Source organism: Pseudomonas sp. MWU12-3088, from assembly GCF_023242405.1.
Taxonomy (GTDB): Bacteria; Pseudomonadota; Gammaproteobacteria; order Pseudomonadales; family Pseudomonadaceae; genus Aquipseudomonas; species Aquipseudomonas kribbensis.
This window is the reverse complement of sequence record NZ_JALJEA010000004.1, coordinates 224,254-281,924: the sequence shown is the minus strand read 5'-3', so window position 1 is coordinate 281,924 and position 57,671 is coordinate 224,254. Positions and strand designations below refer to the sequence as shown.

Here is a 57,671-nt window from a genome sequence, read left to right as displayed (position 1 = left end):
AAGCCCAGGCCAGCCCGCTGCCGCGCCTGCTGACCGAACAGCAGCAATGGTTCGTCACCGGTGCCGGGGTAGCGCTATTGGCCCTGCTCTGCGGTATCTTTGCCAGTGGTGCAAGTCGAAAACGTCGACAATGGCTAAATTGAGTGAGTCATGAGCGAGCTGTTACTGATTGATGATGACCAGGAGCTGTGTGAGCTTCTGAGCAGTTGGCTGAGCCAGGAAGGCTTTCAGGTCCGTGCGTGCCACGACGGCCAGAGCGCCCGCAAGGCTTTGGCCGAATCCGCCCCCGCCGCCGTGGTGCTGGACGTGATGTTGCCCGATGGCAGCGGTCTGGAACTGCTCAAGCAATTGCGCAGTGAACACGCCGATCTGCCGGTGGTGATGCTTTCGGCCCGTGGCGAACCGCTGGACCGCATCCTCGGCCTGGAACTGGGTGCCGACGATTACCTGGCCAAACCCTGCGATCCGCGAGAGCTCACCGCCCGCCTGCGTGCCGTGCTGCGCCGCAGTCATCCGGCCGCCGTGTCGACCCAGCTCGAACTGGGCGATCTGAGCTTCAGCCCGGTACGTGGCGTGGTCAGCATCGACGAAAAGGAATTCACCCTCACCGTTTCCGAGAGCCGTCTGCTCGAGGCGCTGCTCAAGCAGCCGGGCGAGCCGCTGGACAAACAGGAACTGGCGCAGATCGCCCTCGGCCGCAAGCTGACCCTGTACGACCGCAGCCTGGACATGCACGTCAGCAACCTGCGCAAGAAGATCGGCCCCCACGCCGACGGCCGCCCGCGCATCGTGGCCCTGCGCAGCCGCGGCTACTATTACAGCCTCTGAAGCCCCGCACGCGGACGCTTTGTCAGTTCGATGACAAAGCGTCTTTACCCAAGCTTTACCCAGCGCTGACCGCCGCTGACCTTGATCTCCGTAATCTGTACTCATCCGGAACGTACCGGGAACGAGACAAGGAGATACACCATGCGCAAGACTCTTATCGCTCTGATGTTCGCTGCCGCTCTGCCAACCGTCGCCATGGCCGTGCCGCAGGATGGTGGCCCGATGGGTGGGCCGGACGGTGGCTGGCGCCACGGCGGTCAGATGCACGGCATGCACGGCAAAGGCCCGTACAGCCAGCTGGACCTCTCCCGTGAACAGCGCGAGCAGATCCGCAAGATCATGGGCGAGCAGATGCACGAACGTAAGCAGACGGTCGAGAAATACCTGGAGAAACTCTCGCCAGCCGACCAGAAAGCCATGAAGGACGAGATGGCGGCCAACCACAAGAAAGCCGAATCCGATGTCCGCGCCGTGCTGAAACCGGATCAACAGAAGAAATTCGACGAGATCCAGAAGAAACAGGCCGAGCGTCGTGCTGAATGGGCCGAGTTCAAGGCCTGGAAAGCGCAACAGCCGCAAAAGGCGCAATAATGTTCTAGCGTCACGCCCCGACCCAACGGCTAACTGCCGTTGGGTTTTCTTTGTTTGAGGACTTTCTGTGCGTTCATTGTTCTGGCGTATTCTCGCAAGCTTCTGGCTGGCCATCGCTCTGGTTGCGGGGCTTTCCATTCTGCTGGGGCACATGCTCAATCAGGACGCATGGATCCTCAGCCGCCATCCGGGCCTCAATACGTTGGCCGCCGACTGGACGCAGACCTACGAATCCCAGGGCGAAGACGCCGCTCAGGACATCCTCCAGCAACGCAAACGCCAATATCACATCGACGTCCAGGTGCTGAACGAGAGCGGCGACCCGGTAGTGCGCGGCACCTTCCCTCGCCGCGCCGCGGCGTTCGAGGCACGGCAGAACAACGATGACCGACGCCTGCCGTGGCGGCGCCTGACCGATGAGTTCACCAGCGAAAAGACCGGTGACACCTACCTGTTCATCTATCGCATCCCGCACCCGGAACTCGACGCCTGGCATCGCGAAAGTCTGCTCTGGCCATTGAGTGCGCTGGGGATCGCGCTGGTGGTGCTGACCCTGTTCAGCCTGCTGGTGACACTCTCCATCACTCGCCCGCTCAACCGCTTGCGCGGCGCGGTGCACGATCTGGGGCAGACCACCTATCAGCAGAACAGCCTGGCGAAACTGGCCAACCGCCGCGATGAGTTCGGTGTGCTGGCCAACGACTTCAACCGCATGGGCGCACGTCTGCAAAGCCTGATCGGCAGTCAGCGCCAGTTGCTGCGCGACGTGTCCCACGAATTGCGCTCCCCGCTGGCACGGCTGCGCATCGCGCTGGCATTGGCCGAACGGGCGAGCCCGGAAGAACGGGAAAAACTCTGGCCACGCCTGACCCGCGAGTGCGATCGGCTGGAAGCGTTGATCAGTGAAATCCTGGTGCTGGCGCGGGTCGATGCCGACAACGCCAGCGCCGAAGCTGTGGATCTGAATGCGCTGCTGGGTACCCTGCAAAAGGACGCGCAACTCGGCTCGCCGGAGCAGACGGTACACCTGGAAGCCGAACCGCAGCTCAATCTGACCGGCTGGCCGACCATGATCGAACGCGCCGTGGACAACCTGCTGCGCAACGCCCAGCGCTTCAACCCGGTGGGGCAGTCGATCGAAATGCAGGCTTCACGCCAGGGCGAGCGAATCGTGGTCAGCGTGCGCGACCACGGGCCGGGGGTGCAGGCCGAGCATTTGAGCCAGTTGGGCGAACCGTTTTATCGGGCACCGGGTCAGACCGCTGCCGGGCATGGCCTGGGCCTGGCGATTGCCCGGCGGGCGGCGGAGCGCCATGGCGGGACGCTGGTACTGGCCAATCACCCGCAGGGCGGGTTTGTGGCCAGTCTTGAGTTGCCGTTGGAGCCGGGTGCGATTGTCCAGCCCTGACGGGGTTTTCAGTGTCAGGCTTTACCCGGCCAGGCACTGACAAACTCGGCCAGATCAACCTTCTCCGCCACGCGCGGTTCTTTCTGCGGCGTGCCGAGGTAAAGGAACGCAATCACCTCTTCGTCATCCGTCAGGCCCAGGCCCTTGGCGACGTGTTTCGAATAAGCCAGATCACCGGTGCGCCACACCGCGCCAATCCCCTGCGCGTAGGCCGCCAGCAGAATTCCGTGGGCGGCACAGCCTGCGGCCAGCAACTGCTCGGCCTTCGGGTATTTGACGTGATCCTGCAACTTGGCGATGACCACGACCACCAGCGGCGCCCGCAGCGGGCCGTTGCGCGCCTTGTCGATCATCGCTTCGGTGACTTCGCCTTCCTGCATCTGCGCCGCTTCGGCCAGCAACTCGCCCATCTGCTCACGCGCCGCGCCTTCGACGGTCAGGAAACGATACGGCTGCAAATGGCCGTGATCCGGTGCACGGGTCGCGGCGGCAAACAGCACTTCGCGCTGTTCGGCGGTGGGGGCCGGGTCGATCAGTCGTGGAACGGAAACACGGTTGAGCAAAGCGTCGAGAGCCTGCATCGGCCACCTCCTGAAAAAAATGTCCGGCTATTCTAGCTGCAAGTGATCCGGCCGCGTCGGTTTACATGCCTTGCCCCGCAGGTAGAATGGCGCCTTTCCCACATCAGCCCGAGCGGACTTCATGGCGTTGCCGACCTTACGGATCATTGGTTTCATCATCGGCATCTTCCTGATCACCCTGGCCATCGCCATGGTCGTGCCCATGGCCACCCTGGTGATTTTCGACCGCACCGGCGACCTGCCGTCGTTCCTCTGGGCGAGCATGATCACCTTCGTCGCCGGCCTGGCGCTGGTGATTCCGGGACGCCCGGAACACATTCACCTGCGCCCCCGCGACATGTACCTGCTGACCGTCACCAGCTGGTTGGTGGTGTGCATTTTCGCCGCGCTGCCGTTTCTGCTGACTCAGCACATCAGCTACACCGACTCGTTCTTCGAAAGCATGTCCGGCATCACCGCTACCGGCTCGACCGTACTCAGCGGCCTGGACACCATGTCTCCCGGGATCCTGATGTGGCGCTCGCTGCTGCACTGGCTCGGCGGCATCGGCTTCATCGGCATGGCGGTGGCGATTCTGCCGCTGCTGCGCATCGGCGGCATGCGTCTGTTCCAGACCGAATCCTCGGACCGCTCGGAAAAGGTCATGCCCCGTTCGCACATGGTGGCGCGGCTGATCGTGGTGACCTACATCGGCATCACCATTCTCGGCAGCCTGGCGTTCTGGTGGGCCGGGATGAGCCCGTTCGATGCGATCAACCACGCGATGTCGGCGATTTCCACCGGCGGGTTCTCGACCTCCGACCAGTCCCTGGCCAAGTGGACGCAACCGGCGGTGCACTGGGTGGCGGTGGTGGTGATGATCCTCGGCAGCCTGCCGTTCACCCTGTACGTGGCAACGTTGCGCGGCAATCGCCGGGCACTGATCAAGGACCAACAGGTGCAGGGTTTGCTCGGCATGCTGCTGGTGACCTGGCTGGTGCTCGGCACCTGGTACTGGTGGACCACCGACCTGCACTGGCTGGACGCACTGCGCCACGTGGCGCTGAACGTGACGTCGGTGGTCACCACCACCGGTTTTGCCCTGGGTGACTACAGCATGTGGGGTAACTTCTCGCTGATGCTGTTCTTCTATCTGGGCTTTGTCGGCGGCTGCTCCGGTTCGACGGCGGGCGGGATCAAGATTTTCCGCTTCCAGGTCGCCTACATCCTGCTCAAGGCCAACCTCAATCAGCTGATTCACCCGCGCGCAGTGATCAAGCAGAAGTACAACGGCCATCGCCTCGACGAAGAAATCGTCCGGTCGATCCTGACCTTTTCGTTCTTCTTCGCCATCACCATCTGCGTGATCGCCCTGCTGCTGTCACTGATCGGTGTGGACTGGATGACGGCGCTGACCGGCGCCGCCAGCACCGTGTCCGGCGTCGGCCCGGGGCTGGGTGAAACCATCGGGCCGGCGGGCAACTTCTCGACCTTGCCGGATGCGGCCAAGTGGATCCTGTCGTTCGGCATGCTGCTCGGCCGACTGGAGATCATTACGGTGTTTGTGCTGTGTATTCCGGCGTTCTGGCGTCACTGATCGCGTTCGGTGCCTCCAGCAAGCGCGCCCGGTAATCGCCGGGCGTGGTGTCGAACCAGCGGCGGAAGGCGCGGAAGAAATTGCTCGGATCGGCAAACCCCAGCAGATAGGCGATTTCCAGCAGGGTCATGCTCGGCTGCGCCAGGTATTGCTCGGCGAGTTCTCGGCGGGTGTCATCGAGCAACTGCTGAAAACTGGTGCCCTCCTCCTGCAACCGACGTTGCAAGGTACGTTGCGACAGGTGCAGGGTCTGCGCCACCGTATCGCGCTTGGGCTCGCCCTGGGGCAACAGACGACACAACACCTGCCGTGCCTTGTGGGTCACGCGGCTTTCGGAAAACCTTGCCAGATATTCCCCGGCAAACCGGTCATGCAGCAGCGCCATCGCCTCGTTGGCGGTGGGCAGCGGCGCTTCCATGTCGGCGCGTTCGAAGATCAGCGCGTCATACGGCGCGTTGAATACCAGCGGTGCATGAAAGGCTTGTTTATAGGGTTCAAGATCATCGGGCTCGTCGCCCTGCACCAGCACTTTGCGCGGGTGCAACGTGCGCCCGGTCAGCCAGCCACACAACGCCAGCGCGCAGGCCAGCGAGGCTTCGGCACTTTGCCGGGTCGGCGGCAGATGATCGCCGTGCACCGTCAGAATCAGCGCATAACCTTCGTCGAGCAGGCGAAAACTCAAGTCGGCACTTTCGGCGATGATCCGCTGATACCGCACCAGACGCTGAAAGCCTTCGGCCAGGGTATTGCTGGACATCAGCGCGTAGCCCGCGACATGGAACGAGGCCGGTCGCACCACCTTGCCCATGTTCAGGCCGATGGCGGGATTACCGGACAGCTCGACCGCCCGTTGCCAGAGTCGGGTCATGGAGTCCTGCGGGAAGCGTGCGTCCGGATCCTCCAGCGCCGCGTAATCAAGCCCCAGTTGCTTGAACAGAACCCGACAATCCAGGCCGTCCATTTCCAGTGCCTTGACAATCCCCATTGCCCAGCTTGCAGATGTCGTTCGTTCGCTCATGGCGTTTATTCTTGGATGACATGGTGAGCCGCATACTACGGCCAATTTCCCAAGGATAGTAAAGTGGCGCCGATTGTCACTGGCCGACGCCACTGTTCACTCTAGACTCAAATAAGCTACCCGCCGAACAACTTGCAATCAGAACAATAACCACAGAGATCGCAGTCGTGGAAACCATCAGACATTTCAACAGTTTCGCCGAGTTCTACCCGTATTACCTCAGCGAACACAGCAACAGCACCTGCCGTCGCCTGCATTTCATCGGCACGACACTGGTGATCTTCATTCTCGCGATGACCATCGCCAAGGGCGCCTGGCTGCTGTTGCTGGCCCTGCCGCTGGCCGGTTACAGCTTCGCCTGGGTCGGCCATTTTTTCTTCGAGAAAAACCGTCCGGCGACTTTCCAGCATCCGTTCTACAGCCTGCTGGGCGACTTCGTCATGTACCGCGACATGATCCTGGGCCGCGTGGCGTTCTAGAAACCCTGACCAAGAGAATTGCCGATGAATGTCACTGCCCGTTTCACCCACATGAAGGACGGCACGCAGGAAGACTGGGCGATCATCGCGGCGGATTTCAGCGCCTACGCCCGTCAGTTACCGGGCCGGATCATGGCGCACCTGAAACTGCTCGAAGGTGATTTCGGCGGGTTCCCGGTGGATCGCCTGACCCACTCGCTGCAGACCGCGACCCGTGCCCATCGCGACGGGCGCGACGAGGAATACGTGGTCTGCGCCCTGCTCCACGACATCGGCGACACCCTCGGCTCCTACAATCACCCGGACATTGCCGCCGCCATTCTCAAGCCGTTCGTCAGCGCCGAGAACCTGTGGATGGTGGAAAAACACGGGATCTTCCAGGGCTATTACTTCTTCCATCACCTGGGCATGGATCGGCACCTGCGCGATCAGTTCAGCGGTCATCCGCAGTATCAGGCGACCGCGGAGTTCTGCGCGAAATATGACGCAGCGGCATTCGACCCCGACTACGACACCCTGCCGCTGAGCTTCTTCGAACCGATGATGGAACGGCTTTTCGCCCAGCCGAGGAACTCCATCTACAAAGCCGCGATGGAGGAACACTCCCCGGCTTGAGTTGATTTGAAAAACTCAGGCCAGCTCGGCAACCTTGGCCGCTTTCAGTTCGGCCTCCCGCGCCTGCGCATCCGCCAGGCGATACAGCTCGATCGTGCCGTCCCAGTGTTCGATCAGCGCCGTGCACGACTCCACCCAATCGCCACAATTGAGGTAATCCACTTCGCCGACCTTGCGGATCTCGGCGTGGTGAATGTGCCCGCAGACCACCCCGTGCAACTCGCGCTTCACGCACTCGTGGGCGATGGCTTCTTCGAAATCGCTGATGAAGCTCACTGCGGTCTTCACCTTGTGCTTGAGATAGGCCGACAGCGACCAGTAGCCATAACCGTATTTCGCCCGCCAGTGATTGAGCCAGCGGTTGAGGGTCAGGGTGAATTCGTAGGCCGAATCGCCGAGGAACGCGAGCCAACGGTGATAACGGGTGATCACGTCGAACTGGTCACCGTGGATCACCAGCAGATGCCGGCCATCGGCGGTGACGTGCACGGCTTCGTCGACCAGCTGGATGTTGCCCAGGATAAGCTTCGAATAGCGCCGCAGGAATTCATCATGGTTGCCGGTGACGTAGATCACCTCGGTGCCGCGCTTGCTCATGGTCAGCAAGCGGCGGATCACGTTGGTATGCGCCTGGGGCCAGTACATGCCGCCGCGCAGTTTCCAGCCGTCGATGATGTCGCCGACCAGGTAGATCTTGTCGGCGTGATAGCCCTTGAGAAATTGCGACAGATGCTCGGCCTGGCAATCCCGCGTGCCCAGGTGCACGTCGGAGATCCACAAGGTGCGAACCCTTTGTTTACGGCTGGGTCTGGCGAGCTCGGCGCTGGTCATGGGCAACCCTCTGCGATGTTTTCGCCACTGTGCGCGAGCCCGGTTAATCGACCATGACAGGTGTGCGTCAGTCTTGTGACAAACGCGGCGCTCTCGCGCCGGTGTAGACTGGCGGCTCGCCCGGAGACCGCCATGCAACCGATCCTGACCCTGCGCCATTACACCCACGACCTGATCGTTCACAGTCACGACCACGCGCAACTGGTGTTCGGCCTGTCCGGCGCGCTGGATTTCGAGGTCGAAGGACATGGCAGTCAGGTCTTGCAGCAGAGTTTCGTGGTGATTCCTTCCGGTGCGCATCACGCCTGCGGCAGCCCCAAGGGCAGCCGTTGTCTGGTGCTGGATGTGCCGGACGATCAATGGTTGTCACGCTCACTGGGCGATCACGCCGACGCCAGCCGCCGTCTGCTGGACAACACCGCACGCCTGTCGCTGGATGCCGGGCAAGGTCAACTGGTCAATTGGCTGGCGAACAGCCCGGTGGACGATCCGCTGATTGCGCAGCAAGGCGCGGTTTTGTTACTGGCGAGTCTGAACCACGCCCGGCCTGCCGAAGTCTGCGCCCGTCGCCTGCCCTACGCGGCACTCGATGCGCACATCGAGCAGTACGCGGCCTATCCGCTGCAAGTCGGGGACCTGGCGCGTGTCGCCGGATTGTCCAGCGCCCGCCTGCATGCGCGATTCGTCGCCGAATGCGGGCAAACGCCCATGGACTACATCCGCAGTCGACGACTGCACAAGGCCGTCGCGCTGTTGCGGGAAACCACGCTGCCCATCGGTGAAGTGGCCAGCCGTGTCGGTTATGGATCGCAAAGTGCGTTTTCGGCTGCTGTATTGCGTGAATTCGGCACCTCTCCTACACAATTGCGACGCAAGGCTGACGACAAAAGTCGATAGTCTGCCGACAGACTTATGGGCCGTATCCGGCTTCAATGAGCCCATGAAATTGTGTTTGGAAAAAGGATCGACATGACTCCCCGTACTGCCCTCGGCGCCCTGCATATCGGCGCACTGATGTTCGGCCTGACCGGCGTCTTCGGCAAACTCGCCGCCGCAACGCCGGCGGTCATCGTCTTTGGACGGGCCGCTTTTGCCGTTCTCGCGCTGGCGTTCTTTGCCCGCTTCGCCAGCCAGCACGGCTGGCAAAAGCTGCAAGCCGTGGACTGGCGACGCCTGGCCCTGAGCGGTGTGTTGCTGGCCGGCCACTGGGTGAGTTTCTTCATTGCGGTGAAAGTGGCCGGTGTCGCGGTGGCCACGCTGGGTTTCGCCAGTTTCCCGGCCTTCACGGTGATTCTCGAAGGACTGATTTTCCGCGAACGTATCCGCGCCAACGAAATCATTCTGGTGGCACTGGTCAGTGTCGGTCTGGTGCTGGTGACCCCGGCGTTCGACCTGGCCAGTGGCGCCACCACCGGCCTGCTCTGGGCGATCCTGTCCGGTCTGCTGTTTTCCCTGCTGTCGCTGACCAACCGTGCCAGTTCCGGACGCATCCCGGCGGTGCAGGCAGCGCTGTGTCAGAACGTGGTGGTGGCGTTGTGTCTGCTGCCGGTGGCGGCGCCACAGTTGAGCGACGTGCGCGCCATCGACTGGCTGTGGATCGGTTTGCTCGGGGTGTTCTGCACCGGTGTCGCCCACAGCCTGTTCGTTGCCAGTCTCGCCGTGATCAAGGCGCGCACCGCAGCGGTGGTGTTCGCCATGGAGCCGGTGTACGGCATCACCGTCGCGTGGCTGCTGTTCGATGAAAACCCGACCTTGCGCATGCTGGTCGGTGGCGCGCTGATCATCGTCGCCATCGTGGTGTCGAGCCAGATGTCAGGCAGCGCCAGCAAAAAAACGGTGGAGGCCGAGGCGGCGTCTCACTGAGTGCGGTCGTTGTGGCCGAGGTCGCGGTCAGGGTCGATCTGATCGCGGACTCTCTGCTTGAGCACCTTGGCTTCGGGGAAACCACCGTCGGCCTTGCGCTCCCAGATCTGCACACCGTCGCAACTGATGTGAAAGATCCCGCCGGTGCCCGGCACCAGTGACACCTTGCCAAGGTCATCGCCAAAGGTGCTGAGCAGCTCCTGCGCCAGCCACGCGGCGCGCAGCAGCCACTGGCATTGCGTGCAATAGGTGATGACGATTTCCGGTTTTGTCGCGGTCATGATCGCTGAAACTCCTGAGCCAGAGGGCGCCGCTATAATAGCCGGCTTTAACGCTCGCCCCGAGACTCACAATGCGTCGTCTGCTGATCTGCCTTTTGCTTGGTTTCCTCCCGCTGTTCGTCCATGCCAGTGAAGCGCCGCGGCCGAAAGTCGGCCTCGTGCTGTCCGGTGGCGCGGCCCGTGGGCTGGCGCACATCGGCGTGCTCAAGGCGCTGGAAGAGCAAGGCATCAAGATCGATGCGATTGCCGGCACCAGCATGGGCGCGGTGGTCGGTGGGCTGTATGCCTCGGGTTACAAGATCGACGAACTGGAAAAACTCGCTCTCAACATCGACTGGCAGCAAGCCCTGTCCGATGCGCCGCCCCGGGAAGACGTGCCGTTTCGGCGCAAACAGGATGACCGCGACTTTCTGGTGAAGCAGAAACTGAGCTTTCGCGACGACGGCAGTCTCGGTTTGCCACTGGGCGTGATTCAGGGCCAGAACCTCGCGCTGCTGCTGGAAAGCCTGCTGGCCCACACCAGCGACACCCGTGATTTCGACAAGCTGCCGATCCCGTTCCGCGCCGTGGCCACCGACATCGCCAACGGCGAAAAAGTGGTGTTTCGCAAAGGCCACCTGCCCCAGGTGATCCGCGCCAGCATGTCGATCCCGGCGGTGTTCGCCCCGGTCGAACTGGATGGCCGGCTGCTGGTGGACGGCGGCATGACCGACAACATTCCCCTCGATGTGGCCCGGGAAATGGGTGTCGATGTGGCCATCGTGGTCGACATCGGCACCCCGCTGCGCAACCGCAAGCAACTGACCACCGTGGTCGATGTGCTGAACCAGTCGATCACCCTGATGACCCGGCGCAACTCCGAAGAGCAACTGGCGGCGCTGCACCCGGATGACGTGCTGATCCAGCCGCCGCTGGCCAGTTTCGGCGCCACCGATTTCGGTCGCGCCGAGGAAATGATCGATGCCGGCTACCGCGCCGCCAAGGCCCTCGACGCCCGCCTTGCCCGATTGAAGCCCGCAGAATCTCAGGACGCCGAGCTCAACGCTGCCCGCGCACCGGGCCAGCGCACGCCGATCATCACCGCGATCAAGGTCGAGAACGACTCGAAAGTCGGCGACGACGTGATCCGTTACTACATCCGCCAGCCCATCGGTGAGCCGCTGGACCTTGGGCGCCTGCACTCGGACATGGGCACCCTGTACGGCCTGGATTACTTCGAACAGGTGCAGTACCGCGTCGTGCACAAGGGCCAGGAACACACGCTGGTGATCAGCGCCCGAGGCAAGCGCAGCGGCACCGACTACTTGCGGGTCGGCTTGAACCTGTCGGACGACATGCGCGGCGACAGCGCTTTCAACCTCGGCGCCAGCTACCGCATGAACGGCATCAACCGCCTCGGCGCCGAATGGCTGACCCGGGCGCAGATCGGCGACAAGCAGGAGCTCTATACCGAGTTCTACCAGCCGCTGGACGTTGGCTCGCGTTACTTCGTCGCGCCTTATGCGGCGTTCGAAGCGCAGAACGTCGACTCGGTGCTCGACAACGATCCGATCGCCCAATATCGAGTGGAACGCTACGGCTTCGGCCTCAATGTCGGCCGTCAGATCGGCAACAACGGCGAAATCCGCTTTGGCGTTGGTGAGGCCTGGGGCAAGGCTGACGTACGGATCGGCGATCAGAACCTGCCGAGCGAACACTTCAACGAAGGTTTCTATGCGCTGAAATATTCGTTCGACTCACTGGATAACGTGTACTTCCCCCACGACGGCAAGGACGTCAGCCTGACCCTGATGCAATTCGAACCGGGCCTGGGCTCCGACACGCGCTACCGGCAGTGGGAATTCAAACTGGACAAGGCCATGAGCAGCGGCCCGAACACACTGATTCTGGGCGGGCGTTACGGCCGCACGCTGGACGATGCGAATGTGGTGACATCGAGCTTCCTGCTCGGTGGCGCCCGGCAGTTGTCCGGTTTCCGCGAAGATGCCATATCCGGGCAGAACGTCAGCCTGATGCGGGCCGTGTACTACCGCCGCCTGACGCCACGCGCCTACCTGCCGCTGGACTTCCCGTTGTATGCCGGCGGCTCGCTGGAACGCGGCCGGGCCTGGAACAACGACAACGAGTTCGACAGCGGCTACATCAACGCGGCCAGCGTGTTCATCGGTTTCGACACACCGCTGGGGCCGCTGAATTTCAGCTATGGCCTGAACGATGCCAATGAACAGGCGGTTTATCTGAATCTGGGGCAGACCTTCTGACCCGGATCAGCGAATCCCGGCCAACAGGGTGCGGGCGGTCTGCCTGAGCGGCTCATCGCCCTCTTTCAGCAACTCATTGAGCAAGGCGATCGCGCTGTCGAGGTCGCCGTCATCGATGCAGGTCTGGGCCTGTTCGAGCTTGCCGGCGTTGGCGGCGTCTGTCGGATCCGGCTCGGGCTCCGGCGCCTGCAGGTCCAGCGGTTCCAGGGCCAGTGACTGACCGGGATCGCCGAACTCGTTGAGAAAGTCTTCGTCGATAGCCTGAACTTCCGGCTCGGCGATCCACTCCAGCTCTGTCGTTTCAACGTCATCGCCGGTGGTTTGCGGCAACTCGAAATCCTGCGGCAAGACTTGCAGGCTCGAGCCAAGTGCCGATGGTGCCGAGGACAGAGGGTCGGTTGCCGGGCGACTGTCTTCCAGATCCCAGCTGGAATCCATCGACAGTTGCTCCAGATTCAGTTCGAAATCATCTTCGGCCAGTGGTGTTGTGGGTGCGGCCTGCTCAACGGGTAACGCGGCAATGAGCGGAGCCGCCGCAACCAAAGGTTCAGTCCTGGCCAGTTTCGGATATCGAGCGCGGATCTCGTGCAACCGCTGCTCCTCGACACCGAGCTGGCGCAAGTGGTTTTCCTGATCGTCATAGGCCACCTGATCGCCCTGGCGCCCCAGCACCTCGAGCAACTGCACGCCGAGATCGATGCGCTCCGGTTCTTTTTGCAAGGCGTCGCGCAGCAACCCGAGCGCCTCGCCCAGTCGTCCGTAGGCCAGATAAATGCCCACGGCTTCCAGCACATCGCCGTTTGCCTGTTCGTCTCGATGCTCGACGGCGCCATGGGCAGCATTCGGACGAACATGTTGGCTGTCATTGAGCTCTGGTTCGCTTCGCTGCGGCAGCACGCGTGCCGGCACGTCCGGGATCACTGCCTGCTGACGTCGACGGCGCACGATCAGCCCGGCCACCAGCCCTCCCAGTAACACCAGCAAGCCTCCGAGCAATGGCCAACTGACGGAGTCGTCTTGATTCTCCGTCGGCGCAATGACCGGCGCCGGGACCGAGGCAGGCGCCGCCGGGGCTGCGGGTGCCGGAGGTGCCTGCTGAGCCTGCGCGAGATGCGCCTGCAGATCGGCCAGCTGTTTTTTGCCGTCGGCGATTTGCACGTCCTGCGCCTGAAGCTTCAGGTTCAGCTCATCGACGGTTTTCTGCAGTTGCTGGTTCAGCAGCACACTGGCCGCCAGCTGTTCCGCTTGCGCGTCGTTGGTCGCGGCCGTTTGAGGCGTCGGCGCGGCCGGTGCTGCAGCAGGTTTGTTCTGAGTGGCCGCAGCGGGTGCTTCCGGTGTTGGAAACTCCGAAGACTGCGCATGCACATCAGGTTCGTCGGTGGCCGGCACGATGCCCGGCGAACCCGGCGGATCGATCAGCACCGTGTATTCGCGCAACACGTGGCCGTTGGGTTGATTGAGCTGCACCAGGAAATTCAGGAAAGGTTCGTTGACCGGTTTGGTCGAGGTCACCCGGATCAGGTTGCGATTGCCATGCAGGATCGGGGTGAACTTGAGGTCGTTGAGGAAGAACACCCGCTCGACCCCGGCACGGCCGAATTCGTCCGCCGAGGCCAGGCTGGCCGAAAGCTCGCCGGCGCTGAGCCCTGCGGCGTCCACCAGGGCGATGTCGGCCTTGAGCGGCTGATTGAGCGCTGAATGCACGGTGATGTCACCGAGACCCAGCGCCAGTGATGCCGTGGACCAGGTGAGTACACCGGCCACCAGCAGCGAATTGGCGCAACGCAGTACTACGTGCCGACTGTCGAGCATGAGCATCCCTTAAATAAGCAAAACCGACTTCTATGGGTTCGCACATCCGGTACGAACACGATATTGCCCAGTAGTTCTTATAGTCTGCCCAGCGCGATCCCTCAAAAAAACGGCACGTCGTTGTGCCTCAAGATTTTTCCAGGTTGGCCAGAATGTGCCCGTGAACCCGCATGCACACCTTCATGTCAGCCTCATCGATGCCCTCAAACAACTCCGTGCGCAGTTGCGTGGCGATGGTTTCGATCTGTTCGATCAGCGGGCGGGCCGGGGCACACAGCACGATCTTTTTCGCCCGGCGGTCTTCCATCACGGACTGGCGCTGCACCAGGCCCTGGCTTTCCAGGCTGTCGAGCAAACGTGCGAGGGTCGGCCCTTCGACGCCGACGCTTTGCGCCAGCTCCCGTTGGGTCGGCGCCTCTTCGAAGCGAGCCAGATGCAGCAGCACCAGCCAGCGCGCCTGGGACAAACCCAGACCGGCCAGCCGGCGATCCAGTTCGGCACGCCAGCCACGGGACATCTGGGCCAGTTGCATGCCAAAGCGGTGTTGATCGGTTAACGGCATAAAACACTCATGGTTAGACTGAAGAAATAGAGAAAAACTAATTATTAGTCAGCTAAGCATGACATTTGGCTATAGGCAAGGGGGGACTTGTACTGAATCGTTACATCTGAAAAGCCCCTCACCCCAGCCCTCTCCCGGAGGGAGAGGGAGCCGATACGGGAATATTCAAGGAATATGCCGACCTGAAAGCTCTGAGCTGAATCCACAATCGACCCGGTATTTCAGGTCGATGTATAGCGCAAGACAACTCGGTCGGCTCCCTCTCCTGGGGGAGAGGGCTGGGGTGAGGGGAATGGGCCGAATTACATCTCGAATTCAGATTGCAGCGCGGCCCTTACGCAATACAGCACACCCTCCGGTACGCGACCGGCAAACAGCTCTGCCACTTCGGCGACCGACGGCAACTCGCCCTCGCCGTCGAGGAACGCATCCTGGACTTCGCCCATCAGGTCTTCCGGCAGGTCCAGCGCCTGCTCCAGCGACAATTGCTGCTTGCCGATGGCTTCGGCGAGCATGGTGTAGACGTTCTTTTCCGAGCACTGCAACTGACCGGCAATCTGCAGCGGCGTCATGCCGGCGCGGGCCAAGGTGATCAGTTCGTGGCGCACGTCGGCCACCACTTTCGGCGCCTCGGCCTCGCCGCCCAGCACTTCGAGGAAGGCCTCGCCGTAGCGTTCCAGCTTGCGTGCGCCGACGCCGCTGACCCGGGCCATGTCCGCCAGCGAAGTCGGCTGGCTGCGGAGCATTTCCAGCAGGGTCGAGTCGGGGAAGATGACGTACGGCGGCACACCATGTTCTTCCGCCAGTTTGCGCCGCAGGGCGCGCAAGGCTTCCCACTGTTCGCGTTCTTCGCCACGCACCAGTTGACTGGCCTGGCTCTTGCTGCCGCTCTTGGCGGTGATTTGCGGCTTGAGGTCGCGGCGCAGCTCCAGGCTCACTTCGCCCTTGAGCAGCGGTCGGCAGGTGTCGCTCAGGCGCAGCCCGCCGTAGCCTTCATGGTCGACATCAGCCAAGCCTCGCGCAACCAACTGGCGAAACAGCGAACGCCATTCGCTCTCCCCCAGCGCCTTGCCCACGCCGAACACCGACAGGTGCTGATGGCCGAAGCTGCGAACCTTTTCGTTGTCCTTGCCCAGCAGCACGTCCACCAGATGACCAACACCGTAACGCTGGCCAGTGCGATAGATCGCCGAGAGCGCCTGACGCGCAGGCTCGGTGGCGTCCCAGGTCTGCACGCCGTCGATGCAGTTGTCGCAGTGGCCGCACGGCTCCGGCATGTCTTCATCGAAGTACGCCAGCAGTGCCTGACGGCGGCAGCGGGTTTCTTCGCAAAGCGAGAGCATGGCATCGAGCTTGTGCTGCTCCAGACGCTTGTGGCGCTCGTCGCCCTCGGAGTTCTGCAGCATCTGCTTGAGCATCACCACGTCTTGCAGGCCGTAGGCCATCCACGCGTCCGCCGGCAGGCCGTCACGACCGCCGCGTCCGGTTTCCTGGTAATAGGCCTCAAGGGATTTCGGCAGGTCGAGGTGAGCAACAAAGCGCACGTTGGGTTTGTCGATGCCCATGCCGAACGCCACGGTGGCGACCATGATCAGGCCTTCCTCGTTGAGGAAGCGCTTCTGGTGGTAGGCGCGCAGATCGTTGGGCAGACCGGCGTGGTACGGCAGCGCCGGGAAGCCCTGTTCGGTGAGAAACGCGGCCACCTCCTCCACCTTCTTGCGCGACAGGCAGTAGACGATGCCGGCATCGCTGCGTCGCTCGGCAAGGAACGCCAGCAACTGCTTGCGCGGCTGCTCCTTGGGCACGATGCGGTAGAAGATGTTCGGCCGGTCGAAGCTCGACAGGAAACGCTCGGCGTTCTGCAGGTGCAGACGGGTGACGATTTCTTCCCGGGTACGCTTGTCGGCGGTGGCGGTCAGGGCGATGCGCGGCACGTCGGGGAACATTTCCGCCAACTGCCCCAGTTGCAGGTATTCCGGGCGGAAATCGTGGCCCCATTGCGATACGCAGTGCGCTTCATCGATGGCGAACAGGGCGATGTTCAAGCCTTGCAGGAACGACAGCATGCGCGGCTGCACCAGACGCTCCGGCGCCAGATACAGCATCTTCACTTCGCCGCGCTTGATCCGGTTGGCGAGGTCGCGCTGTTGCTCGGCACTCAGCGTGGAGTTCAACGCAGCCGCTGCCACGCCCAGCTCTTCGAGGGTGGCGACCTGATCGTCCATCAGCGCGATCAGCGGCGACACCACCACCGCCAGGCCATCGCGCAGCAGCGCCGGCACCTGGAAGCACAGGGACTTGCCGCCGCCGGTCGGCATCAGGACAAGGGCATCACCACCACTGGCCACGCGCTCAATGATTGCACCCTGGCGGCCACGGAAACTGTCGTAGCCGAAGATGTCCTTGAGGACGCGTTGAGCCTGTTCGAGCATAAAAACTCCAAAAATCCACCGAAACATCCCTGCACAGGCTGGTTCAAGACAGCCGAGGCTGCTTTAAACAAAACGTAAGGGCGCGTTGCATCGCGCCATACAGATTCAGCCGCGACACCGGCAGGGATCGCAAAGCGCGGCAGTATACCCGAGCCCTCCCCGGCAAAGGGCACCGCCGATAAGAAGCTTGTGCGGGCAAATCTGCCGTGCGGCTGGCTTGAGGGCTCAAGAAGGCCTAGAATTCCCGCATTGTTTATTCCCCCAAGGTAGCCCTTTAATGTCCTTCGCCGAGCAACTAACCCGCCTGCAAGTCTTCCTCGACGCCGACGAGCTGCATGAAGAGGCGCTGGACTACGTGGCCGCTCACGGTTACCTGACCGCGCTGTCGATCTGCGCCGACGTGGTGCCGGATCGTGAGTGGATCGACGCCCTGTTCGCCGAAGAACCGCACTACAGCAGTGAAGCCCAGCGCGAAGAGATCGAAGCCACGCTGATCGGCCTCAAGGCCCACATCGCTCGTCAACTGGCCTCCGACGAAGAATTCGAGCTGCCATGCGAACTGGACCTGGGCGACGAGCCGGACGATTCCGAACTGCGCGGCTGGTGCATCGGCTTCATGGAAGGCGTGTTCCTGCGCGAAGCGGCCTGGTTCGAAACCGCCGAGGAAGAAGTCAGCGAAATGCTCCTGCCGATCATGGTCGGTTCGGGTCTGTTCGACGAACAGCCTGAGTTCGAAGACATTGCCAAGGACGCCAACCTGATGGACGACATGATCGTGCAGATCCCGGAAGCCCTGACCGCGCTGTACCTGCTGTGCCAGGCGCCTGACGAAAAACCGGCGATCCTCAAGCCACGTCACCACTAAGATCCGGCCTATGGACAACCCCATAGGCAACCGCCCCCTGATGTTGCGCTACATCCTGCTGGCAATCGGCTGGCTCAGTGTGGCATTGGGGGTGATCGGGATTTTCCTGCCTGTTCTCCCCACCACCCCCTTCCTGTTGCTGGCCGCCGCCTGCTTCGCCCGCAGCTCTCCACGTTTCTACCAATGGCTGGTCGAGCACCCACGGCTCGGGCCATGGATCCGCGATTATCTCGACGGCAATGGCATACCGCTCAAGGGCAAGGTCTACGCGATCGGGCTGATGTGGGCGAGTATTCTGTTCTCGTGCTACCTGGTGCCGCTGCCGTGGGCCCGGGGGTTCATGCTGACCAGTGCGGTGCTGGTGACGGCTTATATCTTGCGGCAGAAGACGCTGCGCAAGTTCTGATCTCATCCTGTTTTCAAGCTCTTCAAAGCAACGAACCGCTCATCGGAAACTCCCCTACACCTGTTATTTCTGACAGTAGCCAATCCCCTCGCTTCAAGCCTTAAATCACTCCAGCCCTGGCCTGAGGCTCGAACGTCCCAGTGCTCGTTCCTGCCCTGAAATCCCCTGTTCGCCGGCCTTCGCGTCCAAGGCCACAACCCCTTGACGCCACTGGCGTATCCCCTTCGGATGGAGTTGATCATGTTCACTTTCCGCCGGTCCTTGTTCCCCAGTCGTAATGAACTGCTCGCACCGTTGTCGGGATTGTTCCCCCCCTACTTCGCCGACATGGTCATCCCTGTGCCGGGTGCTGACGGAGGGATCAACAGAAAGGCGTTTGAAGCGTTCGATGCAGGGCTGTTTGCCCTTATCGACCCTTACCCGAACATGGCAATCGACGACCTGCTGGAAGTCTTCCTGAATGACAAAAAGGTCGGCGAACTCAAGGTCAAGGATGAGCACCTCAACCAGCGATGGTTCTTCTTCGTACCCAAGGACGGGCTTCTACCGGGTCTTTTCACCTGCCACTACGTGTTGACCCGGGCAGGCGAAACCGTACCCGACGATCCATCGGCCACATTGACGCTGTTGCTGGAAGTCGACGATCCGGCCGGCCCCGACAAGCGTCCTTTCGAGCCTTGGCACTCAGAGCTGAAAAAGGTCGGGCTACCGCAGGATGTCATCGATAACGGCGTGACCAAAGAGTGGACCGACAAGGGCGTGCCGATGACCATTACGCCTTATCCGAAAATGGCTGTAGGCGACATCATTCTCGTAATGTGGGGTAGTGTGTTTCTTCTGCCCCATGTGCTGACGCAGGCAGAAGTGGATGGCACCGCCGAAATCATCGTCATGGCCCGGCCTGAAGATATCCTCACAGCCGGCGACAGCGCCGCAATGAAGATCCACTACGACGTTTGTGATCTCGTTTACAACTGGAGCGAGAAATGGTCGGAGGCCACTTCCGTGTCAGTTGATGCCGGGGTATCACGTCTCGATGCACTCATCATCAAGGAAGCGGATGACGGGAAAATCATTCTTGCAGACCTGGATGCCAATCCTGTCACCCTGCAGATCCTGATCAAGGCCAACGACGTCTTCGCTGCCGGTGACACCCTTCTGATCACCGTGGTCGGCACGCCGATTCCCGGCAGGCCACCTCAAACGTTTACCGTTGAAGTCATTGTCCGAAACCCGCCTTATATTCATGAAATCCCGGTTGCCTACGAGTTCGTGAAGCTCTTTGCCCAGGGCACCCTCGACGCCTCCTATGCATTGCGCAAGCAGGACGGTAGCCCGACGCTTTATTCAAAACGCACCTTTGCCACCGTAATCGGCAACCCCTCATTACTGCCGGCACCTACCATCAGCGAAGTGGTCGGGAATATTTTGCCCGCACTGATACAAGCAGCATCGGTAGTCATCAGATACCCAGCCATCAAAAATGGCGATTTCCTGACACTGATCTGGCTAGGTAAAAAATCCAACGGTGATGATTACCTGCATGAAGAAGAACACACCGTATCGGGCGAAGAGCAGAAGGCCGGCGAGGTGACGATTTACGTCATGGGCGAGCACGTCAAAGCGTTGGAAAACGGCAGTCTCAAACTTCAGTACCGAGTATTCAACGACGCTACCGGCCAGTACGGAACCAGCGAGTCCGAGTTTCTGCGGGTCGACGTGGGATCATGGCAGGCAACGCATCCGGCCCCCAAGGTTGAAGAAGCACCGGATGACATTCTCGATCCCTCGCAAACTGACAAGCTGGTTCACGTGCGGGTCTTGCCAGTGAACTGGGTCAAGGGCGATACGCTCACTTACCACTGGATCGGGATCAACCTTTACGGCAGTACATCCGGAAGCGTACCGATCACGTTGGCGACAATTGGCCAACCGGTACGATTCCGGGTGGACAAACAATATGTCTCGGCCAATATCGGCTACTACGTGACCGTCATCTACACACTGCTGCATGCGGCCACCGGGAAATACAGCTATTCAGCGCCTCTTGAGGTGCTGGTCGGTATTCCACTAGGCAGATTACTGCCGCCTACGGTCGTCCAGGCCCTCGGTGGCACTCTGAACCCGATGCACGCCATCAATGGCGTGGACATCGATTGCAGCTACGCGTCCATGGACGCCCTGCTCGACAAACTCGGATTGAAATGGCGGGGCACGCCAGGCGCCGGGACTTCGGAAGACCTTGAGAAACCCGCCGAGACCACCGGCACCGTGAGGTTTCATCTGCCGCGCTCCTTTGTCGGGGCCAACATCGACCGCGAGGTAGCGGTCAATTACGACGTCCAGCGCTATGGCTTGTGGACCCCCTCGGAAATCCTCCCGCTGAAGGTTCTCAACTTCCAGAATCCAGAAACGGAACTGCCGCGACCCGAAGTTCCAGAGGCGAAGGCAGGTGAGCTGCTGGTAATGGAGCTCGCCGGAAATGCGAACGCTCAGGTCAAGACATGGCCTTTCATTGCCCTCAAGCAGCTGGTCTGGCTGTACATCGAGGGTGAGGCCAGCACCGGCGCCTATCGAATCGATCTGCTCACTGCGCATGAAGTGAACTCAACACAGCTCACGCAAGGGCTGAACGAAACCCTGCTCAAAACGGAATTGCTAAAGCTGCTGCACGGCTCCAACGCCACCGTGGTTTGCAAGGTCATTTTCGATAACAGCACGGATGAAGATGCCGCCATCGTTTTCCCGAAACTGCCGCTGGTCATCCGACAGCATTACGAGTACGTCACGCCCGTCATCACCACTGTGAAAACGGCTCTGGGTACGGTCATTCCTGAGGCGGGTCAGACCTACGACAAGCGTTTGACAGTCGAAGGGACAGCCACTCGGGCCGAGAAAGTCGATGTTCAAATCGATGGGGTCTCAGAGGGGATGCCAACCGTCGATGCCAACAGCGAGTGGACAATCACCGTGGACTTGATCGAGGGCCTGCACCGCGTCGTCGCCATCGCTCAATATGAGGCCGACGATAGAATCAGCAACCCGAGATCCTTCACCATTAAAGAGGCCAAGTTACCCAGTATCACAGACGTCAGGGACAGCAAGGGAACCGTGGGCAACAACGGCACAACCTACGACAACCAGGTGACGGTGAGTGTCAACGCCGATCCAGGTCAAAAAGTTCAGCTCTACGACGGTGCATCGCCAATCGGACAGCCGATTGATCTGGACGGCAACGGCAATGGCAGCACCACGTTATCGAGTCTTGGCCAGAGGATTTACTCACTCAAGGCCAGAGCGCTTTACGGCAGCCAGCTTGAATCACCCGTCCACTCATTTACCGTCAGGGCCCACCTCACTACTACCCTCACCTCGGTCCGGCATTCAGGCGGGGAACTAATTAATGGCGGCAAAACCACAGACACTTCGGTAACCGTGACCGGGGCGGCAACGCCGTTGTACAGCGTGCAGATCTTTCTAAACAACGTGGGGGGACAAACCGTGCCTGTCAACGGGAGCGGTGTCTGGTCGCTCAGCCTCGGCATTCATCTGGGCTCGAACACGGTTTACGCGAGGTCGGTTGCCAACAATCAACAGACCGTGTCACGCAGCTTTACCCGGGAGAATCCGTTAGCGCCGTTGAACTTCAATACCAACCCGGTCACGTTGGGTGGCAAGACCTACATCATTCCGGGCTCTGTAATTTTGCCTGCTTTCAACTCTGGAAATTCTGTAAGGCACCAGGCAAGTGGTGGCAGACCGGGGTATTCCTACCGATCCAGCAATGCCGGTGTTGCCGGTGTTGACGGAGCCGGTCTGGTCACAGCCCGCGGCCGGGGAACAGCGACAATTACCGCCTCTGATGCGGCCGGCCAATCCAAGAGTTACAACGTGACAGTGACTGGGGTCATCCACTGCATCGGACTGGGTTCCGGAGTGTGGTCCACAGCCAACTCACATGCCGCCGCCAACGGTGCGCGGCTTCCCAGCCTCGCTGAGCTTCATGAAATACAGGCAGCCTATGGAGGACGATGGCCCATGGGCAATCACCACTACTGGTCAACTGACCCCAGCAACTTCTGGTGGCCATGGGCACAGGCCAGAACCTGCAAGAATCTGGTCAACGGAGAGCAATGGGCGATAAGAATTCCATTTGATCACTCACTCATTGTGGCGCTTCGATAAAACTGGCCCTGTTCCGTGGTCCTCTGATAGCACACGAAACATTTCTCGTCACATTGCACCCTCCGGTTTCATACCGGAGGGGGTTCGGTATGCATACTTGTCCATGATCAACCTTTCATCAGAAACAACGACTCACCTGTCAGATCTGACAGTAGCCAAATTACCCGTTTGATCGCTCAATAACTCCACCGCCCACACCCTTCGGCAGGAGTTCCCGTCATGCTCGTGCAGCCCAAAAAAGCCATTGGCACACTCGCCTTGCTCGACCCAGACATCCCCGGCGCCAAACTTCTGCCGACCGGAGAATGGGCCATCAACCGTGCCGCCGCACTACTCAACTTCCCCACTCGGGGTCTCAAGGTGCAGATCCCGGTCTGGTCAAACAAGAGCCTGGGCGACAAAGTCGAGCTTCTGCTCAATAACCAGGTGGTCGATCAGCAAACCGTCACCCAGGATGCCGAAAAGACCCAGCGCGCTACCTTGTTCGTTGCACCGGGCCGTTTTCAGAGCGGCACGTGGGATCTGGCCTATCGGGTGACGCGCTTCAACCAGGCGCCAGAGCCTTTTACTCCACCGTTCAAACTCTTGGTCAAACTGGAAATCCCCGCCGGCCAGGACACCGATCCCGGACAGGGACACTCCAACCTGCACATGGAGTTCAGGCCGCCGGAAATTGTCCAGGACGGTGTCGACAAGGACACTGCCGCAAATGGCGTGGACATTTGGATAACTGCCAAACCCGGCAGCGGCTCCAACCTTCCGTACCCCGACATCGCCGTCGGCGACGTGATCTGGGTGAGCTGGGGCGGCAACATGGTGCCGTCGGATCCGGTTACTCAGGCGCAGATCAACGACCCGCTGAAGAACCCTATCGTCATCCACATCAGCAAGGACGTCATCCTTGCAGTCGGCGATTCCGGGAGCGAAGGGCTGGCGGTGTCGTTCTTCGTCAGAGACTTTGCCGACAACGACTCCGAGGACTGGTGCAAGGAAACGCGCATCGTTGTCGACACCGGCAACTCGCGGCTGGAAGCGCCGATTCTTGAGCAGGCTGACGGGAACGAACTCGACGTCGATCAGTTGGATAAAGAGCAATTGAAGCTCCAGGTCTTTGCTGCCTCACCCGTCGATTTCAACCAGGGCGACACCATCATCATGTACTTGCAGGGCACCACCCTCGACGGCGAAAGCATCCAGGTCGATGCCCGCCAGACCATCAACAAAAAACCACCGCTGGTGGTCGAGGTGCTGATGGACAACGACGGTGCCCGGGCACTGGCAAAAACACAGGGGGTGTTTTTCTTCGACCTGGAACGTGGCGGCAGCATCATTCAGCGCTCAAGAGGCCGCTTCATCAATATCATCGGCGAACCCAAACGGCTGGCAGCCCCCATCGTCGAAAGCGCCGTGAGCGGTGCGCTGGATCCGAACCTGCCGAACGTGATCGTCCGCATCCCCTACGATCCGCTGATCACCCCGGACAACGCCATTGAAATCCACTGGAGCATAACCCTTGCGGACGGCACCGTTTTCGAGCCCGAGCTGGACTGGATCTTTCCGACCCAGCAGGAGGCCGATGACCCCGACGGCTTCATCGACATCATCTCAGGCCCCGATTACCTGAAACCCGGTGAAGGCGGCACCCTGGTGGTGTCGTACGACGTGCTCAGCGAAGGCGCGAACGGCGAAATCGTTCGCAGGCCTTCTCCGCCAGCCTCGCGGTTGAATATCGGTGAGCCGAAGCTTGAGCTGGTTCCGGCCATCCTGCTCGGTGAAAAGGACGGTACATTTGAACCCAAGGATCTGCCCAACGGCATCAGCGAAGTCACCTGCCCCAACCCGGTCAACAACCCGACCCTGCCCAAGGATGTGGTGCACTGGCAATTGTATGATGCCCAGGGTGTGCTGCTGTTTACGGACAGCAAGCCCCTCAACTCACTGAGCGCCGGCAAACCCGTGAAATTTCCGCTCAATGCGGCGTTTGTACAGCAGTACTTTGAGGCCCATCGCGGTGAACAGTTGAGTATCCGCTACCACATCGTTCGGGATGCGGCGGGCAAGACCAGTTATTCGAATCCGTTGGTGTTCGGGGTGGGAGCGCGATTTGAGAATTTTGATGAGCAACCCACCAAACTCATATCAGTGAATGAACAGATTGTAATTCCCAGCATGACCATCAGCTTTCTTGATGGGCAGGGCCAAATGGGGATCACACCCTTATCCAGTGTGATAACGGGCCCCTACGCCCCTGTTGCAGGACAAAGCTCTGGTCAAGTGCTTGAAATGCACACAAGGCATCAAGGCAGCTTTCAACATATGCGGATCAGATTCAATGCAGGCTATTACAGGGTTTCATTCTGGGCCAGATTCACCAATTTTGCCGATATCCCTGTTACCTACCTGGACAAGTCCAATCAGAAACTGCATGAGAGTTTTCTTTCCAACGTATTCACGCCTCAACTTGTTGATTACTCGAGCACGCAGAACGACATTTGGGGAATAGAGATCAAAACGCCCAGAATGGATGTACTTGCATTTGACCATTTCACCATGGAGACAAAGTAGATATCTCCAGTAACCGAGTAACCGGGGACGCATTTATTTACCAGTCCCCACCATGAAAACCCGCCCTCCCGTTCAACCGGGAGGGTGGGTTTTGTCGTTTCGACTCCTGCGAACAATCCACGTTGAACTGTGTTGAATGTTATGTCCGCAAAGCCACATCACCTTGCGCCTTTGCCTACGCATCCGCCAGAATCCGCCGGCTTGTGCGCCTTGGGGGTGGGTTCTATTGTTTGGCGGTCGCTGAAAAGCAGCGATCGGGTTTAGCGATCCGGCTCCCTACAGACGCAACAATGCCCACTCTCAATTGCAGACTCTTTTCTGCACTTGGCGTAATGGTGGCTGTGCGTGGGAGACCTTCGGGTCTACCCGGGGTTTCTGTGACCCGGATCGCTAACCTGCGTACAGCCGCCACCTTTACTTGTTTAGCGATGAGTCGTGGCGGCTAAATCCAATCACGGAGATTCGCCATGATCAAACCCACACCAAACCCGCCGGAAGTCGATTCGACCTCCCCCTACGAAACCCTCGATTCCAAGAAATTCCACGAAGCCGCCGAACGCGCCCTCGATCACTACCTCAATCCGTTCCACCCCAGAAAGCCGCTGCTCAAACCCAACACCCGCTACCTCATCGCCCCGGCATCCCCAGCGAAGAACTGCTGGCCGACGCCTGCGAAACCCTGACCTCGGCCAAAACCATGGCCAGCGATTTCGCCGGGATGATCGATGCGCCGCAGCGGCATGTGCTGTTGGGTATCGGGCAACTGATCATGCTGGCGGAACTGGCGGTAAATCGGGTGCTGGATAATCTGGAACTGAAGGCTGAAGCGCCGCTGTAGCCTGAGCAAAGAAAAAACCCGCCGTCCCGTTAGATCGGGACGGCGGGTTTTGTCGTTTCAGCGTTCAGATCAAACCGTGTCCACCTTCAACGAATGATCATTCAACATGCCGTTGATGATCGTCGCCGTGTCATGCCCGCCGGCAATCACCCCGCCCGCCCCCGGTGTCACGCCGTAGTGGCTGGCCAGGTTGACGCCCGCCAGGTCGATGGTCTGAGTCGGCGTGGCGCCGGCCATGGCGCTGACGTCGATGGAAGTGACCACCGAAGCGCCGCTGCCGGTGACAGTGAAGTGCAGGTAGTCATCCAGTGACGCCGCCGTGCCGTTTTCACCTTGCAGCAGTTGCGACAGATCCAGCTTGTCGGTGCCGGGGGTGAAGTCGGTGACGGTGTCGTGGCCGCTGTTGCCCTTGAGCCACTGGAAGGTGTCGGCGCCCGGCCCACCGGTCAGGGTATTGTTGCCCATACCTCCGATCAGCAGGTCGTCACCGCCGCCGCCGTTGAGGATGTCGTTGCCCAGGCCGCCGTTGATGACGTTGTTATTGTTGTCACCGGTCAGGGTGTCGTTGAAGTTCGAGCCGACGAGGTTTTCGACGTTGCTGATGGTGTCGATGCCGGCGCCGATGGTGTTCTGCGCACCGAGCAGGCTCAGGTTGACCGTGACCCCAGCCGTCGCGTGGGCATAGCTGACCGTGTCGATACCGGTGCCGCCATCGAGGATGTCGTTGCCCGGGCCGCTGTAGAGCAAGTCGTTGCCGGCGCCGCCGTGCAGTTCGTTGTTGCCGGAGCCGGCGGTGAGCACGTCGTTGCCGTCGCCGCCATTGAGGATGTTGTCGCCACTGCCCGCCACCAGCACGTCATCGCCGGAAGTCCCGGTGAGGGTGTGGCCGTCCTGATAGCTGATGGTCACGTTGGCGGAATCGCTGCCGCCGTGGTTGTCGTTGGCGGTGTAGGTGCCGTGGAAGTCCGGAGTGACATCGTGGGCCCCGGCGTAGTTGACCGTCATGGTCAGTTGGTAGTTTTCCGCCGCATTGGTGTTACTGCCGCTGGTGTTGGTGATGTTGGTGATGTGGATCTGATACGTGCCATCGGCGCTGGCGGTGATGGTGCCGCCATCGGCGATGCTGACGAACGCCCCGCCGTTCACCGAATACTCCATGGTGATGTGCCCGGCCGCCAGGTTGTGGTCGAGGTTGAGGGTCTCGCCCTGTTTCAGTTTGACGGTGATCAGGTCTTCATCGTTGGCATTGGCGGTGGTCACCGCGCCCAGGTAGCCACTGACAACCAGCACGGCGGTCATCGCTGCGGTATTGGCCGCGAAGGCGCTGCGCACATCCGCCAGGTTCTGGTTGGCGCTGGTGTTGGTGGTGCCGGTGAAACTGATCGCGCCGCTGCCGGTGAAGTCCGCGCCCTTGGCAGCCCAACCGGTGTTGAAGGTGGTGGGCGAAGCACTGAGGGTATCGCCGTCCGGATCGCTGTCGTTGGCCAGCAGCAACTCGCCCGGCACCACAACGTTGCTCGACAGCACGTTGGTGATGATGTGGTCGTCCACTGCCACCGGTGGCGAGTTCGGAATCACTTTCACCGTCAGCGTGGAGCTGGCGAGGTCGCCATCGTTGTCGCTGAGGGTGAAGCCGATGTTCTCGGTGATCACCGTCGTGGTGGTTTTCTGCGAGGTGTAGCTGTAGTCACCGGTATCGAGGTTGACCACCAGCGTGCCGCTGTTGTTGGTGGCGATGCTCAGGGTGTTGTTCACCGTGTTGAAGGTGCCGTGGTTGGTGCCGCCGCTGGCGGTCAGCGAACCCTGGCCACCGTTGGCTTTCGGGTCGTAGGTGTAGGTGGTGCCGTCGACCACGATGGACTTGATGAAACCACCATCGGCGCCGAACGTTCCGCCGTCACCCAACAGCGAACCGGTGACCGGCGCGCCCTCCACGGTGCCGGACAGCACCGAGTTCAGTTGATTGAGATCGGTGACCACCACGGCATTGGTGTTGGTGTGGCTGATGCCGTCGTAAGCCAGTGGATCGAGGTTGGCGTTGCTGACACCGTTGCCCAGGCCGATCGCATAGTTCTTGATGTTGTTGGCATCAAGGAAGTTTTTCAGCGCGGCCTCGTCAGCGGTACCGATTTCCTGACCGGTGGTGGGTTTGCCATCGGAGAAGAAGTAGCCGACGTTCTGCGCCCCGGTCAGCTTGCCCGAGGTGTTGAACGCGGTCTGCATGGTCGCCACGGCCGCATCGTAGTTGGTGCCGCCACCGGCGCTGAGGCCGGCGAGCAGGGTCTTGGCGGTCGCCACATCGACCCACACCGACGTACGGTCAGTCGCGTTGCTGCTGAAGGTGACGAGCTGCACTTTCACATCGCCCAGATCGTCGTACTTGTCGAGCAACGCACTGATCGCCTGCTTGGCCAGGTCCAGCCGCGACAGGCCCGGCACGCCGGAGGCATCGGCCATACTGCCGGAGATATCGAGCACGATGAGGATGTTGGAGTCGATCTCCACCGCCGCCACCGAGCGATCCGAGGCCACCGCTTTTGGCACGTCGTCGACGATGTTGACCACGATGGTGCTGGTGGTGCTGTTGCCCAGCGCATCGGTGGCCTTGTAGGTGAAGCTTTCGCTCAGGGTGTTTGCGCCGTCATTGGCGTTCGGCGTGGTTTTCGGCGCCGAGGTCAGCGTGTAGGTGTAGGTGCCGTCGGCGTTGAGCTGGATCTGCCCGTACGTGCCGGTGCTGCTGCCGACCAGGGTGTAGGTGATCGCGCCGCTGCCGCCGGTGACCGCGCCGACCAGCGTGCCGCTGGCGGTTTCGCCGGTGTTGGTCGGGTCGCTGCCGATGACCGTGCCGGGGGCCAGGTCTTGCCCGTCCTTGGTCAGGTCGAGGGCTTTTTCGTAGACGGTCACGTCCTGATCCACCGAGGCCACGAGCTTGCTGTCGGCGACGTTGACGGTGATGGTGGTGGTGCTTTCGTCGCCGTCACTGTCGCGGATGGTGTAGGTGAACGTGTCGGTGGCGCCCGGCGGGCTCACCGAGTTCGGGTTGCTGTGATAGACCGCGTTGCCCGCCGCATCCAGAGTCAGGTAACCGTAGGCGCCGTTGATGTTGCTGTTGAGGCCGCCGATGGCCGAAGTCGCGGTGTTGCTGCCGGCCCGCACGCCCACCACCGCACCGCCCGCCGCCGGGCCATCGGCACCGGTGACGTCGTTGCCCAGCACGCTGATATTGACGGTGCCGCCCTCCACCACCGAACCGGTGTCGGCCTTGGCGGTCGGCAGGTCATCGACGATGTTGACGTTGATCTGCCCCGACGCGGTGCTGCCGTCACCATCGGTGGCCACCACGTTGAAGTTCTCGGTGATGCTGTTGGCGCCGTTGCCGGTCGGATGCGCATCGTTATGCACCAGGGTGTAGCTGTAGCTCACGACGCCGGTCGCGGCGTTGAAGCCGGTGACCGTCAGTGTGCTGCCCAGCGGCGTGGTGACCGATTGCGGGAAGCCTGCGGCGACGCCGTTGGTAACCACCGCGATGCCGCCGACGGTCAGGGTTTGCAGACCGTCGAGTGCGGTGACAGTGAAGGTGCCGCTCTGGGTCAGAGCCGTGGCGTCCGGCGCAGTGCCGTTGCCGAGGTTTTTCTCGTAGACAGTGAGTTCGCCACCGTTCACGTCGAGGCCGCTGAGAATCACCGGGTCGTCGTTGTTGTGGATTTGCAATAGGAGGTTGGCGGTGCTGGTGTCACCGTCGGAATCGGTGATTGTGTAGGTGAAAGTTTCAGTGCCATTGCCGCCGCCGTGCAGGTTTTTGAAGTCGGCGTCGTTGGTGTTTAGGGTGTAGGTGTAAGTGCCGTTGGCGTTGAGCACCAGCGTGCCGTAGGTCCCGGTGAAAGTACCGGCGGTGATCGGGCCGGCATTGGGTCCGGTCGGGACGCGGTCGGCGCCTTGTACGTCGTTGGTCAGGACGTTGCCGGTCAGCGTGAGGTTGGTTTCCGAGGCGGTGCCGGCGTTGGTGTCGTTTACGGCTTTTGGAAGGTCGTCGACGATGTTTACGTCCAGCGATGCGTTGGCAGTGGTGCCATTGTCATCAACCACCGTCACAGCGAATTGCTCACTCAGTGTGTTCGCGCCATTGGCGGTTGGGTGTGCATCGTTGTGGTCGAGGGTGTAGCTGTAGCTGACGACGCCGGTGGCGGCGTTGAACCCGGTGATGGTCAGTGTGCTGCCCAATGGCGTGGTCACCGATTGCGGGAAACCGGCGGCCACGCCGTTGGTGACAACGGCAATGCCGCCGACAGTCAGCGTGGTTACGCCATCCAGCGCAGTGATAGTGAACGTGCCGCTTTGAGTCAGCGCGGTAGCATCCGGGGCGCTACCGGTGCTCAGGTTTTTCTCGAAAACCGTCAGCTCACCACCGTTGACGTCAAGGCCGTTGATGATCACCGGATCGTCGTTGTTGTGGATTTGCAGAACTAGGTTGGCGGTGCTGGTGTCGCCGTCGGAATCAGTGATCGTGTAGGTGAAGGTTTCAGTGCCGTTGCCGCCGCCATGCAGGGCTTTGAAGTCGGCGTCATTGGTGTTGAGGGTGTAGGTGTAAGTGCCGTTGGCGTTCAACACCAAGGTGCCGTAAGTCCCGGTAAAAGTGCCGGCAGTGATCGGTCCAGCATTGGGTCCGGTCGGTACGCGGTCGGCGCCTTGCACGTCATTGGTCAGGACGTTACCGGTGAGCGTGAGATTGGTTTCCGAAGCCGTGCCGGTGTTGCTGTCATCCACGGCTTTGGGCAGGTCATCGACGATGTTCACGTCCAGCGATGCGTTGGCGGTGGTGCCGTTGTCATCCACCACGGTGACGGCGAACTGCTCGCTCAGCGTGTTGGCGCCGTTGGCGGTTGGGTGTGCGTCGTTGTGATCCAGGGTGTAGCTGTAGCTGACAACGCCGGTGGTGGCGTTGAACCCGGTGATGGTCAGCGTACTGCCCAGCGGAGTCGTGACCGATTGCGGGAAACCGGCGGCTACACCGTTGGTGACGACCGCAATACCGCCCACGGTCAGCGTCGTTACGCCGTCCAGCGCAGTGATGGTGAACGTGCCGCTCTGAGTCAAAGCCGTAGCATCCGGCGCACTGCCGGTGCTGAGGTTTTTCTCGAAAACCGTCAGCTCGCCGCCATTGACGTCCAGGCCGCTGATAACCACAGGATCGTCGTTGTTGTGGATCTGCAGCACGAGGTTCGCGGTGCTGGTATCGCCGTCCGAGTCAGTGATGGTGTAGGTGAAGGTTTCGGTGCCGTTGCCGCCGCCGTGCAGGTTCTTGAAGTCGGCGTCGTTAGGGTTGACGGTGTAGGTGTAAGTGCCATTGGCGTTCAACACCAGAGTGCCGTAAGTACCCGTAAAAGTACCGGCGGTGATCGGGCCGGCGTTCGGGCCTGTTGGCACGCGGTCAGCACCTTGCACGTCATTGGTCAGCACGTTGCCGGTCAGGGTCAGGTTGGTTTCCGAAGCCGTACCGGTGTTGCTGTCGTCCACGGCTTTTGGCAGGTCATCGACGATGTTCACATCCAGAGAAGCGTTAGCGGTGGTGCCGTTATCGTCCACGACAGTTACGGCGAACTGTTCGCTCAGGGTGTTGGCGCCGTTGGCGGTCGGGTGTGCATCGTTGTGATCGAGGGTGTAGCTGTAACTCACAACTCCGGTGGTGGCATTGAATCCGGTAATGGTCAGAGTACTGCCCAGCGGCGTGGTGACCGATTGCGGGAAACCGGCGGCTACACCATTGGTGACGACCGCGATACCGCCGACAGTCAGCGTGGTCACACCGTCCAGCGCAGTGATGGTGAACGTGCCGCTTTGGGTCAAAGCCGTGGCATCCGGCACACTGCCGGTGCTCAGGTTTTTCTCGAAAACCGTCAGCTCGCCGCCGTTTACGTCGAGGCCATTGATGATCACCGGATCGTCGTTGTTGTGGATCTGCAACACGAGGTTCGCGGTGCTGGTATCGCCGTCGGAATCGGTGATGGTGTAGGTGAAGGTTTCAGTGCCGTTGCCACCGCCATGCAGATTCTTGAAGTCGGCGTCGTTAGGATTGACGGTGTAGGTGTAAGAACCGTCGGCATTCAGCACCAAAGTGCCATAGGTTCCGGTGAAGGTTCCGGCGGTGACCGGGCCAGTCGGAACACGGTCGGCACCTTGCACGTCGTTGGTCAGCACGTTGCCGGTCAGGGTCAGATTGGTTTCCGAAGCCGTGCCGGTGTTGCTGTCGTCCACGGCTTTTGGCACGTCGTCGACAATGTTCACGTCCAGAGAAGCGTTAGCGGTGGTGCCGTTGTCATCCACCACAGTGACCGCGAATTGCTCACTCAAAGTGTTCGCGCCGTTGGCAGTCGGATGCGCGTCGTTGTGATCCAGGGTGTAGCTGTAACTGACAACGCCGGTGGCGGCGTTGAACCCGGTGATGGTCAGCGTGCTGCCCAACGGCGTGGTAACGGATTGCGGGAAACCGGCGGCTACACCGTTAGTGACAACGGCGATGCCGCCCACGGTCAGCGTGGTGACACCGTCCAAAGCAGTGATCGTGAAAGTACCGCTCTGAGTCAAAGCCGTGGCATCCGGCGCACTGCCGGTGCTCAGGTTTTTCTCGAAAACCGTCAGCTCGCCGCCGTTAACGTCGAGGCCGTTGATGAGCACCGGATCGTCGTTGTTGTGAATCTGCAGAACCAGGTTCGCGGTGCTGGTATCGCCGTCGGAATCGGTGATGGTGTAGGTGAAGGTTTCGGTGCCGTTGCCACCGCCGTGCAGGTTTTTGAAGTCGGCGTCGCTAGGGTTGACGGTGTAGGTGTAAGAGCCATCGGCATTCAGCACCAAAGTGCCGTAAGTCCCGGTGAAGGTGCCGGCGGTGACCGGGCCGGTCGGGACGCGGTCAGCACCTTGAACGTCGTTGGTCAGGACGTTCCCGGTCAGCGTGAGGTTGGTTTCCGAAGCGGTACCGGCGTTGCTGTCGTCCACGGCTTTTGGCACGTCATCAACGATGTTCACGTCCAGAGAAGCGTTAGCGGTGGTGCCGTTGTCATCCACCACAGTGACCGCGAACTGCTCACTCAAGGTGTTGGCGCCGTTGGCGGTCGGGTGCGCGTCGTTGTGGTCGAGGGTGTAGCTGTAACTCACAACTCCGGTGGTGGAATTGAACCCGGTGATGGTCAGTGTGCTGCCCAATGGTGTGGTCACTGATTGCGGGAAGCCTGCGGCCACGCCGTTGGTGACAACGGCAATGCCGCCCACGGTCAGCGTGGTGACACCGTCCAAAGCTGTGATGGTGAACGTGCCGCTTTGAGTCAGCGCGGTAGCATCCGGCGCACTGCCGGTGCTGAGGTTTTTCTCGAAGACTGTGAGTTCACCACCTTCTACGTTCAAGCCGTTGATGAGCACCGGATCGTCGTTGTTGTGGATCTGCAGAACGAGGTTTGCAGTACTGGTGTCACCATCGGAATCACGCAGGGTGTAGGTAAAGGTTTCGGTGCCATTACCGCCGCCATGCAACGCCTTGAAATCCGCGTCGCTGGTATTGAGCGTGTAGGTGTAAGTGCCGTTGGCGTTCAGCACCAGCGTGCCGTAAGTCCCGGTGAACGTACCGGCAACTACCGGGCCGCTGTTGGGGCCGACAGGAATGCGGTCGGCGCCCTGCACGTCGTTGGTCAGCACGTTGCCGGTCAGGCTCAGGTTGGTTTCCGAAGCGGTGCTGGCGTTGCTGTCATCCACCGCTTTGGGCACGTCATCGGTGATGTTGACGTCAAGCGAGCCGGTCGCGGTATCGCCATTGCTGTCACCGGCAACCACCGTGAAATGTTCACTGAGGCTGTTCGCGCCATCCCCCGCAGGATGGGCGTCGTTGCCATTGAGGGTGTAGCTGTAGCTGACCGTGCCGTTCGCCGGGTTGTAACCGGTGATGGTCAGGGTGTTGCCCAGTTGCGTGGTGATCGATTGCGGGAAACCGACGGGCACGCCGCCGACAATGACGTTGATGCCGCCGATGCTCAGGCTGGTCAGACCATCGGGCGCCGAGATGCTGAAGCTGCCGGCCTGGGTCAGCGCGCCGGGATTGGCGGCGGAACCGTCCGGCAGATTGGCTTCGTTGAGCGTCAGTTCGCCCCCGGGTACATCAAGGCCCGTGAGAGTGACAAGGTTGTTGACCGGTGGCGGGATGACCGGTGCAGGCGTGTTGTCGCCGTTGTCGATCACCGCGTAGTGGCGCTCTTGCGGGAACTCGGGAATGCCATTGAAACCGGCAGTGGGGAAGCCGACGACCGGATCGACCCGCCCGGCGACTTCCGTCAGCAAGACGAAACTGTGGCCGCCGCCCTTGCCGCCATTGGCATCGCCCGGGGCATCGGGGCCTGCGGCAGTGGCCTCAGCAGATTTAGTCGGGTCTTCACCGGCGGCAATGGCTTTCTGGATCTGTGCCACGTCGGTGAGTTGAGCATCGCTCGGGGTCAGTGCTTCCGGGGCATCCACATGGGGCGCGTGGTTGGCCAGCAATTGCCCGGTCAGGGTCATGCTGCTGTCGCGGCCCAGGGTCAGTTCCTGGCCGTTTTGCAGATGGACGGCGACCGCCCCTTCCGCACCGGTGATCAATTGATCCCCTGTAAACAGCCGATCGCCCTCGACCAATGCACGCCGACTTCCATCAGCCGATTGAGCGAAAACCTGACCAATGACTTTAGTGACAGTCCCGATGAGCGTTGCCATGTGCATTTCCTCCGCTGCCGACCACCGTCGGCACTGGTTCGCGAAGCAGCCCATGGCTCAAGCGGGTTGTCGGGGCGACGCTCGCACCTCGACAGTTCGTTTCGCAGGTTGTGCAAGTTCAGAAACTCCAGCGCCCTCAGGCACCTGGAATCCCTGATCGATGCAGCACGCCCACTAGCGCTACGTAACGGTGGTGAATCACCCGAGTGACAAAAAACTGTCGCCCATTTGCCGCTACGCGTCCCTCCCCTTTAGCAGTACTTCGCCCGTATGTCGCAAAGTGAGTGGAACTTTCCTCAAGCCTTCATGCACTCCCTAAAGCACATAAAACAAAGGCTTTCGAATGGAACAATGTGCCGGATTCGGCGAAGCGCATAAGTTTTTTTTGGCATAAGCCATATGAAAAATTTTTCTTAGCTACGCTTCAGGATGTTCTTAGCTCTGTTGTAACAGCGATGAGACGCTAAACACTAAAAATATCGTCAATAAATTGGCGACAGCGGAATACCATCAGGACTCAGGGAGATGCACCCATGCGCGTTCTAACCCCCCTCTGCAGTGCGGTTTTGCTGGCCATGGCTTGCACTTCCCAAGCCCAGGCCATGAACCTCACCGAAGCCATTCAGAGCACCATTGCGACCCACCCGGATCTCGCTTCGCGCGTCGACGCGAAACTGTCGGCGGATGAACAGGTGAACGTCGCCAAGGGCGGCTACTATCCGTCCGTCGATCTGAATGCCTCCTATGGGCGCGGTTACAGCGACAACACCAACACCCGGGCGCTGACCCCGAGCGGCCACAACACTGAAACCCTCAACTACACCCAGTCCGAGCTGCGCCTGCGGCAGATGCTGTTCGACGGCTTCAACACGTCCAACGAAGTCGCGCGCACCAAAGGCGTTTCCAACTCGCGCGCGTATTACGCGCAAGGCACCGCCCAGGACCTGGCCCTGCGCACCATCGAGGTCTACCTCGAAGTGCTCAAGCGCCGCGAACTGGTGACCCTGGCCAAAAACAACCTGCAGGCGCACCTGCGGGTCAACGACCAGATCGGCCTGCGTACCCAGCGCGGCATCGGCAGCACCGCCGACTCCGATCAGTCGGTGGCCCGTAAGGCGCTGGCGCAGAACAACCTCGACACCGCCGAGGTCGATCTGGCGGACGCCGAGTCGAACTTCTACAGCGTGGTCGGACGCATGCCCGACGAGCTGGAAGCGCCGGCCTCGACCCGTGGTGAACTGCCCGCCACCCTGCCCGAAGCCCAGCAGAGCATGGTCGAGAACAACCCGTACCTGAAATCCGCCCAGGCCGACGTGCAATCGGCCGAGAGCCAGTACGAAGTCGCCAAGTCGCCGTTCTATCCACGCTTCGATGCGGAAGCGGCGGTCGGCGCCAACAACAACGTGCAGGGTGACGAGGGCCACGACAACGAATGGCGGGTCGGCGTGGTGATGAACTACAACCTGTTCCGTGGCGGCAGCGACAAGGCGCGACTGGCCTCCGATGCGCACCAGATCAACCAGGCCATGGACATCCGCAACAACGCCCTGCGCCAGCTCAACGAGAACATTCACCTGGCGTGGAACGCCATGGTCAATGCCAAGAAGCAGACCCCGACCGCCCGCGAATACGCCGAGACCACCAAGCGTGTGCGCGCCGCGTATCAGGATCAGTTCGGCCTCGGCCAACGCACCCTGCTCGACCTGCTCGACAGTGAAAACGAGCTGTACAACGCCAATCGCCGCTACACCGAAATCCGCTACACCGAGGAATTTTCGATGTACCGCGTGCTGGCGAACATGGGTCAGTTGCTGAGCAAGCAACGGGTGGTGCTGCCAGCCGACGCGATTGCCGCTGCCGAAGTGAAGAACGAGGCGCGCTTGCCCGAACTGAAGTAGTCCCGATGATGTAGCCAGGGAGCGATCAATATGACCAGCATGGAACCCGGTGTTTCCGGGGTCGATCCGCGGCTGAGCTTCGATGATCCGTTACTCGACGGTCTGTTGATCCTCTGCAAACTGCATGGCGCGACGGTCAGTCGCGCCAGTCTGAGTGCCGGGCTGCCCCTGGACAAGCAACGCCTGAGCCTGGACCTGCTGCCCCGCGCCGCAGCCCGGGCCGGTTTGCAGGCGCGGCTGCTGCGCCGCGACCTCAAGGACATCTCCCCGCTCAACCTGCCGGTGCTGTTGCTGCTGGGCAATGGCCGCACCGCCGTGTTGCGGCGTTTTGCCGATGACGGCAAGGCCCTGATCCTGCCCAGTGAAGCCGATGGCGGCGAGCAGTGGGTCAGCCGCGAAGAACTCGCCGAACACTACAGCGGCCAGGCCCTGTTCGCCCGGCCCCGGCATGAACTGGAAGACCTTCGCTCACCACTGGTGCCACGGGTCCAGGCGTGGTTTCGCGACACGTTGAAGCTGTCGAAATGGCTGTACAGCGATGCGATCCTCGCCAGTTTCCTGATCAACCTGCTGGGCCTGATGGTGCCGCTGTTCGTCATGCAGACCTACGACCGCGTGGTGCCGAACCAGGCCACGTCGACCCTGTGGGTGCTGGCCATCGGGTTGTTGATCGGCACCGGTTTCGAACTGGTGCTGCGGGTGGTGCGCGCGCACCTGCTGGACACCGCCGGCAAGAAGACCGACGTGATCCTTTCCGCCACTTTATTCGAGCGCATCACCGGCATGGCGATGAAGGCCCGGCCAGCGACCATCGGCGGCTTCGCCCAGAGCATTCACGACTTTCAGGGGCTGCGGGAGTTTCTCACCGCCGTGACCCTGACCAGCCTGATCGACCTGCCCTTCGTGGTGCTGATGCTGGTGGTGATCGGCCTGCTCGGTGGCTGGCTGGTGGTGATCCCGCTGCTGGCGTTTCCGATCACGATCATGTTCGCGATGATCATTCAGGTGCGCCTGCGCGACACCGTGCAAAAAAGCCTGAGCCTCGGCGCCGAGCGTCAGGCGCTGCTGATCGAAACCCTCGGCGGTCTGGAAACCCTCAAGGCCTGCAGCGCCGAAAGCGAGCGCCAGCACAAATGGGAAAGCACCCACGGCGCCCTCACCCGCCTCGACAGCCATGCGCGCAATCTCTCGGCGCTGGCCACCAACGGCACGCTGTTCATCCAGCAGTTCTCGGGGATGGCGACCATCGTCGCCGGGGTCTACAGCATCATCGCCGGCAACCTTAGCGTCGGTGCGCTGGTGGCCAGTTACATGCTTGGCAGCCGCGTGCTCGCACCACTGGGCCAGATTGCCGGGCTGATCACCCGCTACCAGCAAGCGCAACTGACCATGAAAAGCACCGACGCGCTGATGGCCCTGCCTCAGGAGCGCGACGGCAAACAGCGGCCGCTGGAACGCACGCAACTGCAAGGCGCGCTGGACGTCAGCGGTGTGACCTTCCATTACAACGGCCAGAATGCCCCGGCCCTGAGCAATGTCAGTTTCAGCCTCAAACCCGGCGAACGCATCGGCATCATCGGCCGCAGCGGCTCGGGCAAAAGCACCCTGGCACGACTGGTGATGGGTTTCTACGAACCGGAAGAAGGCCAGTTGCTGCTCGACGGCCTCGACCTGCGGCAACTGGATGTCGCCGACCTGCGCCAGCAGATCGGTTACGTCGCCCACGACCTGCCGCTGCTGGCCGGCAGCCTGCGCGACAACCTCACGCTCGGCGCCCGCTACGTCAGCGATTCGCGGATGCTCGAAGTCGCTGAACTGACCGGCGTCACCGAACTGGCCCGCCAGCACCCGCAAGGCTTCGACCGGCCGGTGGGAGAACGCGGGCAATTGCTCTCCGGCGGTCAGCGCCAGGCAGTCCTGTTGGCCCGGGCGCTGTTGCTCGACCCGCCGATCATGCTGCTCGACGAACCCACCAGCGCCATGGACAACAGCAGCGAAGACGTCCTGCGTCAGAAGCTCCACGGCTGGGTGCAGGGCAAAACCTTGCTGCTGGTTACCCACCGCACCTCGATGCTGAGCCTGGTGGACCGGTTGCTGGTGCTGGACAACGGCCGGATCGTCGCCGACGGTCCGAAGGATGCGGTCATCGATGCACTGCGCAAGGGCCGGGTCGGCTCGGCGGCGGTCTAGGAGTTGCCCATGTCTGCTTCCTCTTCTTCAAAATCGCGCGGCTACTTCGACAGTTTCGGCAAAAGCGCCGAGGCCGAATTCATGCCGGAAACCGCCGGCGCGTCGTTGCAGGATTCGCCGCGCTGGTCGCGGATCACCGTGTGGCTGGCAGCGGCGCTGCTGATCAGCGCGCTGGTCTGGGCCAAGTTTGCGGTGCTCGAAGAAGTGACCATGGGCGAAGGCAAGGCGATTCCGTCGAGCAAGGTCCAGGTGATCCAGAACCTCGAAGGCGGGATCGTCACCGAGATCTTCGTGCGTGAAGGGCAAATGGTGAACAAGGGCGACACCCTGCTGCGCCTGGATGACACGCGGTTTCTGTCGAACAAGGGCGAGAGCGAGGCGGATCGCTATGCGTTGATGGCGCAGGTCGAACGCCTGTCGGCAGAGTCCGAAGGCCGGCCGATGAAGCTCTCGGACGAGATCGTCAGCAAGGCGCCGCAAGTGGCCGAAGATGAACGCGCGCTCTACGACCAGCGCCAGCGGCGCCTGGCCAGTGAGCAACGCACGCTCACCGAACAGCTGCGGCAAAAGACTCAGGAACTGGCGGAGTTTCGCTCCAAACAGGGTCAGTACAGCTCCAGCCTGGCGCTGTTGCAGCAAGAGATGAACATGTCATCGCCGCTGGTGGGCACCGGGGCGGTGTCGCCGGTGGAAATCCTGCGGCTCAAACGCAGCGCGGTGGAAATTCGTGGCTCGTTGAACGCCACGACCCTGGCGATTCCCCGGGCTGAATCGGCGATCAACGAGATCAAGAGCAAGATCGACGAATCGGAACAGACCTTCCGCTCCGACGCCGCCAAGGATCTCAACCAGAAACGCACCGACCTGTCGAAAATCACCGCGTCGAGCATCGCCATCGACGACCGCGTCAGCCGCACCACGGTGACCTCGCCGGTACACGGGGTAATCAAGCAATTGAAGGTCAACACCATCGGCGGCGTGGTCCAGCCGGGCAGCGACATGGTGGAAATCGTGCCGCTGGAAGACAACCTGCTGATCGAAGCCAAGGTCCGTCCGCAGGACGTAGCGTTCCTGCACCCGGGCCAGAAAGCCATGGTCAAGTTCAGTGCCTACGACTACACGATCTACGGCGGGCTCAGTGCCAAACTTGAGCTGATCGGTGCCGACACCATCACCGACGACAAGGGCAACAGCTTTTACCTGATTCAGGTGCGTACCGACAAAAACCATTTGGGCGGGGATGTGAAACCGCTGCTGATCATTCCGGGGATGGTGGCGACAGTGGACATCATTACCGGGGAGAAAAGCGTGCTGGATTACTTGCTCAAACCGGTGCTGAAGGCCCGGACCGAAGCGATGCGCGAGCGCTAGTCGCACTCGTTCCCACGCAGTGGGAACGATCAGCCTCCGTGATTCTTCTGGAAGGTCTCCTCCCCCATCGCCGCAATCTGCCCCTCGATCAACGCCTCGAACGGCTTGAGCAACGGATCGAAAGAGGCCGGCGCTTCCAGGGTCTGCAACGCCTGCACAATCGCCTCGATGGTCGACAACGCCCCCGGCCCCGGTGCCTTGCGCAGCCGATACCGGGAAACACCACCCTCCGCCAAAGTCACCCGAGGCAACGCCGCCAGCAAGGGATTGAGGTGCAACATCTTGCGCGCCTTGCGCCACGTGCCGTCCGGCACCACCAGCAACAGCGGTTCATCGGTCGCGGTGTAAGCCTGCATCGGCTGCGCATCGTCCGCCGGGAACAGCAACCGCGCCCGATAGCCCGGCCGGTTCAGCAACGTTGGCAAATCCTCGAACACCTCGCCGACGATCAGTTCGGCATTGTTCAAACCGAGTGCCGCCAGACGTGCGGTGTTGAGCGCGTGACTGACTTCGCTCGGGTGCTGCAACAGCAACACCCGGGTGCGGCTGTCGAGGCTGGGGATCAGCGGACACAGGCAGTGGGTTTGTGGGCGCAGGCAACGCGGGCATTGAGGTCTGGACATGAATTCTTATGCCTGATTGAGCTGCGCTTTGAGCAGGTCACGGAAAGTCTGGATCAGCGGCTCGCGGCTGCGGCCACGGCGCATGATCATGGAAAACGGCGCCTGATAACCGAAGGTCGCCGGCAGCAAAACCCGCAGGTCGCCCTTGTCGGCCCAGGCTTGCGCATAGTGCTCCGGCAGGTAACCGATGTAGGCGCCGGACAGCACCAGAATCAGCTGTGCCTCCATACTTTCCACGGTGGCGGCGCTGTGTTTGAAACCGTGGCGCGCCAGTTCCGCCTGGCTCCAGTAGCCCCGCCCGACCATGCGTTGCTGGGTGATGACCTGCTCGGGAATCCGCCGCTCGTTGAACAACGGGTGACGGCTGCTGCAATACAGCCAGTGCTGTTCGCGGTACAGCGGCATGTACACCAGACCGCTCATGCGCGTGGAAAACGCGCCGATGGCCAGATCGAGGCGGTTGTCCTGCACGCCAAGTTGCAGTTCATAGGGGCTCATCACCGACAGGTGCAAATGCACCGCCGGGTGTTCCTGACTGTAGGCGCCGATGGCTTCGGCGAACGGCAAGGCCTTGTCGCTGACCGTGGAGTCGATCACCCCCAGATTGAGCGTGCCGCGCAGTTCACCCTTGAGCGCTGCGGCGTATTGCTCGAACCCTTCGAGTTCGGCCAGCAGGCGCAGGGTTTCCTGATGGAACAGCTCGCCTTTGCTGGTCAGGCTGAACCCGCCGCGCCCGCGATGGCATAGCACCAGACCGAGCGCGGCTTCGAGCTGGCTCATGTAGGTGCTGATCGCCGAGGTCGACAGGTTGAGTTCCTGCTGCGCGTTGGCAAAACCCTGATGACGCACGACGCTGACGAAAATGCGCAAAAGTTTCAGGTCGGGTAAAGCGTTGGCCATGGGTTACTCCCGGCAGTAGAGATGTGTCGCTTGATCAATCGAACCCCAAGGCGCACAAAGTCTATCCCGCCCCTCTCCATTAGTTTAGAAAATTCTGAACTAAGTTTTTGTTCGTAGCGATTCTTCCATCTCACTACATTTCGCAGAATCGGCCCCACAGCGGCGTCCGAACCTGTGCTGAACGGCGCGCCGACATAAATAAAACAAAGACGATGAGGCCCTACCCGTGGACAAGATTCTTCACCAACCACTGGGCGGCAACGAAATGCCGCGCTTCGGCGGCATCGCCACCATGCTCCGACTCCCCCATGTACCGACCGCTGCCGGCCTGGACGCTGCCTTCGTTGGCGTGCCACTGGACATCGGTACTTCGCTGCGCCCCGGCACCCGCTTCGGGCCACGCGACATCCGCACCGAATCAGTGATGATCCGCCCGTACAACATGGCCACCGGCGCTGCGCCGTTCGACTCGCTGTCGGTTGCCGACATCGGTGACGTGGCGATCAACACCTTCAACCTGCTCGACGCCGTGCGCATCATCGAAGAAGCCTACGACAACATCCTCGAGCACAACGTGATCCCGATGACCCTGGGTGGCGACCACACCATCACCCTGCCGATCCTGCGTGCCATCCACAAAAAGCACGGCAAGGTCGGTCTGGTGCACATCGACGCTCACGCTGACGTCAACGATCACATGTTCGGCGAGAAGATCGCCCACGGCACGACCTTCCGTCGCGCCGTCGAAGAAGGCCTTCTGGACTGCGACCGCGTGGTGCAGATTGGTCTGCGTGCGCAGGGTTACACCGCTGACGACTTCAACTGGAGCCGCGATCAGGGCTTCCGCGTGGTGCAGGCCGAAGAGTGCTGGCACAAGTCGCTGGAACCGCTGATGGCCGAAGTGCGCGAGAAAGTCGGTGGCGGCCCGGTGTACCTGAGCTTCGACATCGACGGCATCGATCCGGCCTGGGCGCCGGGCACCGGCACCCCGGAAATCGGTGGTCTGACGACCATTCAGGCGATTGAAATCGTTCGCGGCTGCCAGGGCCTCGACCTGATCGGCTGCGATCTGGTAGAAGTCTCGCCCGCTTATGACACCACCGGCAACACCTCGCTGCTGGCCGCCAACCTGCTGTACGAAATGCTCTGCGTACTGCCGGGCGTGGTCCACCGCTGAGGGTCGGGTCATGAACGAACGTGATCAGGTTCTGAAAGCGGCCGCCGATCTGGTGTCCGCCTTCGCCCGCAACGATCGCGAAGCCTACTTCGGCGCGTTCAGCGCCGATGCGAGCTTCGTGTTCTACACCCTCGAACAGCCCCTGCTGTCGCGCGATGCCTATCAGGCGTTGTGGGACAGCTGGCGCGCCGAGGATGGCTTCGAGGTGCTGTCGTGCACCTCGAGCAACGCCTTCGTCAGCCTGCAGGGTGACGTGGCGATTTTCATCCATGACGTGGCCACCGAGCTGCGCATGCAAGGGGAGCAACACTTCAGCCAGGAGCGCGAGACGATTGTTTTCAAGAAACAAACGTCGAGCCTAGAACAACAAGGCCATTGGCTGGCCTGCCACGAACATTTGTCCGCAATGCCGGAAGGGCTGCCACCCCCTTAGCCAAGACAGGTGACGCTCACGCACGATGAGCGCGCCTTTATGATCGGAGCAGATCATGAATAACAACAACAAAGACCAAAGCCTTACGCAGATTGAAACCCACGGGGTCGAACAGATCCCGGACAACGAACGCACCGCCGGTCCCGTGGACTTGTTCCGCATGATCTTTGGCGGCGCGAATACCTTTGCCACCGCCGTGCTCGGCAGTTTCCCGGTGCTGTTCGGCCTGTCCTTTCAGGCGGGCGTCTGGGCGATTGTCTCGGGCGTGCTGCTTGGCTCGCTGATCCTCGCACCGATGGGCCTGTTCGGCCCGCTCAACGGCACCAACAATGCCGTGTCGTCCGGTGCGCACTTCGGCGTGCACGGGCGGATCGTCGGTTCGTTCCTGTCGTTGTTGACCGCCATCGCCTTCTTCTCGCTCTCGGTGTGGAGTTCGGGGGATGCGCTGATCGGGGGTGCCAAACGCTTGATCGGCCTGCCGGAAACCGACCTGACCCTGGGCCTGGCCTACGGTCTGTTCGCGATTCTGGTGCTGACCGTGTGCATCTACGGCTTCCGCTTCCTGCTGTGGGTGAACAAGGTTGCGGTGTGGAGCGCGAGCCTGCTGTTCCTGTTGGGCATCTTCGCCTTCGCCGGTCCTTTCGATTCGCACTACGCCGGTACTGTCAGCCTCGGTCAGCCGGGCTTTTGGGCCGCCTTCATCGGCGCCGCGCTGGTGGCCATGAGCAACCCGATTTCCTTCGGCGCGTTCCTCGGCGACTGGGCCCGCTACATCCCGCGTGAAACTTCGCGCAAGCGGATCATGGCGGCGGTGATTTTCTCGCAAATCGCTACGTTCATTCCGTTCCTGTTCGGCCTGACCACTGCGACCATCGTAGCGATCCAGGCACCGGACTACATCGCGGCCAACAACTACGTCGGCGGTCTGCTGGCGGTGTCGCCGAGCTGGTTCTTCCTGCCGGTGTGCCTGATCGCGGTGATCGGCGGCATGTCCACCGGCACCACGTCGCTGTATGGCACCGGGCTGGACATGTCCAGTGTGTTCCCGCGCCTGCTGTCGCGAGTGAAAGCGACGCTGCTGATCGGCGTGCTGTCGATTGCCTTCATCTTCATCGGGCGCTTCGCGGCGAACCTGGTGCAAAGCGTGTCGACCTTCGCCGTGCTGATCATCACCTGCACCACGCCATGGATGGTGATCATGATCATCGGCCTGGTGGTGCGTCGCGGCTTCTACTGCCCGGACGACCTGCAAGTGTTCACGCGCGGCGAGCAAGGCGGACGCTACTGGTTCAGCCACGGCTGGAACTGGCGCGGCCTGGGTGCGTGGATCCCGAGCGCGGCGGTCGGCCTGTGCTTCGTCAACCTGCCGGGGCAGTTCGTCGGCCCGCTGGGTGAACTGGCCGGCGGCATCGACATCAGCCTTCTGGTGACCCTCGGTCTGGCCTCGGTGATGTACCTGATGCTGCTGAGCCTGTTCCCGGAACCGGCGCTGGTCTACGGACCGAAGGATCCACGGAGCAAAGGCGCCCATGCGCCGGCGGAAGCGGCGCTGCGTCAGGCCGCCTGAAGAAACGAATCGCCTGTGGGAGTCAGCCTTCTCCCACAGTGTTCCACCCCATAAAAAAGACAATCGGAGACACGCCATCATGGCTTTGGATTTATTCGTCGTCCTCATCTACGCGGCCGGCATGCTGTTGCTCGGCTATTTCGGCATGCGCAAAGCCAAGACCAACGAGGACTTCCTCGTCGCCGGGCGTAACCTCGGCCCGAGCCTGTACATGGGCACCATGGCCGCGACCGTTCTCGGTGGCGCGTCCACCGTGGGCACCGTGCGTCTGGGCTATGTGCACGGCATCTCCGGTTTCTGGCTGTGCGCGGCACTGGGTTGCGGCATCGTGGCGCTGAACCTGTTCCTGGCCAAGCCGCTGCTGAAACTGAAGATCTACACCGTTACCCAGGTCCTGGAAAAACGCTACAACCCGATGGCCCGCTCGGCGAGCGCGGCAATCATGCTGGCCTACGCGCTGATGATCGGCGTGACCTCGATCCTCGCCATCGGCACCGTGCTGCAAGTGCTGTTCGGCCTGCCGTTCTGGGTTTCGGTGCTGCTCGGCGGTGGCGTGGTGGTGGTGTACTCGGCCATCGGTGGCATGTGGTCGCTGACCCTGACCGACATCGTCCAGTTCATCATCAAGACCGTGGGCCTGATGTTCATCCTGTTGCCAATCTGCCTGTACAAAGTCGGTGGCTGGGACGAACTAGTGCTGAAACTGCCGGCCACCGCCTTCAGCTTCACCACCATCGGCTGGGACACGATCATCACCTACTTCATGATCTACTTCTTCGGCATCCTGATCGGTCAGGACATCTGGCAACGGGTGTTCACCGTCAAGACCGCCAAAGTCGCTCAGTACGCCGGTAGCATCGCGGGCATCTACTGCATCCTCTACGGCCTGGCCTGCGCGCTGATCGGCATGGCTGCACACGTGCTGATCCCGGATCTGGACAACGTCAACAACGCCTTCGCCGCGATCGTCAAACTGTCGCTGCCGGACGGCATCCGTGGCCTGGTGATCGCCGCTGCCCTGGCCGCGATGATGTCCACCGCCAGCGCCGGCCTGCTCGCCGCTGCCACCACCCTGACCGAAGACCTGCTGCCGAAACTGCGTGGCGGCAAACAGTCGAGCCTGGGCATCAACCGCCTGTTCACCCTGCTGACCGGTGTTGTGGTGCTGGGTATCGCGCTGATTGTGAATGACGTGATCAGCGCCCTGACCCTGGCCTACAACCTGCTGGTGGGCGGCATGCTGATCCCGCTGATCGGTGCAATTTTCTGGAAACGCGCCACCACCGCCGGCGCCATCGCCAGCATGGGCCTGGGCTTCGCCACCGCCCTGCTGTTCATGGTCAAGGACGGTCTGGACGCCAACACCCCGATCTACTACAGCCTGGCCGTTGGCCTGGTGAGTTTCGTGGTGGTGAGCCTGGTATCCCGTCGCCCTGCGACCGTGGCCAGCGCGATCTAAGCTGAAACATAACGACTTGATGCTTTCTTCGACGGGTGTGGCGTCGGTTGCCACACCCGTTTTTTTTCGTCTGGAGAAAATGCTTTATGAAGATTGTTTCTCGCGATCAGTGGTTCGAAGTCCAGCACCTGAGCGACGGCATTCGCCTGATCCACGAGCCGTTCATCCGCCCGTTCTACCGCTGCAACCTGTGGCATGTGCAGGGTCGGAACAAGGACCTGCTGCTCGACAGCGGTTCCGGGCTGGTCAGCCTGCGCGAGCAACTGCCGTGGCTGACCGAACGGCCGCTGGTGGCGGTGGCCAGTCATTGCCATTTCGACCACATCGCCGGGCATCACGAGTTTGCCGAACGGCTGGTGCATCCCGCCGAGGCGGACATTCTGGCTGCGCCGGATGGCGAGAATGACTTGAGCCGCGCCTTCGTCGGCGACGACATGTTCGAAGCGCACCCGGATTGCCCGTTGTGCTACGCCGAATACCGGGTCAAGGCTGCGCCGGCCACCGGGTTTGTCGAGGACGGCGATGTGCTAGACCTGGGCAACCGCACTTTGCAGGTGCTGCACACACCGGGGCATTCACCAGGCGGGATCAGCCTCTATGAAGCCGCCACCGAAACCCTGTTCAGCGGCGACATCATCTACGACGGCCCCCTGATTGAAGACGCCTACCACTCCAATCTCGAGGACTACGCCGCCAGCCTGCGACGCTTGCAGGCGCTGAGGATCCGCACGGTGCATGGCGGGCATTTCGGCAGTTTCTCGGGAGAGCATTTACGCTCGATGATTGACGAATGGTTGCGCCGACACGCCTGAGGCCTGCTGTACTCCAGTCAGATCCCGCCACTTTTTGAACATCTGCCATGAGAAGAGCTGCCGTGCGTGCCGCCGTGCACCGATTCATCAAACGCCTGCTGGAACACCGCGACTTCAATGACAACACCAGTCTGGCGGAGCTGGGTCTGGAGAAGGCGGATATCGAGGATCTGATCTTCCATCTGGAAGATGAATTCGGACTGACGGCCTTCACCGCAGAAGAGGACCGCATGCTCAAGAACGCGAAAACCGCGAATGACTTGAGCCGGTTTCTGTTGGAAATCGGGCGGCACTGAAAAGCAAAAGGTCGCCGTTTCCGGCGGCTCCAGCCTCTTTCTGCCGGAGCCGCCCGAAACGGCGACCTCTCTAATCTTTAATCCTTGGAGCCGGAAGGCATTACCGCCGACGCTGCTGACGCCGACGCTGTTCGTCGTCAGTGCGAATCGGGACCGGTTGCAGAGGCGGTTCGATCAAGCCGAGGGCAACACCCAAATCGTGCAGCCAGTTCTGAATTTTCTCTTTCATCGTCATGCCCCCTTCAGGGTGGTGCTGAGCGGCCGGAATTCTGTAGCCGCTTCGCACTGATAATAGTCCGAAGTCCTACGCAATGCTCGGCGAAATCCGCAATGATCTGTTACTGAATGGATCAGAATCCCTGACCGTTCGTTCAAGCCGTTTCCCGGGTATCTTCGCCAGCCACGGGATAGAGCGCCTGCTGCTGCTCAATCCACGCATTGAGGTTGGCGCCGACCATGCCCCGGCGCCACATGAGCCACGTTGTCGCACTGGCAAACGGCTCGGCCAGCGGGTGCACCGCGACACTTTCGCGGCCCGGCAGGCTGGCGAGCATCGACTCCGACATCAGCGCCACACCGCTGCCGGCAATCACGCAAGCCAGCATTCCCTGGTAGGACTCGATCTCCATCGCCCGGCCCATCGCCGCGTGATAGTGGGCGAACCACGACTCCAGCCGTGCGCGGTAGGCGCAGCCATGACGAAAGGTGAACACCGCCCGCCCCTCGACATCCTTGGCACTGCGCACCGGCGGATGATCGGCCTCGCTGATCAGCACCAGCCGCTCGTTGCACAACGGCACCCCGTCGATCCCGGCCAGTTGCGGCGGGCCGTCCACCAGCGCCGCATCGAGCCGCCCGGTGAGCAGCCCTTCGAGCAATTCGCCGCTGGGCCCAGACTGCACCTGAAGATTCACCGCCGGATACTGCTTGTGATACCGCGCCAGCAGCGCCGGCAAGTGAATTGCGGCGGTGCTGTACAAGGTACCGAGCACGAAATCCCCCGCCGGTTGCCCACCCATCACCGCCGCACTGGCCTGATCGCGCAGGGCGAACAGCTTGCCGGTGTAGTCCAGCAGGACTTTTCCCGCAGGCGACAACTGCAAACGCTGACGCTCGCGGACGAACAATTCGACGCCCAGTTGCTCTTCGAGCTGTTTGAGCCGGGTCGACAGGTTCGACGGCACGCGGTGCAGGCGTTCGGCGGCGCGAGTGATCGAGCCCTCCTCCGCCACGGCCTGGAAGATCCGCAATTGGCTGAACTCCACAACCTTTCTCCTGAACAGAACAAGTTACTCACTATTATTCAATTTTAAAGAAAGTCAATCAGTCCTAGCCTGACGGTCATCGAACCTTCCAACGGAATCCAGACCATGTCGCCGCTGATTCGCTTATCCGCCAGTTTCATTGCCCTGATGATGGCCATGGGCATCGGGCGTTTCGCCCTCACGCCGCAACTTCCCCACCTGATCAGCGAAGGGCAGATCGACCTGACCGCCGCCGGTCTGATTGCAGCCGCCAACTACCTCGGCTATCTGCTCGGCGCCGTGGACGCGATGTTTTCCCGTCGGCCCGGTCAGGTGCAACGGCGCCTGCATGGTGGCTTGTGGCTGTGTGTGCTGCTGACATTGGCGTCGTTCTGTGCCAATGGCTTCTGGTCGCACTTGCTGCTGCGCTTCGGCACCGGTGTGGCGAGCGCCTGGGTACTGGTGATGATTACTGCGCTGAGTCAGCCGCTGGCTGCGGCGGCGGGTCGCCCGAGACTGGGCGCGCTTGTATTTGCCGGGCCGGGCCTTGGAATCTTTCTGACGGGGTTGCTGGCGCTGTTCTCGCATCTGGCGCAGCAGACGTCCGCCACTTTGTGGCTGATCTATGCCGCCGTGGCGCTGGTGATGTTGCTGGGGATCGTGCGGATCCTGCCGCAACCGGGTGTTGGAGCAAGCGTCGCGCCTGCCGCCGTCAATCATTCGAATCGCGGCATCGGACGGTTGGCGGTGGTGTATGCCTTGTACGGCGTGGGCTACATCATTCCGGCCACGTTCCTGTCGCAGATGGCCAACGCGCAGTTTCACGGGCAATGGCAGGCGGATCTGTTCTGGCCATGCTTCGGCCTCGCTGCTGCGATTGGCGTGTTGCTGGTAAGTCTGCGTCGACACGATCCGGAAACCACTCGTCACTGGTTGATGGCGACGTTGTGGCTGCAAGCTGCTGGTGTCTTTGCCTGCCTGCTGGGCAGCGGCCTCGGCCTGGCTTTGGGTGTGATCCTGTGCGGCACGCCGTTCCTGGCCTGCATGCAACTGGTGATGCAGCGCTCCCGGGAGCTGGCGCCCCATGCCACCCAGCGCAACGCCGGCCTGCTCACCGCGTGCTTCGCTGTCGGTCAGCTCAGCGGGCCGTTGCTGGCGGCGGTCAGCAGCCACTTCAGCGGTGGCCTGCAACCGGCGCTGATGATCGCCGGCAGCGGCCTGCTGATTGCCGGCGGTCTGGCGTGGAAGCCGCTTACGACTGGCCGAGCGCTTTGCGCAAACGCCGACGCACCCACTGTTCCGCGCTGACGAAGGTGATGCCGAGCAGCACCAGCACGGCACCGATGATGAAGTTCAGGCTCAGTTCTTCGCCGAGCAGCACCACGCCGAACGTGACGCCGAACAACGGCGTCATGAAGGAAAACACCGCCAGATTGGCCGCCAGATAACGGCGCAGCAGCCAGAACCAGGTCAGATAGCTGAAGAACGACACCACCAGGCCCTGGAACAGCACGCTGCCCACCGCCACGGCGGTCAGGCTGACGTGGGTGATCTGGCCGCTGAGCAGTGCGATCAACAGCAAACCGACGAAGCCGACAATCAGCTGGTAAAAAAGCGTCAGCGTCACCGGCGCCTCCGACAGGCGCGAGGCGCGCACCACCACGGTGGTCGCGCCCCAACTGGCCCCGGCCAGCACGCCGAGGGCATCGCCCAGCAGCATGCGATGATCGAGGTTGTCCCACGACACGCCGCCGGCAAACGCTACCGCGATCCCGACAAATGCCATGAAGATCCCCAGCCATTGCACCGGTCGCAGACGTTCGCTGGGCAACAGGAAATGCACGCCCAGCGCGGTGAAGATCGGCGCGGTGTAGAGGAACACCGACATGTGCGCTGCCGTGGTCAGTTGCAGGCCTTCGGAAATGAACAGGAACTCAAGCCCGAACAAGGCACCGGCCAGCAAGCCGCCGCGCCAGGTCGTGCCGACCTGATCCCAGCCGCCCTTCCAGCAGATCAGCAGTCCTACAAGCAACGCGGAAATTCCCGACCGCCCCGCCGCCTGCATCACCGGCGCAATGTCGGTCGCCGCCCACTTGATCAGCACCTGCTGCACACCCCAGATCAGGCACAGGCCGATCATCACTTGCAGGGCAAAGCCGTCGGCACTGCGCCGACTGACGCTCACCGCAACACCTCGAACACACACGACATGGCAGTTTTTCCAATGGTCAAAACAAAGCCCCGGCTCTTCGTCCGGGGCGAAAAATGGTCTCGGGGATTATTAACCAGTTGGCCAGAAAAAGCCGTCTGGAAGAGACACTTCATTCTCCTGAAGCGTCAGCGCTGACGGGTTGATCTGTCAAACCGGTCGGCCACGACAAATCCGATCATACAGGCCAGCGCAGTGGCAAACGTCCCCCATGCCCAATCCAGCAACGTCACCTGCACCGACCAGCCGCGCAGCGTTGCACAATTGGTCAGGTCATAGGTGCCGTAAGCGACCAGCCCGAGCAGTGCACCCATCCGGGCGGCGCGTTGCCAGGTCATCGATGGCAACACCACAAACACCATGCAACCGAAAACATACAGGCAATAAAAAACCGCTGCTGGCACCAGCAACGGTTTTTCGAGCATCAGCGGCCCCAGCAGTTCGCGATAGGTCGGTGCCATCAACACGCCGAGCCAGAGGCTGTCGAGCAGGAGAAACATCAGCAGCGTGGCGACGTAGGCAATCAGCGCTTTTTTCATCTGCCCGACCTCAGGTTGGCCCATGCAACATGGGCCACGTCAGGCTCAGGTTAGTTCAATGCGATCGGCATGAATGACGATCTTGCCTTCCTTGTACAAGGAACCGATGGCCTTCTTGAAGTTGCCCTTGCTGACACCGAACAGGCTGCTGATCAGCGCCGGATCGCTCTTGTCGCTGACGGCCAGGGTGCCGTTGCTTTCGCGCAACTTGGCGAGGATCTTCGAACTCAGGCTGCTGGCCGCTTCCTGACCCACCGGTTGCAGGCTCAGGCTGATCTTGCCGTCGGCGCGCACTTCCTTGATGAAACCTTTCTCGCGCATGCCGGAACGCATGAACTTGAAGATTTCGTTCTTGTGGATCAAACCCCAGTGCTTGTTGTTGATGACGGCCTTGAAACCCATGTCGGTGGCTTCGGCCACCAGCAGATCGACTTCCTGGCCCACGCTGTAGTTGGCCGGGGTCTTGTCGAGGTAGCGATCAAGGCGCGCGGTGGCGGTGATGCGGCGGGTGTGTTTGTCGAGGTAGACATGCACCACGCAGTACTCGCCGGCGGTCATCTGGCGTTTTTCTTCGGAGTAAGGCAGCAGCAGATCCTTCGGCAGACCCCAATCGAGGAACACACCGATGCTGTTGACTTCAACAACTTTCAAACTGGCAAATTCACCGACCTGAACTTTTGGTTTTTCAGTGGTGGCAATTAGTTTGTCATCGCTGTCCAGATAAATGAAAACATTGAGCCAGTCTTCATCTTCGCTGGGAATATCATTAGGGATATAACGGTTGGGCAAAAGAATTTCGCCGTCGGCACCGCCGTCCAGATATAAACCGAAGTTAGTGTGTTTAACCACTTGCAAACTGTTGTAGCGCCCGACTAAAGCCATTTCCAATACCCTCATTGCGTGGGCGGCATTCTACCCGGTTTTGCCGGGTTCGTTGGCCGGCAGATGCTTCCGCAAACTGAAATTTGCGCGAAGCCTTGATTTTCCTTGGTTTGCCGCCGAGCGGGCGCCACTCGTCAGACCACCTCGGCGACTCCCCGGCGCGACGCCCCCGCGAAAAATCCACCCTTCCCGATAAATGTTGTTATTTAAAACAGCAGGTTAGCAGGATATTTATAATAATTAATCGAGAATAATCCACCCGCATGCTGGGTTATTCCGGGGGATATTTACCAAGCAATTGTCAAGTTATTCCTGTACGATGCCTGGCCGAGTTACTTTTCTACAGGTTAATGGCCGCCATGCGTGTAAAAGCATCCACCAGCAAAGCAAAGCCAGCTCCAGCCGTTGAAACCAGCGAATCGATCAACGATCAGATCGCGGCATTCCTCAAGTCAGGCGGCGAGATCCAGCAAATTGCCAAGGGCGTCAGCGGCCAGACGTTCGGCCCGTCCAAGCAGATCAGCCTGGGCAAGAAGTAACACCCCGCAACATCCCAGTCCCAAGGCGCTTTGAGCTTCGAAGCGTCTGGACCGGAACCCTCGCAAGACCTCTCTCACGTTTAATCAAACCGACAAAACAACAGAAATCGACGAACGGCCCTCGATGCCGATCATTCGCCGGTATCCTTGCACGCGTCTGGATCAAGCGTTTCAGCAGGTACGTCGGCCTGTGCTCGCTGTTCATGGAGTGACGCATGCTCAAACCCCTCTGTTTATTTCTTGCAGGACTGCTGGCGAGCCCGGTGGCGCACGCGCAGATTTTCCAGCGTGAACTCGGCGACTTCGACCTCAAGCTCGGCACTACGCCCAGCCGCAGCATGGCCCAGGGTCTGGTCAAACCCTCGGCGGCCGGCTCGTTTCACGGCGGCCTCGATCTGACCCATGACAGCGGCCTCTACGTTGGCCAATACGCACCGAGCATGGGGCTGACGCCGGGCAAGAATCTGGAGATCGACTCCTACGTCGGCTTCAAACAACCCTTCGATCAAACCCTCGGCTACGAAGTCGGGATGATCCATTACAGCTATCCGAAGGTCGACACCCTCGACAGCCAGGAACTGTTCGGCGGCCTGACCCTGCTCGGCAGCCGTTTCGGCATCGCACTGAGCAACGATCCGGACAAACAGAACAACACCTTGTTTGCCGATCTGGGCGGCAACCAGCCGTTCGGCATCGGGATCAGCATGAAATACACCACCCATCAGCTCAATACGCCGGTCTCGGTGGACGGCGGTTATGTCAGCAGTTTTACCGACTGGTCGGTGAAATTTTCCCGGCCGGTGATGGGCATCGACCTGGACCTGATCTACAGCAATTCCAGCCTCAGCGGCAGCGATTGCTCCGCCTATTCCGGGCACAACAGCCAGTGCGACGGGCTGGTCACGCTCAAGGCCGAGCGTGCGTTCTATTGATCGGCTGAACTGCCGGGAGCATCCTGCGTTCACATAAGAATCAGACGCCAGGCTTTCGCAAGGACTCGCTCATGTCTCGCTGGTTCAAACACTGCGCCACCCTGTTGATCTTCACCCTCGCCCTCGGCGCGTGCAGCCGCGTCGGCCTGGCCTATCGCAATCTCGACGTGATCATTCCATGGACGCTCAGCGACTACCTGGACATGACCGGCGAGCAGAAAGGCTGGTTCAACGAACGCCTGAAGGAACACCTGAGCTGGCACTGCACCACGCAATTGCCGGGCTACCTGGACTGGCTGGATCGTTTGCAAACCATGGTCGAGACCAATCAGGTCACCGACACCGCGCTCCAGGCCCGCACCGTGGAAGCCAAGCAGGCGATTGCCGAAACCGCCCGGGAGATTACCCCGTCGGCCATCGAGTTGCTGCAAGGGCTGGACGACAAACAGGTCACCGACATGAACGATGCGTTCGCCAAGGACCTGCGCAAACGTCAGCAGGAGTATGTGAAGCCGCCACTGGCCCAGCAGATCGCCGAGCGTGGCGCCCGCATGGACAAGCGCCTCAACGACTGGCTCGGACCTTTGAGTGTCACGCAAGAGCAACGGGTGATGGCGTGGTCAACCGCACTCGGCGACCAGAACACCCAATGGATCGCCAACCGTGCGCACTGGCAACAGCAGTTCAGCGCCGCCGTTGCCCAGCGTAAAAGTCCGGATTTCCCACAGCGGATCGAGACACTTCTGGTCTATCGCGAGCGTTTATGGACAGCGGATTACCGCAAGGCCTACGCCGACACCGAGGCCCAGGCGCGCTCGCTGGCGGTTGATCTGATGGCAGAAAGCACACCGCAACAACGCCAGCGCCTGTTGAAGAAAATCGATGGAGTACGCAAGGACTTCAATGATTTGAAGTGTCTGAAAGCGGCGAAAGCAGGCTGAGGTTCATTGAACCTGCGGGAGCCGGAAAACCCGGCTCCATAGGGATCGCAGCAGGCCTTCAGGCAATCTGCGCTTTTGACGCGACACGATCGAAAGTCGCCTCATCCAGCGCATCCTCCTGCTCATCCAGCACCTGACGCGGATGATCGTTACCGGGAATGCTGCTGTCGATCAGGCTCAACAGGCTAGAGCCACGCGGGGTCAGGCTGAAATTGTTGCCGGTACTGCCCTCATCGTCGCCCCGAGGCTCGATAAAACCGCGCAGCAACAGCTTCTGTTCGTATTCACAGGCGATGGTTTTCAGATGATCCAGATTCTCGATCGGCTCGCCTGCCGCGGCTTTTTCCGCTGCGTAGTCTTCGGCATAGGAGCGCGGTGCAAAGCTGTGGCCTGCGCCGTTCTGCACTTCATGCAGCAGGCGTTCAATCAAATCCCAGTTATAAGTCGTCATCCTGATTCAACCTCCGGTGCGCGTGATTAATGGCGCTGTCTTAGGTTGTGACCCGAGCGGGCAATAGCCGTTCAGCTTCATTTACCGCAACGACCGACCGGCGGTCTGTCGATTTCCGACAGCCTTGAGCGACTAGTCTGAGACAGACGGTTTCAACCCCGCAGGAGAAATCATCATGAACGTTGAGAATCATCCGGTGGTGTCGCGCGAAGAATGGCTCGCCGCCCGCAAGCAGCATCTGGCCGATGAAAAGGCCTTCACCAGGGAACGCGACCGCCTCAGCGCCAAACGCCGCGCGCTGCCGTGGGTGAAAGTTGACAAGGACTACCGCTTCATGGGGCCGGACGGCGAATTGAAACTCACCGACCTGTTCGGCCAGCACAGTCAACTCATCGTCTATCACTTCATGTTCGCCAAGGGCTGGGAAGAAGGCTGCCAGGGCTGTTCGTTTCTCGCCGACCACTTCGACGGCGCCAATCTGCACCTGGCCCATCATGACATCGGGCTGGTGGCGGTATCCCACGCGCCATTCGCCGAATTCCAGGCGTTCAAGCGGCGGATGGGCTGGAAGTTCGACTGGGTGTCGTCGGACGGTTCCGATTTCAACTACGACTTTGGCGTTTGTGCCCGTGCTGAAGATGCCGAAGCCGGAAAGGCTACTTACAACTATGAAAAGACTGACAGTGGTGAAGAGGAAATGCCGGGGCTGAGCGTGTTCTATCGCGCCAATAACGGCGAGATATTCCACACCTACTCAACCTATGCCCGGGGTCTGGACCTGCTGGTCGGCGCCTACAACTTTCTCGACCTCACGCCAAAAGGGCGGAACGAGGACGAGATCATGGAGTGGGTGAGGCATCACGATCGCTATGACGGAGAACACAAATCCAGTTGCTGCCACGGCGACTGAGCCGGCAAAGACACTGAACTTTTCACGGGTCACGGCCCTCAACCGGTTAACCCGCCTTAACCGGATCTGAGGCCTGCCATCATGAAAACCCTGCTCCCCCTCACACTCGCCGCCACACTCGCCTGCGCCCTGCCCGTGTGGGCCTGCACCCCGGAAGAAGCCACCGCCAAACGCGAACAACTGGCTCAGGAAGTGGCGAAACTCACCGAGCAAAACCCGGCCAAGGCCAAGGAAATCAATGCCGAGCTGCAGAAAATGGACCTGGGCACCGCTTCTGCCGATCTGCCGGACAAATGCCAGTTGATCGACCAGCGCTTGAAGGAGCTGGATTCGGCCGAGCATAAAACCGAGGGTTAACGGCCTCGGACTTCAACTTCCACCACAAGGGACACCCTCAAGGCAGTGTCCTTTCGTCCGTAGAATTGCATTTGTGCATTTATTTATTTGCATAAATGCATATTCAGACCTAGGGTTACCTCGAGCCTGCTCGGAACCCGCCGCAGAAGTGGCACCCCTTAACCGCCGACGGCTCGTAATACACGCAGGACATTTGTTTTCATTCATGGAGGATTGAAAAATGTTAACCACTGAAACAACGCAATACACCGGCAACACCCTGCCCGGGTGCCTGACCGGCCATCTGCTCGACGCGCAACTGGTCAAGGTCGAAGCCGCGCCACAGGTCGAGGCCCTGGCGGCCTCTAGCCTGAACTTCACGATGCAGCAACAGACCCAGACCAACTGGTGCTGGGCCGCGGTTTCCGCTTCGGTCGGCAACTATTACGGCACCGGGTCATGGACTCAGTGCGGCGTTGCCAGCACCCAGTTGAACCGCAACTGCTGCAGCCAGCCGGGGCCGTGCAACGTCTATGGCTATCTGGACTCGGCCCTGCAAACCACCCGCAGCTACAACGGGATGAATCAGGGTTCGTTGCAGATGTCGGCCATCCAGAACCAGATCAACATGGGCCGGCCCGTCGGTCTGCGCTGTGCCTGGTACGGCGGCGGTGCGCACTTCCTGACGATCTATGGCACCAATGGCAACTACGTGCTGGTCGCGGATTCGATCTACGGCTATTCGACCCGCGCATTGAACTCGTTCCCCGGTTCCTACAACGGTGGCGGCAACTGGACCCACACTTACTTCACGGCGAAAAACTAGGAGGGCGACATCATGCAACTGACTTATCCAAAGGCGCCCTCCAACGGCGTACAGACCTTGCGTCCGGTGCTGCAAGCGGCGCTGCAAACCCAGGGATTTGGCATAAATCGCCAGTTCGCCAGTGCTGTACCGGCGAAAATCAGCCTGAGCGAGGCTTATCGCGGCTACTCGCTCAGCCTGGAGGACCTGAGCCAGGGCAAAGGCCTGAAAGACGCCCGACACGGCGACTGGCATTACCTGGTGTTTGCCGACGGCGTGTCGATTGCCGATGCGCAATTGGCCGAAGTCCGCGGTCACGTCGAATTTGCCTCGTTGAACCACGGCAACCTGGCCACCGCCACGGTCAATGCGCTGAAGCTGGCGGAGCAATCGCCGCAGTTGCAGGGCAAAACCGTCGAGCTGCGAGTGCTGT

The 57,671-nt window shown here is 61.0% G+C and carries 47 protein-coding genes and 1 pseudogene (2 of these 48 only partly in view); 32 read left to right on the top strand and 16 right to left on the bottom strand.

Annotation, left to right across the window (positions count from 1 at the left end):
• From M5B98_RS12855 to M5B98_RS12840, 4 genes are all read left to right on the top strand, one after another.
• On the top strand, positions 1-143 hold the final stretch of the coding sequence (locus tag M5B98_RS12855) for a translation initiation factor 2 (RefSeq protein WP_085710407.1). It extends 268 nt beyond the left edge of the window; 143 of the gene's 411 nt are visible here — the last part of the coding sequence; its start codon lies beyond the left edge, outside the window; it ends in the stop codon at positions 141-143.
• Between the two features lie 7 nt (positions 144-150).
• Positions 151-828 carry a response regulator transcription factor gene (locus M5B98_RS12850; RefSeq protein WP_085710405.1) on the top strand — a complete coding sequence of 226 codons (678 nt, stop codon included), beginning with the start codon at positions 151-153 and terminating at the stop codon, positions 826-828.
• A 141-nt stretch (positions 829-969) separates the two neighbouring features.
• Positions 970-1,419, top strand: a complete 450-nt coding sequence (locus M5B98_RS12845) for a Spy/CpxP family protein refolding chaperone (protein ID WP_085733794.1) — start codon at positions 970-972, stop codon at positions 1,417-1,419.
• Positions 1,420-1,486: 67 nt separating this feature from the next.
• Complete coding sequence (locus M5B98_RS12840) at positions 1,487-2,827, top strand: sensor histidine kinase (protein ID WP_248742898.1); 1,341 nt, start codon at positions 1,487-1,489, stop codon at positions 2,825-2,827.
• Positions 2,828-2,841: 14 nt separating this feature from the next.
• Here M5B98_RS12840 and M5B98_RS12835 read toward each other — a convergent pair whose 3' ends face one another.
• Positions 2,842-3,408, bottom strand: coding sequence for a nitroreductase family protein (locus tag M5B98_RS12835; RefSeq protein ID WP_115076968.1), 567 nt, complete (start codon positions 3,406-3,408; stop codon positions 2,842-2,844).
• Positions 3,409-3,529: 121 nt separating this feature from the next.
• Here M5B98_RS12835 and M5B98_RS12830 point away from each other — a divergent pair, with 121 nt between their 5' ends.
• Positions 3,530-4,984, top strand: a complete 1,455-nt coding sequence (locus M5B98_RS12830) for a TrkH family potassium uptake protein (protein WP_085710400.1) — start codon at positions 3,530-3,532, stop codon at positions 4,982-4,984.
• On the opposite strand, the gene M5B98_RS12825 is transcribed toward M5B98_RS12830, so the two are convergent.
• Complete coding sequence (locus M5B98_RS12825) at positions 4,941-6,002, bottom strand: AraC family transcriptional regulator (RefSeq protein ID WP_248742897.1); 1,062 nt, start codon at positions 6,000-6,002, stop codon at positions 4,941-4,943. The two genes, M5B98_RS12830 and M5B98_RS12825, sit on opposite strands and share 44 nt — an antisense overlap.
• 167 nt (positions 6,003-6,169) lie before the next feature.
• On the opposite strand from M5B98_RS12825, the gene M5B98_RS12820 reads away from it, so the two are divergent.
• Both M5B98_RS12820 and M5B98_RS12815 read left to right on the top strand, forming a co-directional pair.
• Positions 6,170-6,481, top strand: coding sequence for a DUF962 domain-containing protein (locus tag M5B98_RS12820; RefSeq protein WP_119430022.1), 312 nt, complete (start codon positions 6,170-6,172; stop codon positions 6,479-6,481).
• 24 nt (positions 6,482-6,505) lie between these two features.
• Positions 6,506-7,096: an HD domain-containing protein gene (locus M5B98_RS12815; RefSeq protein WP_248742896.1), complete on the top strand. Its 591-nt coding sequence runs from the start codon at positions 6,506-6,508 to the stop codon at positions 7,094-7,096.
• Between the two features lie 15 nt (positions 7,097-7,111).
• Here M5B98_RS12815 and M5B98_RS12810 read toward each other — a convergent pair whose 3' ends face one another.
• Positions 7,112-7,927 carry a UDP-2,3-diacylglucosamine diphosphatase gene (locus M5B98_RS12810; protein WP_007958385.1) on the bottom strand — a complete coding sequence of 272 codons (816 nt, stop codon included), beginning with the start codon at positions 7,925-7,927 and terminating at the stop codon, positions 7,112-7,114.
• 132 nt (positions 7,928-8,059) lie between these two features.
• Between M5B98_RS12810 and M5B98_RS12805 the strand changes: the two genes are divergently transcribed.
• Both M5B98_RS12805 and M5B98_RS12800 read left to right on the top strand, forming a co-directional pair.
• The gene (locus M5B98_RS12805) at positions 8,060-8,824 is read left to right on the top strand and encodes a helix-turn-helix transcriptional regulator (protein WP_248742895.1); all 765 of its coding nucleotides are present in this window, start codon (positions 8,060-8,062) and stop codon (positions 8,822-8,824) included.
• Positions 8,825-8,896: 72 nt separating this feature from the next.
• The gene (locus M5B98_RS12800; protein WP_248742894.1) at positions 8,897-9,790 is read left to right on the top strand and encodes a DMT family transporter; all 894 of its coding nucleotides are present in this window, start codon (positions 8,897-8,899) and stop codon (positions 9,788-9,790) included.
• Here the strand turns inward: M5B98_RS12800 and M5B98_RS12795 are convergent.
• Complete coding sequence (locus M5B98_RS12795) at positions 9,784-10,071, bottom strand: SelT/SelW/SelH family protein (protein ID WP_134825853.1); 288 nt, start codon at positions 10,069-10,071, stop codon at positions 9,784-9,786. The two genes, M5B98_RS12800 and M5B98_RS12795, sit on opposite strands and share 7 nt — an antisense overlap.
• A gap of 71 nt (positions 10,072-10,142) precedes the next feature.
• Here M5B98_RS12795 and M5B98_RS12790 point away from each other — a divergent pair, with 71 nt between their 5' ends.
• The gene (locus M5B98_RS12790; protein WP_248742893.1) at positions 10,143-12,332 is read left to right on the top strand and encodes a patatin-like phospholipase family protein; all 2,190 of its coding nucleotides are present in this window, start codon (positions 10,143-10,145) and stop codon (positions 12,330-12,332) included.
• 6 nt (positions 12,333-12,338) lie between these two features.
• Here the strand turns inward: M5B98_RS12790 and M5B98_RS12785 are convergent, their stop codons facing one another.
• The 3 genes from M5B98_RS12785 to recQ all read right to left on the bottom strand — a co-directional run bounded on the left by M5B98_RS12785 (position 12,339) and on the right by recQ (position 17,138).
• Positions 12,339-14,144 carry a FimV family protein gene (locus tag M5B98_RS12785; protein WP_248742892.1) on the bottom strand — a complete coding sequence of 602 codons (1,806 nt, stop codon included), beginning with the start codon at positions 14,142-14,144 and terminating at the stop codon, positions 12,339-12,341.
• Between the two features lie 127 nt (positions 14,145-14,271).
• Entirely contained in the window at positions 14,272-14,706 is a 435-nt protein-coding gene (locus M5B98_RS12780) for a MarR family transcriptional regulator (RefSeq protein ID WP_085710387.1), read from the bottom strand.
• A 302-nt stretch (positions 14,707-15,008) separates the two neighbouring features.
• Positions 15,009-17,138 (bottom strand): DNA helicase RecQ, encoded by a 2,130-nt coding sequence (gene recQ, locus M5B98_RS12775; RefSeq protein ID WP_114881856.1) that lies wholly within the window; start codon positions 17,136-17,138, stop codon positions 15,009-15,011.
• A gap of 277 nt (positions 17,139-17,415) precedes the next feature.
• Between recQ and M5B98_RS12770 the strand changes: the two genes are divergently transcribed.
• The 5 genes and pseudogenes from M5B98_RS12770 (at position 17,416) to M5B98_RS12750 (ending at position 25,997) form a co-directional block, all read left to right on the top strand.
• Positions 17,416-18,003 (top strand): YecA family protein, encoded by a 588-nt coding sequence (locus tag M5B98_RS12770; RefSeq protein WP_085710385.1) that lies wholly within the window; start codon positions 17,416-17,418, stop codon positions 18,001-18,003.
• 10 nt (positions 18,004-18,013) lie between these two features.
• Positions 18,014-18,409: a YbaN family protein gene (locus M5B98_RS12765; protein ID WP_248742891.1), complete on the top strand. Its 396-nt coding sequence runs from the start codon at positions 18,014-18,016 to the stop codon at positions 18,407-18,409.
• Between the two features lie 240 nt (positions 18,410-18,649).
• Positions 18,650-22,594: an Ig-like domain-containing protein gene (locus M5B98_RS12760; RefSeq protein ID WP_248742890.1), complete on the top strand. Its 3,945-nt coding sequence runs from the start codon at positions 18,650-18,652 to the stop codon at positions 22,592-22,594.
• A gap of 219 nt (positions 22,595-22,813) precedes the next feature.
• The gene (locus tag M5B98_RS12755; protein ID WP_248742889.1) at positions 22,814-25,159 is read left to right on the top strand and encodes a hypothetical protein; all 2,346 of its coding nucleotides are present in this window, start codon (positions 22,814-22,816) and stop codon (positions 25,157-25,159) included.
• Positions 25,160-25,626: 467 nt separating this feature from the next.
• A pseudogene (locus M5B98_RS12750) lies at positions 25,627-25,997 on the top strand (DUF6124 family protein).
• A gap of 69 nt (positions 25,998-26,066) precedes the next feature.
• Here the strand turns inward: M5B98_RS12750 and M5B98_RS12745 are convergent.
• Positions 26,067-34,724, bottom strand: a complete 8,658-nt coding sequence (locus M5B98_RS12745) for a retention module-containing protein (protein WP_248742888.1) — start codon at positions 34,722-34,724, stop codon at positions 26,067-26,069.
• 533 nt (positions 34,725-35,257) lie between these two features.
• Here M5B98_RS12745 and M5B98_RS12740 point away from each other — a divergent pair.
• Genes M5B98_RS12740 through M5B98_RS12730 form a run of 3 tightly spaced genes read left to right on the top strand, consistent with a single transcriptional unit; the run spans position 35,258 to position 40,183 of the window.
• Positions 35,258-36,622 carry a TolC family outer membrane protein gene (locus M5B98_RS12740; RefSeq protein WP_248742887.1) on the top strand — a complete coding sequence of 455 codons (1,365 nt, stop codon included), beginning with the start codon at positions 35,258-35,260 and terminating at the stop codon, positions 36,620-36,622.
• A 30-nt stretch (positions 36,623-36,652) separates the two neighbouring features.
• Positions 36,653-38,812: a type I secretion system permease/ATPase gene (locus M5B98_RS12735; protein WP_248742886.1), complete on the top strand. Its 2,160-nt coding sequence runs from the start codon at positions 36,653-36,655 to the stop codon at positions 38,810-38,812.
• 9 nt (positions 38,813-38,821) lie between these two features.
• The gene (locus tag M5B98_RS12730; protein WP_085710363.1) at positions 38,822-40,183 is read left to right on the top strand and encodes an HlyD family type I secretion periplasmic adaptor subunit; all 1,362 of its coding nucleotides are present in this window, start codon (positions 38,822-38,824) and stop codon (positions 40,181-40,183) included.
• 29 nt (positions 40,184-40,212) lie between these two features.
• On the opposite strand, the gene M5B98_RS12725 is transcribed toward M5B98_RS12730, so the two are convergent.
• The gene (locus M5B98_RS12725; protein WP_248742885.1) at positions 40,213-40,806 is read right to left on the bottom strand and encodes a tRNA-uridine aminocarboxypropyltransferase; all 594 of its coding nucleotides are present in this window, start codon (positions 40,804-40,806) and stop codon (positions 40,213-40,215) included.
• A 6-nt stretch (positions 40,807-40,812) separates the two neighbouring features.
• The gene (locus M5B98_RS12720; RefSeq protein WP_007956593.1) at positions 40,813-41,706 is read right to left on the bottom strand and encodes a LysR family transcriptional regulator; all 894 of its coding nucleotides are present in this window, start codon (positions 41,704-41,706) and stop codon (positions 40,813-40,815) included.
• Between the two features lie 226 nt (positions 41,707-41,932).
• Between M5B98_RS12720 and speB the strand changes: the two genes are divergently transcribed.
• From speB to M5B98_RS12690, 6 genes are all read left to right on the top strand, one after another.
• Positions 41,933-42,883, top strand: a complete 951-nt coding sequence (gene speB / locus M5B98_RS12715; protein WP_007956591.1) for an agmatinase — start codon at positions 41,933-41,935, stop codon at positions 42,881-42,883.
• Positions 42,884-42,893: 10 nt separating this feature from the next.
• A complete protein-coding gene (locus M5B98_RS12710) occupies positions 42,894-43,316 on the top strand; it encodes a YybH family protein (RefSeq protein ID WP_085710361.1) in 423 nt (140 codons plus the stop codon).
• A gap of 55 nt (positions 43,317-43,371) precedes the next feature.
• Positions 43,372-44,883: a purine-cytosine permease family protein gene (locus tag M5B98_RS12705; protein ID WP_085710359.1), complete on the top strand. Its 1,512-nt coding sequence runs from the start codon at positions 43,372-43,374 to the stop codon at positions 44,881-44,883.
• Positions 44,884-44,962: 79 nt separating this feature from the next.
• The gene (locus tag M5B98_RS12700; RefSeq protein WP_248742884.1) at positions 44,963-46,342 is read left to right on the top strand and encodes a sodium:solute symporter; all 1,380 of its coding nucleotides are present in this window, start codon (positions 44,963-44,965) and stop codon (positions 46,340-46,342) included.
• Positions 46,343-46,428: 86 nt separating this feature from the next.
• Positions 46,429-47,154, top strand: coding sequence for an MBL fold metallo-hydrolase (locus tag M5B98_RS12695; protein ID WP_248742883.1), 726 nt, complete (start codon positions 46,429-46,431; stop codon positions 47,152-47,154).
• Positions 47,155-47,201: 47 nt separating this feature from the next.
• The gene (locus M5B98_RS12690) at positions 47,202-47,450 is read left to right on the top strand and encodes an acyl carrier protein (RefSeq protein ID WP_248742882.1); all 249 of its coding nucleotides are present in this window, start codon (positions 47,202-47,204) and stop codon (positions 47,448-47,450) included.
• A 100-nt stretch (positions 47,451-47,550) separates the two neighbouring features.
• Here M5B98_RS12690 and M5B98_RS28680 read toward each other — a convergent pair whose 3' ends face one another.
• Together M5B98_RS28680 and ptrR are read right to left on the bottom strand one after the other, a co-directional pair.
• On the bottom strand, positions 47,551-47,679 hold the full coding sequence (locus tag M5B98_RS28680; protein ID WP_007914492.1) for a PA1414 family protein: 129 nt from the start codon (positions 47,677-47,679) through the stop codon (positions 47,551-47,553).
• Positions 47,680-47,821: 142 nt separating this feature from the next.
• The gene (gene ptrR / locus M5B98_RS12685) at positions 47,822-48,715 is read right to left on the bottom strand and encodes a putrescine utilization regulator PtrR (RefSeq protein ID WP_114881847.1); all 894 of its coding nucleotides are present in this window, start codon (positions 48,713-48,715) and stop codon (positions 47,822-47,824) included.
• Positions 48,716-48,820: 105 nt separating this feature from the next.
• Here ptrR and M5B98_RS12680 point away from each other — a divergent pair, with 105 nt between their 5' ends.
• Positions 48,821-50,002, top strand: a complete 1,182-nt coding sequence (locus M5B98_RS12680; RefSeq protein ID WP_248742881.1) for an MFS transporter — start codon at positions 48,821-48,823, stop codon at positions 50,000-50,002.
• Here the strand turns inward: M5B98_RS12680 and M5B98_RS12675 are convergent.
• From M5B98_RS12675 to M5B98_RS12665, 3 genes are all read right to left on the bottom strand, one after another.
• Positions 49,947-50,879, bottom strand: coding sequence for a DMT family transporter (locus M5B98_RS12675; RefSeq protein WP_085710351.1), 933 nt, complete (start codon positions 50,877-50,879; stop codon positions 49,947-49,949). The genes M5B98_RS12680 and M5B98_RS12675 overlap by 56 nt on opposite strands.
• A 152-nt stretch (positions 50,880-51,031) precedes the next feature.
• Positions 51,032-51,442 (bottom strand): DUF2177 family protein, encoded by a 411-nt coding sequence (locus tag M5B98_RS12670; RefSeq protein ID WP_248742974.1) that lies wholly within the window; start codon positions 51,440-51,442, stop codon positions 51,032-51,034.
• Between the two features lie 45 nt (positions 51,443-51,487).
• The gene (locus M5B98_RS12665) at positions 51,488-52,324 is read right to left on the bottom strand and encodes a S1 RNA-binding domain-containing protein (RefSeq protein ID WP_248742880.1); all 837 of its coding nucleotides are present in this window, start codon (positions 52,322-52,324) and stop codon (positions 51,488-51,490) included.
• A gap of 350 nt (positions 52,325-52,674) precedes the next feature.
• On the opposite strand from M5B98_RS12665, the gene M5B98_RS12660 reads away from it, so the two are divergent.
• The 3 genes from M5B98_RS12660 (at position 52,675) to M5B98_RS12650 (ending at position 54,736) form a co-directional block, all read left to right on the top strand.
• Positions 52,675-52,863: a hypothetical protein gene (locus M5B98_RS12660; RefSeq protein ID WP_016985943.1), complete on the top strand. Its 189-nt coding sequence runs from the start codon at positions 52,675-52,677 to the stop codon at positions 52,861-52,863.
• 215 nt (positions 52,864-53,078) lie between these two features.
• The gene (locus M5B98_RS12655) at positions 53,079-53,795 is read left to right on the top strand and encodes a TorF family putative porin (protein ID WP_114881844.1); all 717 of its coding nucleotides are present in this window, start codon (positions 53,079-53,081) and stop codon (positions 53,793-53,795) included.
• Between the two features lie 71 nt (positions 53,796-53,866).
• Entirely contained in the window at positions 53,867-54,736 is an 870-nt protein-coding gene (locus M5B98_RS12650) for a DUF6279 family lipoprotein (protein ID WP_248742879.1), read from the top strand.
• Between the two features lie 58 nt (positions 54,737-54,794).
• Here M5B98_RS12650 and M5B98_RS12645 read toward each other — a convergent pair whose 3' ends face one another.
• A complete protein-coding gene (locus tag M5B98_RS12645) occupies positions 54,795-55,187 on the bottom strand; it encodes a transcriptional regulator (RefSeq protein WP_085710345.1) in 393 nt (130 codons plus the stop codon).
• Between the two features lie 175 nt (positions 55,188-55,362).
• On the opposite strand from M5B98_RS12645, the gene M5B98_RS12640 reads away from it, so the two are divergent.
• The 4 genes from M5B98_RS12640 to M5B98_RS12625 all read left to right on the top strand — a co-directional run.
• A complete protein-coding gene (locus tag M5B98_RS12640) occupies positions 55,363-56,097 on the top strand; it encodes a DUF899 domain-containing protein (protein ID WP_248742878.1) in 735 nt (244 codons plus the stop codon).
• An 81-nt stretch (positions 56,098-56,178) separates the two neighbouring features.
• A complete protein-coding gene (locus M5B98_RS12635) occupies positions 56,179-56,454 on the top strand; it encodes a hypothetical protein (RefSeq protein ID WP_248742877.1) in 276 nt (91 codons plus the stop codon).
• Between the two features lie 220 nt (positions 56,455-56,674).
• Positions 56,675-57,259 carry a papain-like cysteine protease family protein gene (locus tag M5B98_RS12630; RefSeq protein ID WP_248742876.1) on the top strand — a complete coding sequence of 195 codons (585 nt, stop codon included), beginning with the start codon at positions 56,675-56,677 and terminating at the stop codon, positions 57,257-57,259.
• A gap of 12 nt (positions 57,260-57,271) precedes the next feature.
• A protein-coding gene (locus M5B98_RS12625) for a hypothetical protein (protein WP_248742875.1) crosses the window boundary here: on the top strand, positions 57,272-57,671 show its 5' portion. 200 nt of this gene lie beyond the right edge of the window; 400 of the gene's 600 nt are visible here — the first part of the coding sequence; the start codon lies at positions 57,272-57,274; the stop codon falls past the right edge of the window.

What these genes read in the sequence shown, in the direction of transcription:
- M5B98_RS12850 (WP_085710405.1), top strand. Translation starts at nt 151, where the DNA reads ATGAGCGAGCTGTTACTGATTGATGATGACCAGGAGCTGTGTGAGCTT.
- M5B98_RS12845 (WP_085733794.1), top strand. Translation starts at nt 970, where the DNA reads ATGCGCAAGACTCTTATCGCTCTGATGTTCGCTGCCGCTCTGCCAACC.
- M5B98_RS12835 (WP_115076968.1), bottom strand. Translation starts at nt 3,408, where the DNA reads ATGCAGGCTCTCGACGCTTTGCTCAACCGTGTTTCCGTTCCACGACTG.
- M5B98_RS12830 (WP_085710400.1), top strand. Translation starts at nt 3,530, where the DNA reads ATGGCGTTGCCGACCTTACGGATCATTGGTTTCATCATCGGCATCTTC.
- M5B98_RS12825 (WP_248742897.1), bottom strand. Translation starts at nt 6,002, where the DNA reads ATGAGCGAACGAACGACATCTGCAAGCTGGGCAATGGGGATTGTCAAG.
- M5B98_RS12815 (WP_248742896.1), top strand. Translation starts at nt 6,506, where the DNA reads ATGAATGTCACTGCCCGTTTCACCCACATGAAGGACGGCACGCAGGAA.
- M5B98_RS12810 (WP_007958385.1), bottom strand. Translation starts at nt 7,927, where the DNA reads ATGACCAGCGCCGAGCTCGCCAGACCCAGCCGTAAACAAAGGGTTCGC.
- M5B98_RS12805 (WP_248742895.1), top strand. Translation starts at nt 8,060, where the DNA reads ATGCAACCGATCCTGACCCTGCGCCATTACACCCACGACCTGATCGTT.
- M5B98_RS12800 (WP_248742894.1), top strand. Translation starts at nt 8,897, where the DNA reads ATGACTCCCCGTACTGCCCTCGGCGCCCTGCATATCGGCGCACTGATG.
- M5B98_RS12795 (WP_134825853.1), bottom strand. Translation starts at nt 10,071, where the DNA reads ATGACCGCGACAAAACCGGAAATCGTCATCACCTATTGCACGCAATGC.
- M5B98_RS12790 (WP_248742893.1), top strand. Translation starts at nt 10,143, where the DNA reads ATGCGTCGTCTGCTGATCTGCCTTTTGCTTGGTTTCCTCCCGCTGTTC.
- M5B98_RS12785 (WP_248742892.1), bottom strand. Translation starts at nt 14,144, where the DNA reads ATGCTCGACAGTCGGCACGTAGTACTGCGTTGCGCCAATTCGCTGCTG.
- M5B98_RS12780 (WP_085710387.1), bottom strand. Translation starts at nt 14,706, where the DNA reads ATGCCGTTAACCGATCAACACCGCTTTGGCATGCAACTGGCCCAGATG.
- recQ (WP_114881856.1), bottom strand. Translation starts at nt 17,138, where the DNA reads ATGCTCGAACAGGCTCAACGCGTCCTCAAGGACATCTTCGGCTACGAC.
- M5B98_RS12770 (WP_085710385.1), top strand. Translation starts at nt 17,416, where the DNA reads ATGTCCTTCGCCGAGCAACTAACCCGCCTGCAAGTCTTCCTCGACGCC.
- M5B98_RS12765 (WP_248742891.1), top strand. Translation starts at nt 18,014, where the DNA reads ATGGACAACCCCATAGGCAACCGCCCCCTGATGTTGCGCTACATCCTG.
- M5B98_RS12760 (WP_248742890.1), top strand. Translation starts at nt 18,650, where the DNA reads ATGTTCACTTTCCGCCGGTCCTTGTTCCCCAGTCGTAATGAACTGCTC.
- M5B98_RS12755 (WP_248742889.1), top strand. Translation starts at nt 22,814, where the DNA reads ATGCTCGTGCAGCCCAAAAAAGCCATTGGCACACTCGCCTTGCTCGAC.
- M5B98_RS12745 (WP_248742888.1), bottom strand. Translation starts at nt 34,724, where the DNA reads ATGGCAACGCTCATCGGGACTGTCACTAAAGTCATTGGTCAGGTTTTC.
- M5B98_RS12740 (WP_248742887.1), top strand. Translation starts at nt 35,258, where the DNA reads ATGCGCGTTCTAACCCCCCTCTGCAGTGCGGTTTTGCTGGCCATGGCT.
- M5B98_RS12735 (WP_248742886.1), top strand. Translation starts at nt 36,653, where the DNA reads ATGACCAGCATGGAACCCGGTGTTTCCGGGGTCGATCCGCGGCTGAGC.
- M5B98_RS12730 (WP_085710363.1), top strand. Translation starts at nt 38,822, where the DNA reads ATGTCTGCTTCCTCTTCTTCAAAATCGCGCGGCTACTTCGACAGTTTC.
- M5B98_RS12725 (WP_248742885.1), bottom strand. Translation starts at nt 40,806, where the DNA reads ATGTCCAGACCTCAATGCCCGCGTTGCCTGCGCCCACAAACCCACTGC.
- M5B98_RS12720 (WP_007956593.1), bottom strand. Translation starts at nt 41,706, where the DNA reads ATGGCCAACGCTTTACCCGACCTGAAACTTTTGCGCATTTTCGTCAGC.
- M5B98_RS12710 (WP_085710361.1), top strand. Translation starts at nt 42,894, where the DNA reads ATGAACGAACGTGATCAGGTTCTGAAAGCGGCCGCCGATCTGGTGTCC.
- M5B98_RS12705 (WP_085710359.1), top strand. Translation starts at nt 43,372, where the DNA reads ATGAATAACAACAACAAAGACCAAAGCCTTACGCAGATTGAAACCCAC.
- M5B98_RS12700 (WP_248742884.1), top strand. Translation starts at nt 44,963, where the DNA reads ATGGCTTTGGATTTATTCGTCGTCCTCATCTACGCGGCCGGCATGCTG.
- M5B98_RS12695 (WP_248742883.1), top strand. Translation starts at nt 46,429, where the DNA reads ATGAAGATTGTTTCTCGCGATCAGTGGTTCGAAGTCCAGCACCTGAGC.
- M5B98_RS12690 (WP_248742882.1), top strand. Translation starts at nt 47,202, where the DNA reads ATGAGAAGAGCTGCCGTGCGTGCCGCCGTGCACCGATTCATCAAACGC.
- M5B98_RS28680 (WP_007914492.1), bottom strand. Translation starts at nt 47,679, where the DNA reads ATGAAAGAGAAAATTCAGAACTGGCTGCACGATTTGGGTGTTGCCCTC.
- M5B98_RS12680 (WP_248742881.1), top strand. Translation starts at nt 48,821, where the DNA reads ATGTCGCCGCTGATTCGCTTATCCGCCAGTTTCATTGCCCTGATGATG.
- M5B98_RS12670 (WP_248742974.1), bottom strand. Translation starts at nt 51,442, where the DNA reads ATGAAAAAAGCGCTGATTGCCTACGTCGCCACGCTGCTGATGTTTCTC.
- M5B98_RS12665 (WP_248742880.1), bottom strand. Translation starts at nt 52,324, where the DNA reads ATGGCTTTAGTCGGGCGCTACAACAGTTTGCAAGTGGTTAAACACACT.
- M5B98_RS12660 (WP_016985943.1), top strand. Translation starts at nt 52,675, where the DNA reads ATGGCCGCCATGCGTGTAAAAGCATCCACCAGCAAAGCAAAGCCAGCT.
- M5B98_RS12655 (WP_114881844.1), top strand. Translation starts at nt 53,079, where the DNA reads ATGCTCAAACCCCTCTGTTTATTTCTTGCAGGACTGCTGGCGAGCCCG.
- M5B98_RS12650 (WP_248742879.1), top strand. Translation starts at nt 53,867, where the DNA reads ATGTCTCGCTGGTTCAAACACTGCGCCACCCTGTTGATCTTCACCCTC.
- M5B98_RS12645 (WP_085710345.1), bottom strand. Translation starts at nt 55,187, where the DNA reads ATGACGACTTATAACTGGGATTTGATTGAACGCCTGCTGCATGAAGTG.
- M5B98_RS12640 (WP_248742878.1), top strand. Translation starts at nt 55,363, where the DNA reads ATGAACGTTGAGAATCATCCGGTGGTGTCGCGCGAAGAATGGCTCGCC.
- M5B98_RS12635 (WP_248742877.1), top strand. Translation starts at nt 56,179, where the DNA reads ATGAAAACCCTGCTCCCCCTCACACTCGCCGCCACACTCGCCTGCGCC.
- M5B98_RS12630 (WP_248742876.1), top strand. Translation starts at nt 56,675, where the DNA reads ATGTTAACCACTGAAACAACGCAATACACCGGCAACACCCTGCCCGGG.